Genomic DNA, 56,532 nt, shown 5'->3' on the forward strand with positions numbered 1-56,532 from the left:
ATACTGTGGACCGCTCTGGTAAACTGGAGTGATACAGTATGAAATATAACCTCTTATGGCAAAGTCGAAGTCAGATTGGCTGATTTTTGATTTTGTCAACACGACCTAGGGCGCAAGCGGTGCGACCCTTGTGTCCGCCGGGCCAGTCACGCGCACGCTGTGGAGAAGTTCCCTGTCGGATCCCGGAGCAAGCTCGAATTCCCAGAATAGGGTCTTGTCTTCGCTCTTCGTGTCCGGCCTGCTCGTGACCCTGGCCTCGAAGCCCTCGGTCACTGTCTGGGGAAGCGGGCATTCCACACGCACGAGCACGGGCTTTTCGCGCTCGTTGCGCACATTGTACTGCCACTCCCAGTCCCAGACCTTCTTCTGGCTGATAAAGCCTTCCTTGCCGCTGCGCCTGGGCTCTGCCTTTGCCTCAAGACGCACTCGTGCGTCCTTGCCAAAGGAGAGGAAGAGCTTGCCCTCCGTCGGGGCAAAGTGATCCCTGGAGGCTATGGCGCCCTCAAGGGAGAGGACCATGGGGCCCTGGGGCCAGATTTTTTCCTGGCCTTCCAGAACGTGCTCCGCGCACAGATAGACGCCTGTGTCGTGGCTCTGGGGCCTTGCTATCCACTTGAGGGGCTCGTCCCAGGTACGCTCGGCAAGAAGGAGTCTGCTTGTTCCTTGAGAAAGGCCCTTCAAAAGGGGCGTCCATTGCACACTGCTCCCTGTGGTGTCGAGGAGAGCCGCCTCGTTGTCCATTTTTGCCATGGACATGGCCTTTGCCATGCGTGGGGCAGGCGAGCCAAGGGCTACGGGCCCATCGCCTATGATCCAGGGCCGCAGGGGCGGCAGGGTGGAAAGGTCTCCGCCCTGGGCCACAAGGTGAAGTTCCACGTTTGGCCAGTCAAAGCCCGCAGGCTGGGTTACCTCGGCCTCAAGGCGCACATGTATGGCTCCCTTGCCATTGTCGCCTGGCGTCACGTCCACAAGGTAGAGGGGCTGCCAGCGCACGTCGGGCAGGGTGTAGGCATAGGTGAGGGTGACCCTCTCCCTTGCCTCAAGTCCCGCAAGGCGCAGGCGCACAAGCTTCCAGGAGGTTTGCTCCTTTCCCGTGACCTTCTTGTCCCCGTCAAGGGCCTTCAGGCTGGCCCTGGCTTTGGCAAGCTCAAGGCAGAGGCCCTGAAGGTTGTCTTCCTTGCCACTTGCCTTTTTGATCAGTGTCTCGAGATAGAGGATCCTGGCGGAAAGCTCTGTCCTTTGGGCCATTGTCCTTTTGGCAAGCTCGCCCTGAAAGCCAAGCGAAGCACCCGTAACAATACTCTCGTGCCTGTCGGCCACCTTGCCCTTGCTTGCGCCAACAACCAGATCCCTTGCCGAGCCGGGCAAAAGGATGCTCGCCATTCCGTCTTTCACCGTGACCTCCTCGCTTGCGAGCAGGGAGGCGCCAGAGAAGGTGACAAGAACCTTTTCCGGAGCCCTCGGAACAGGAAGTTCGCTTGCGTCCGCGAAGCGCACGCCCATGAGGAAGACGGCAAGGACCAGGATGGCCGTCCAGAGGATCTGCCAGAGGACCTGAAGCAGACTGTCCGCGCCGCCCTCTTCGCGTGTGAGGGGCAGGCGCAGCCTGCGCGCAATGTCCAGCCCCTGGCTGCGAGTGTTTTCTGCTGTGTTTGTCACTGTGTGGTCTCCTGCAGATGGTAGTGAAATTTGTACGGAGTCTTTCCGTATGGAGCTTTCCCGTACAGAGTACTGAAAAAGCAAGTTTCGTGCCAAAGAGGCAAGACCCCAAGGCTCTGGGCAATTGGGGCAGAATGAGCCTTGCGCAAAAGCCCAGCGCGGCAATGGGAGGCAAGATGCACGAAAAAGGCGAGAGGAAAGGTTTCGCATCTGGCACATCGGCACAATTTGGCAAAGCTTTAGCCTATGGCTGTGTACAAATTTTTTGCAGGTGCACATTTTCTGGACAGGAAGTTTGCGGGATGTCCCTTGTGCCGTCCTCAAACCTTGCACACTGCCGGAAGAAGCCGGGCAGAAAGGATGCCGGAGAGGATGGGTTACTGTCCTTCAGGGGACCCCTGGCCCCAAAAAAATTTGCCCATGGAAAAGATTTTTTTGGCCCTTGGAAAGCGTTCTGTTTTCAGCGTGCTGCATCTGTCAAGACCCTTGGGAAAGGTTTTTCAAAATTTGTCAGAGGGGCTCGCACCATGCGGGAAAGTCGCCACTTTTTTTTGTTCGTGAACTTGCGTGCAAGGCTTTTTGGGCAAGTTGACAGACCCGAACTTTACGGTAATATCGGCTCCCGTGAGGTCGGAAAATGCCTTGCGGGGCCCAACGGGACCCGTTGAACAAAACCGCCTCAAAGGTGTCCCAATGGACACGACAAGGGCCCATGGGCCCGGTTTCAAGTCAGTAACAAAAGGTCCCTTTCCCGCGCGGCACCCCGCGCGACAGTCTGGAGCTTTCCGGATTTGGGGAAGGCAGGTTTTTGTTTTCAAATAGTGAGGAGCGTGTTTTCTATGTTGATGGACAGCAAATCCGCGGTAACGGCAGCCCAGCACTCTGCAAAAAGCATTGGCGCAGGGGTCAAGTTCGAGCGTATCCGTCGTATCACAGGCTATCTTGTGGGTACCCTCGATCGCTTCAACAATGCCAAGCGCGCAGAGGAAAGGGATCGCGTCAAGCACGCCTAGTCCCTCATCCCGCACGAAAGCATGAAAAAGGGTCTGACGTTTGCCGGACCCTTTTTTTTGTGCCCTCCTGCTACCCCAAAGGGGCATGGAATTTCTTCTTTCAGCCCTTGGGAAAATGCCTGTTTCTTCCTGTTCCCGAGCAAAACAGGCCGCAACAAGACTGTATCCTGTCTCTCTTGTCTGGAACCTTTTCGGCAAAACTTCTTTTTTTGACGTTTTTGTTGCGGAAAAATACCCCCGAAATATAATCTTTGAACATGCAAAGTGCAGGCAAGGTAGAGCGTGAAGCTACGGGACGATCCTTGACAGGGGGCAGGGTCTTTTTGTAGGTCAGTCGCGATATGCCGCAATCCCGGCATCCCCCTTCAGGTATTTTCCATGCATTTTTCGCGTACACATACAGCCTGCGCCTGCGTTTCGCGTGCGTATGCCCTGATCCTCCTTGTGCTTGTGCTTGGCGCAGCTCCTGTCCAGGGCGCAGGACCAGAGTCTGGCCCTGCCTCTCAACCCCTGTCCGTTTTGAATCTTCTCCAGCCCATCCCTGTGGAGGTGAACGAGGCAGTGGCACAGGCAGCGCTCAACGATCCCCTCTACATGGAGGGTCAGAGCGCCATGCCCATGGAGGAGATGGCAGGCGTGTGGTCCAGGGCCTTTGCGCGCACAGGCTACGACTACAACGCGAGCCTCTTCCAGGCCCTGCAGGGCGCCGGCAACGAGGCCTACCTCATGCTGGTAGACTCTGGCGGCCTTTCCTACGTTATCCCTGTCCTCAACGCCATCAAGGCTGGCAAGCAGGACTACATGGCGGCCAGGGGCTGGGTAAGCACGGAAACAGCGGAGCAGGTGCAGCTCTTTGGCAGGGCCATTGGACTTTTGGACTGCCCGGGGCAGAAGGGTGACGGCAAGGGATCGGCAGGCGCAAGCGACATGAGCGATCTCGGCCGCTATTGCGGCAGGGTGAACACCTTTTCCTCCCAGGGCGAGAACGTGACCCAGGTGTGGATCGACAGCCTCGAGGGCAGCTACACAGGCGAGTTTTTCTTTGATTCCAGCGAGGAAAGCTGCCTTTCCCTCATGCGGGAAGACGAGAAGCTGTGCTTCGACTATCTGGGCTCCGAAGGCGGCATGCACTGGATGGCCGGCTGTTCGGCGGACAGGTAACCCATTCAACACTTTCAAGGGCATCAGGGACAACAGATATATGGTGGAACGCGACTACGAGGGCTTTGACCCAAGGGAAGCCTCGGGCGAGGAAGATCTCAGCGAAGAGCAGGTGAAGGCCAAGCAGATCCTTGAGCAGCGCATAGCCATGCTCGAAAAGGACGGCATAAAGCTCGCCACGGTGGATGAGGCAGACAGATGCATCGACGTCTGCAGGGCGGCTCTTGTGCAAAACGGCATGGCCCTGCAGTTTGTGCCAGAAGGCATGCGCGACATGTATCTGTGCCAGAAGGCCCTGCGCACCACAGGCCTTGCCCTGCAGTTTGTGCCGGACTCATTGCGTTCAAAGGCAGTGTGCATGCTTGCCCTGCGCCACGATGGCCTTGCCCTGCAGTATGTGCCAAGCCAGACGCGCGACAGGGACGTGTGCCGCACTGCAGTGACCCAGAACTCCCTTGCCCTGCAGTTTGTGCCAGAGGAGCTTGTGGACGAAGAGCTGTGCACCCATGCCATGCGTGTGGATGGCAGGGCCTTGGAATTTGTGCCCATGAATTTGCGCACGCCCATGATGTGCTTCGAGGCCTGCAGGACCAATGGCATGGCCCTGGAATTTGTGCCGGACGAGCTTCGCACGGACCTTGTGCGCGTGCGCGGCCTTTTCAGCGCTGGCGCCACGGTAAGCCGCATGACGAAAATAGTCTGCCTCACTCCTCCGGACTGGGAGGAGATGAGCAAGGCAAAGCCCAGGGACGAGTGGGGCAAGTTCGAACGCTGGAGCTTCGATGCCCCGGAGGAGTTTCCCTGCCCGGAAAGGTTCGCTCCGTCCGCGGACGAGGTGCATGCCTTTTTGAAAAATCTTGCCCTGGAATTCGCGCAAAAGGCTGAGGTTGCGGATTTCGAGCAGAGGGCCGAAGAGGCAAAGTCCGGCAACGGCTTCTGGCTCGATGTCCTTGAAGAAGAATCCCGGGATGAAGAGGCTGCGGAAGGCGGGGAAAAGCCCCGGCGCAAAACAAGTATCTACGGGCCATCGCTCGCTCTCTTGTGCAAGATGGAGCTCGACGCCCACGGCATTCCAGAGCACAGTGGTGCCTTTGCTGCTGCCACAAAGCTCATGGACTGGGCAGCCGGCTGGCACGAATAGTTTCTGCAAAAAAATGGAAAAGCCCCTCCCTGACGGAGGGGCTTTCAATAGTGTGAGAAAAAGGCGCTATTCTGCAGCAGTCCTTGTCTTTTCCGCTGAACGGTCTATTTCCGGGAAGGTGTAGCCTTCCTCAAGGACAGGCGGAACGGGCTTTCCCTCGTCCTTGGCCTTCTGCCTGGCCTCCCAGTAGTGCAGGGTGTGGGAAATGGCCTCGTAGATGGCCCTGTTTTCCGCATGGCCCGAGCCTTCCACGTGCACTGGCGGGAAGAAGCGGAAGAGCACGTCGCTTTCCGGGCGAATCTTGCCCAGTTCCTTGATCTTTTTGCCAGTGCCCCAGGCGTCGGTCTTGAGTGCCAGGGGCACCACCGGAACACCTGCCTTGCGGGCCAGCTTGACGCCGATGGTGTTGAAGTGTTTGGCGTCAATGTGCATGGTCCTGGTGGATTGCGGGAAGACGATGATGGAGATGCCCTTCTTGAGGCGTTCCGTTCCCTCGCGCAAGATGGTTGTCAGATCCTCGCGGGGATTGACCCTGTCCACCACCACGGGATCGCGCGAGCGCATCACATGGCCAAAGAAGGGCATGGTGGTGAGGCTGCGTTTCACGATGAAGGTGACAGGGAAGCGGGGGCGCAGGATGCAGGGCAGAAGGTAGGTCTCAAGTGTGCTCATGTGGTTTGCCACAATGACAAAGGGCCCCTCGGCCTCATTGAAGGCCTCAAGGCCGGATACGCGCACACTGATGCCCGTGCGCTCCACGTCTTCCAGGATCCAGGCGCTGGCGTAGCACCAGGCGGCATCGTCGCACTTGCCCTTGGCTGCCCTTGAGGTGAGCCAGTGGGTGGTGCCAAGGAAGATGCGGGTGTAGAAGCTCAGCGAGGGAAAGATCCTGGTCAGAAGGCAGGGCACCTGCATGGGCGAGGTGTAGCTGTCCCTCGGGAAGCGGTTCAAGAGTGTGTCCGGAACAAAGGTTTCCATATATTGTCTCTTGTTCTTGTTGGGTTTTGTCCCCTTGAGGGACTTTTTTCACTTTCCGGCTATCCGGAAAAAGGCTTTTAGCGGGGGCCGCGCGCGTTTTTTCTGCTGCGCCAGAAGGCTGCAAGGCGCGGTTCCTCGCCGTTTTCCTTCGGCCTGTAGAAGCTTTCCATGCCAACACCCTCGGGCAGGTAGCGCTGCTTCACCCATCCGTCGCGGAAATTGTGCGGATACTGGTAGTTGCGGCCGTACCCCCACTCCCTTTGCAGCGCAGTCACGGGATTGCGCAGATCCAGGGGCACGGGAAGGATGCCCTGTTCGCGCACAAGTTTCTGGGCGCTCAAATAGGCCGCGTAGGAGGAATTGCTCTTGCGCGCCAGGGCAAGGTAGGTCACGGTCTCTGCCAGGGGAATAAAGCCCTCGGGCATGCCCACAAATTCCACTGCCTGCTGGCAGGCTACGGCCAGGGGCAGGGCCTGGGGATCCGCAAGGCCCACGTCCTCGGAAGCGGAAAGAATAAGGCGCCTGCAGATGAAGCGGGGATCTTCCCCGCCTTCGAGCAGGCAGGCCAGATAGTAGATGGCCGCGTCCGGGTCAGAGCCCCTGATGGATTTGATGAGCGCAGAGGCGAGCTCGTAGTGGCTGTCGCCTGCCTTGTCGTGACGGGTGATAACGTCCGGAAGGACGGATTTGACCTTTTGGGGATCGTCCTTCTCGCCAGGGAGCGAGGCCACGTATTCGACAAGGTTCAAAAGTGTCCTTGCGTCGCCGTGGGCGAGATCGCAGAGCATGGAGAGCACGTCCTCATTTAAGGAACAGCCCATCTGGCTTGCCCCGCGCCGTGCCAGTTCCAGCATTTCCGGAAGGTCCAGGGGGCGCAGGCGCAGTACGCTCAGGCGCGAGAGAAGCTGCCTTGTGACCGAGAAGGAGGGATTTTCCGTGGTCGTGGCCAAAAGTGTCAGGGAGCCGTCTTCAAGAAGAGGCAAAAAGAAGTCCTGCTGGGCCTTGGTGAACCTGTGCAGTTCGTCCAGGATGAGAATGTCCACGCCTTCGCCAAGGATGCGCCTGAGCTGCGTGATTCCTGCCTCGGGAGCAGACACGCGCCTGTAGGCCCTGCCCGTGGATTTGGCAAGCAAAAGGGCTATGGTGGACTTTCCACAGCCTGGAGGCCCGAAGAAGAGCAGGCTTGGCAGGTTTTTTACCCCCAAAAGGGCGTGTATGCGCGTCTCAAGATGGGTCTGGCCCAGAAAAAGGTCCATGTTGTCCGGACGCAGCCGCTCTGGCAGGGGAACCCTGTCCTCCTTGGGGGAGGCGCTTGAAAGAAGGGAATTTTCCTGTGTCATCATGAAATTGAGGCGCGGATACCCCAGAGGGCTGGCCCTCGGGGAAAAGGACGCCTTCCTCCTTGGAACTGGCAAAATCCGGGAAGGGGCGCACGGGGTGTGCGCTCGAAACAGGGGCCTTTTAGGCCTTGCAAGCGCAAAGTATGTCATGGAATGCAGACATTTAGCACAGACAGGGGGCATGTGCAAATTTCCTGTTTGCGCCACCAACGCAAGTTCCGCGCGACCTTTTGCATGTTTGGCTATTGGTGCTGTGGGGCTCTTTGGGAAGGTCCTGAGGGGGCTTTGGAAGGTGGGAGGATTGAGGAAGGGCTTATTTTCGCTTTCGGAAAGGCCTGTGCATTGCTCGATCTGTTCCATGGGAACGCCTTGGGAGAGCATGAAGCACACAACCTGTGCTATTCTTTTGCTTTCTCCCTTTATCAATTCTTCAGTTTTGGTCTCTTCCTCTTAGGATTTTCCATAGTCCTGATTGACGCTTCTTTTTCTGAATCCAACATTGCAAGCTCCTCTATTCAGTACGGTATCTCACAAGAGACACCGGTACATGAAAAGATTGTCAGCAAAAGGCTATTTTTTTAGAGCTTCAATCTCGCTTACAGAAAGTCCTGTATATTTTTGGATTAGTTGTATGGGAGCATTGTCAGACAGCATAGCACGGGCAATGTTCTCTTTTTCCTCGGTTTTGCCTTTGGCTCTGCCCTTATCTTCAGCAGCTTCGAGTTCGGTCACCCGTTTTGCAATGGCTTTTTCCCTTTGCCAATAGTCGCGCATCTGATCAGGATTGGCAATGAATCTCTTTTCAGCCTCCAATGCGGCATGAATATTGGGCTCCAACATGGCATACTCCTCAATTTCTGCGGTATTCTTGGTTTGCAAAAAAAGCCATCCATCGCTCAAGTGTGCTATTTGCCTTTCTTTTCAGTGCATTCCATTTGGGAATCTCGATAAAGAAAAGCTTCATTTCTCCGTTGAATGGTTTTCCTGTTGCAGAAACTATGACCTGAGCATCGTTTATATAAAGAGGACTTTCGGGAATAAAGTTGAAGTTCATGATTTCGATAATATAGGTTGGATGAAGTTTTATATAATCCTCTCCCCTGCGTATTTCACGGCTATACAGTTTCGCCCAATAGCACATGATGCGCTTGTCCAAATGATCTTGGCTTTGGGCTTGTACCTCTATATTGAGTACTATACCGTCGGACGTTTTGGCGCGCAAGTCGAGCCGGACTTCCTTGCCGTCGTAATGATCTGGAGTTAGTTCACGATCTTCAATTCCAGATCGCATATCTTCTTGCCTCCGTCAGGATAGAGGACTGCGTTGACGAAACCTATCAGGATGTCCTTGTGCCCTGGACTGCCAAAAACGTACTTGAAATGGACGTCGTTCGTGCGATTGAGTTTCTCAATCATGGGCTCTGTCTTTGAGGACTCGCTCATTTTGAGGATCTCCTTGGGTGATTGCTCACTCCGTGTCTTCGATTGTGGTTGCAAAACACTTTAACGGCAAAGCCTGAAGAAAAGCTCACATTTTTCCAGCATGACACAACAGTTACCCAGTACAAATGCTGGAAAATATGAAATTATGCGACCTTTTTCTCCTTCTGGTGGGGGAGCCCTGTTGCCGCACAACTATTTTCAGCACTACTATGTCCCAGATGCGTTCCCAAGATCAACACTTTTTTCTGAAAAGCAAACAGAAGCTTGATCCCGCAGATGAAAAACATCAGGGTTAGAGAAATATCCGGGTTTTCTTATAGCACATCGCTTTGTCAAGACTTCCAACACGTTGGCAATTGCGATAGTATTGCCCTGCCTTTCCTGTGTGGAAGGTGTCCGGCGTTTTCCGGGCAAAATTCAAGGAGGCGGCGCTGTCTCTCAAAGCCCCATGGGCTCTCGCGCCAGTATTTGTGATGAAGCCTTTTCTCAAATTGCAATCCCTGCCCGAAGTCCTTTCCCTGCTCGCGGGCTTTTCTGGGAAGGATGAGGCGGAAGAAGTGCCCCTGGACGAAAGCCTCGGGCGCTATCTTGCGGAGGACCTTGTTTCCGACCAGGATGTTCCGGGCTTTTGCCGCTCGACAGTGGACGGCTTTGCCGTGCGTGCGCAGGATGTCTTTGGCGCAGGGGAGAGCCAGCCGGCCCTGCTCGAGCTTGCAGAGTCCTGCCGCATGGGCGTGCGCGTTACCCAGAGCCTTGAGCCCGGGCAGGCAGCGCCCATCCTGACTGGCGGCATGCTGCCCAAGGGCAGCGACGCTGTGGTCATGCTGGAATACTCCCGTCCTGCGGGAAACGACCTCATTGAGCTTACCCGCTCTGTCGCTCCTGGGGACAACGTTCTTGCACGGGACGAGGATGTGGCAGAGGGCATGCTCTGCCTCAAGAAGGGCTTGCGCATACGTCCGCAGGACGTGGGCCTTCTGGCAGCCCTTGGCAGGACGCGGGTTCCTGTAGCCAGACGTCCCAGGGTAGCCATCATCTCCACCGGGGACGAGGTTGTGCCCTGTGACACGACACCAGCTCCGGGACAAATCCGCGACGTGAATTCGCACAGCATTGCAGCACTGTGCCGCGAGGAGGGGGCAGAGGTCGAATTTGCTGGCATTTTGCGCGACGACGAGGGTGCTTTGCGCGACAGGGTGGATGCTCTTTGCCGCGACTTTGACGTGGTCCTTGTGTCCGGGGGCTCGTCAGCCGGCATGCGCGACCACACGCTCGACGCCTTCTGCCAGGGAGAGGAGAGCGAGCTTTTGTGCCACGGCGTGGCCCTGAGCCCCGGCAAGCCCTTCATATTGGCCAGGCGCGGCAGGGTATGCCTCATGGGCCTTCCGGGGCACGTGACAAGCGCCCTTGTGTGCGCTCGCTGCTTTGTGCGTCCCCTCTTGCGCAGACTGCAGGGTGGCGACGCAAATGTCTTGCAAGGCTTTGTGCTCGCAAGGCTTTCGCGTCCCATTGCCTCTGCGCAGGGGCGCAGGGACTACATCCGGGTGACACTTGAGCCCATGGAAAGGGAAGGTGTTTGCGACAGGGTGGAAGTTTCCTTCCTTGCTGTTCCGGTCACGGCACCTTCGGGCTGCATCTCGTCCCTGACAAGAGCCGACGGGCTTGTGGTCTGCCCGGAACAAAGCGAGGGGCTCTACGAAGGCGAGCTTATAGAAGTGGAACTTTTGCGATAGCGGGGGAACACAATGGCAACCAATACAAACGCAAGTGATGCTGGACAGGATATCGCGCGCCATCTTGAAAAGGGCATGAAGCGCAACACCTATCTGGAGCTGAAACCGGTAGGCGAGGCAAGGGATCTGTGGTTTTCTGCCATAGAAAAGAGCGGCTTTGCCCTGGGAGAGGAAGAGGTGGCGTTGCCTCATGCCAGGGGCAGGGTCACCTCGCACATCGTGCAGGCAAACCTTTCCTCTCCGCCCTTCCACGCGGCTGCCATGGACGGCATTGCAGTGCGGGCAGAGGAGACCTTTGGGGCAAGTGCCATGCACCCCCTGGACCTTGAAGTAGGACGGCAGGCCTTCTGGATAAACACAGGGCAAAGGCTTCCCTCTGGCTGCAATGCCGTCATCATGATCGAAAACCTTGTGGCAGCACCTTCGGGAAAGAGTGTGCGCATAGAGCGCGCTGCCTTTCCCTGGCAGCACGTCCGCAAGCTTGGCGAGGATATGGTGAGCTCCGAAATCCTGCTTGCTCCAGGAACGCGCATAGGCCCCTACGAGATGGGCGCTCTGGCTGCGGCTAGGGTTCTGACTGTCCCTGTCTGCAAAAAGCCTGTGGTTGCCATCATCCCCAGCGGTTCGGAAATCGTGCCCCTCATGCAGGCAAGCGAAGACGCCCTTATCGAGGGCAAGTGCTGGCCTGAGTTCAATTCGCTGATCTTCGCCTCTCTGGTGGAGGAGGCAGGGGCTACGGCCATTGTACGGGACATTGTGCCGGACGATCCCGATATCATACAGGCAGCGGTGCGGGCCGCGCTTGAAGACGGAGCGGACATAGTCCTTCTGAACGCTGGCTCTTCTGCCGGAAGCAGGGACTACACCTCGCACGTTATAGCTTCCCTTGGCGAGGTCTTTGTGCACGGCGTGGCTGTCATGCCCGGAAAGCCTGCAGTCCTTGGCCTTGTGGACGGGCACCCTGTCCTTGGAGCTCCGGGCTACCCCGTGTCAGCGACCATTGTGGTTGAGGAATTCCTCTTGCCGCTTTTGGCAAGGCTGCAGCACACGCTTGCCCCCTCCCGCCCCGAGGCCACGGCAAGGCTCTGCCAGGCCCTGCCCTCAAGGCCCGGCATGGAGGAGCGCATCCGCGTGAAGCTGGGGGATGTGGACGGAACCCTCATGGCTGTGCCACTTGCGCGAGGAGCCGGAACCGTGACCTCTCTTAGCCGCGCGGACGGTATGCTGACCATCCCTGCTGCCAGCGAGGGTCTGGATGCCGGATCCGTGGTCAATGTCTCTCTTTTGCGCTCAAGGGAAAGGATACGCTCTGCCCTGCTTGCCATTGGCAGCCACGACAACACCCTGGATCTTCTGGACAGCCTTGTGCGCAGGCGCACATCCCTTGGCTGCAGCCTCACCTCGGTGCACGTGGGCTCCCTGGGAGGATTGCGCGCAATAGAGCAGGGCCAGTGCCACCTTGCTGGCTCCCATCTGCTCAACATGGAAGACGGGGTCTACAACCGCAAGGCAATACAGGACAATCTGAGCGTCCCGGTGGTCCTCTTGCGCCTTGTGGATCGCGTGCAGGGCTTTATGGTGAAGCCCGGAAATCCCCTGAAAATACGCAGCATACAGGACCTTGTGCGCGAGGACATCACCTTCATCAACCGCCAGCGCGGCAGTGGCACAAGGGTTTTGCTGGACTGCCTTTTGAAGAAGAAAGGTCTGAAGCCACAGGCCATCAAAGGCTACACGGCCGAGGAATTCACCCACATGAACGTGGCTGCGGCAGTGCTTTCCGGCAGGGCTGATGTGGGCCTTGGAGTGCTTGCCTCGGCAAGGGCCCTGGGCCTTGACTTCATACCCGTGGGCGTCGAGGAGTATGACCTTGTCATTCCCAAGAGGTTTTGGGACGACGAGAGGATGCAGGCGCTTCTCGCAACCATCAGATCTGCCGAATTCAAAAAACAGGTGGAAGACATGGGCGGCTACGGCGTCGAAAAGACTGGCGAGATAGTCTGGGAGTACGAGGGCCGCGACAGGGTCGCGTAAAGGCAAAAAGGGCCGGGGTGGAGCTCAATGTAGCCCAATCCCCGACCCTTTCGTACAAGAACCCTGCGACCATTATGCGCCGAAATCGAAGGCGTCCATGGCAAGCTCCCCAAAGTCCTGGTGGTAGAGCTTTCCTGCTTGCTGGTCATCTGTTTGTTCCCCGAAAAGAACCCTGAGCCCCAGGGAGACCATCATGCAGGCTGTTCCCGCCACAGCCAGAACGGAAACAGGCTGCCTTTTGGGCTTTTGGGGAAGCTCCTCGCCATAGAGCCTTGCAAGGCCGCATTCTCCCCTTGTGGCAAAGGCAAAGCCTTCCTGATGGCTCACGCCTCCGTGCACAAAGGGGATATTGGCAGCAGCACAGGCCCTTTCCAAAAGTGCCTTGGTCTGGATGTCGTCCAGACAGTCGAACACGATGTCCGCGTTCTCAAGAAAATCCGGGATGGTCCTCTCATCCAATGCAAGGGACAGTCTGCGCACCCTGGCGTATTCCGCGATGTCGGACACGGCCAGCTCAAGGGTCGTTGTCTTGCGCCAGCCTATGCTTTTTTCCGTACAAAAGGCCTGGCGGTTCAGATTGCTTTCGGAAAACTCGTCGCAGTCGCACAGGGTGAAATGGCACACGCCAAGGCGCGCCAAAAGTTCGGTCACACGACCGCCAAGGCCTCCAAGGCCGGCAATGGCGACACGTGCCTGCAAGAGGCGCTGCATCTGCTCTTTGGAATACACATCGCAGTTTTGCCTGAAGCGTTCGGGCCAGACATTGATGTCCAAAAGTGCTGCCATGGCATCCGGCACGCGCACACCCTCCCTGCGGGCCCAGTTGGCAATGAAGGTATTCTCGACAAAGAGCGGCGTATCTGTCTCCACATCAAGGCTTCCGTCTTTCCATTTCCAGGGAAAGTTCGAGACAAGAAAATTACAAAAATCCTGACGTGTGAAATTCATGAATGTCTCCGAAAAGCCGAAAAATGGGATGGTAGCCCCTAGCCCCCGCCCACAGCCGGAAAGAGTGCCAGGCGATCGTTGTCGTGAAGCTCGGCATCCAGGGTGTTCTGGCGGGAATTTACCATGATTATCTTGATTTCCTTTTCGGGGATGTTCAGCCTCTCGGCCACCTGGGCGACAGTACATTTTTCCGGAACATCGGTCAGAACTATGCCCTGGGCCGGATTGTAGTCCGGAACAAGGTCCCTCAAGGTCGTGCTCAGCTTGACAAGTACGCGCATAATGCCTTCCTGGTAGAAAATGTACGAAAAGTCCCGGCCAGCCGCTAGACTGGCCGGGACTGGCTCTATGCACAATACGGATTTGCCCGCATTGCGTCTACTTCTTTCCTTCCAGTTCCTTCACCTCGTCACGCCAGTTGAAGACCGTGGCGAGTTCCTTGTTGGTGAAATCGAAGGTTGTGTTGTGCGGGGCAACGGGCTCGTCCGTGAAGAAGTCCGGCAGACGGTCCTGGCCAATGCCAATGCCGGCCCTGCGGTTGAAGTCGATTTCGGTTGTGAGGATGCGCTGGCCCAGAGTCACCACATCGTCCCCTGTCATCTTCCAGCCGAACTTGGCGTTCAGCATGTCCACGATGGCAGGCAATGCGTCCGGAACGTCCAGGATGGCAAAGGCTGTAAAGAGGCACAGACCCACGGAGTCCACTGAAGCTGTGGCAACCTGGAGGTTGCGGGAAAGCTCGATCTGGCCTTCCTTTTTCAAGGGATCCACGTGGCCGCCACTGTTCAGGATGTTGGCCGTGACAGAGTAGCCAGCCGTATGGTCTGCACCCATGGGGGTGGTGGCATAGGTGACGCCAACGCCCTTGACTGCACGCGGATCGTAGGCAGGAAGGCTCTGGCCCTTGACGCAGGGCACGCGGCGCACGCCAAAGACCCTGCCCGTTGTGGCTGTACCACAGCCAAGCACGCGGCCAAGAGGGGTGCCCTCGCTTATCTGGGCAACGGCGTCGAGAGCAGCGTCCGCGTCCCCGTAGGGGATGCCGCCGCCAGCCATGGCAACGCCCACTGCCACACCCACGTCGATGGTGTCCACGCCAAAGTCGTCGCACATGTAGTCAAAGCGGGAGACCTTGTCGAGATCGCTTATGCCGCTGTGCGGGCCAAAGCACCAGAGCGTCTCGTATTCGGGCCACTTGCTCTGGAACTTGCCCTTCTTGTCCGGGAGAATGCCGCTGCAGCGGATGAGGCAGCCGCTCATGCAGCCGTGGGCAACAGAGCCTTCGCCTCCGCGCTCCTTGGTGATCTTGTTCAGGGTCTCGCCAGAGAGGTTTTCGTGCTCCGCAAACTGGCCCACAGTGAAGTTCTTGGTGGGGAGGCCGCCAGCCTCATGCAATATGTTCACAAGGACAGCCGTGCCGTACTGGGCAAGGCCTGTGCCACAAATGGGGTGCTCTGTCAGGGCCTTGGCAAAGCGCTTGGAGGCATCGCGGAAGGCCTGGGCGTCGACAAGGGGTGCTGCCTTTCCGCCTTCGGGGTTCACGATGATGGCTTTGAGGCCCTTGGAGCCCATGATGGCGCCGACACCGCCGCGGCCAGCGTGGCGCATGGGGCGAAGTTCCCTGTCCGTGCAGGCAATGCTAGCTGCCGTAAGCTTGAATTCGCCTGCCCTGCCGATGGTGATGTAGCTGCACTTGTCGCCGTAGTGCTCAACCAGCTTTTCCACAGCAGCGAAGTTGTTGAGGCCTGTGACAGTGGAGGGCACAAGGCGCGCGTAGTCAAGGCCAAGCTCAAGTTGCCACCACTCGCCCTCGGGGGCGATGTTTTCCACGATGATGGCCAAAATACCCAGTTTCGCTATGTGTCCGCCGGGCTGTCCGCCTGCGTTGCTCTCCTTGATGCCGCCGGTAAGGGGGCTTTTGCAGCCAACGGAAATCCTGTTGGAATTGGGGCTGTTGGTTGCGCCAAGAAGGCCTGGGGCAAAGACAAGCTTGTTGTGGGGTCCAAGGGGCGTGCAGGTGGGATCGACTTCCCTTGCGACAATGGTCGAGGTCAGAGCCCTGCCTCCAAGGCCCATGTATTCCTGGGGAACAGGCTCGAAGGTACAGGTCTTGGCCGCCATGTCGACGCGCAGTATACGAAACTCGAAGGACATATGAGACTCCCGGTTGTGTAAGGATAATGAGAAGGGTCCGGCAGACGGGACGAGAGCCTTTCCCATGGAACCCTTGTACGCCCATTTGGACAGGCGTGTACACTTTTTGCAAAAGCAGTCACGCTTTTTCCCCATCCTCCCCCTGTCATCGGGGCAAAGCGGGCATTTTGTCTCTCTAGCCCTCAATCTCCACGCTTGCGGCCGCAAAGTGCAGCCACACCCTTCGTCCCTCGTAGAGATCGGACGGGCAGATGTTTCCCCATTCGAGTGCGACCGTGAGGGTGGCGCCGCAGGCAAGGTGGGCTGTGGCAAAGCCCTCCACTGCGTCTGCGTGCAGGCCGGTCAGGGTGGCTTCAAGCGTGTTTGCCTGGCTTGTCTGGCAGGGAGAGAGGGCAAGCGCCATGGCGTTTGGCGGAATACGGAAGGTGACCACCTGCCTGTGGCTTCCGAGATCAAGGTCCTGCAGCCTGTCCAGGCTGGCTTGCGCACGGATGAGTGTGTTCCCGAAGCAGGCTATCTCTATTTCCGCACGGCGCAGCCCCATTTTCGCACCAGTGGCTATGCCCACAAAGATGTTGTCCTTGGCATCCCTGCCTGCCCTGGCCTTGCTGAGGATGTAGTCGGCAAGCTCGCCTCCGGCAAAGTTCAGAAAGAAGGCTGCGGCAGGACCAGGCTGTCCCAGGTATTTTTGCACCATGGAGAGCGGAACGCGCAAGGAAAGAAGCTCCAAGGCCCGTGCATAGCGCAGGGCGCGGGGCGCTGCCCTTGAGGGGTCAAGGGAGCAGGTTTCGGCCACAAGGTAGAACTTTCTGCGCACAAAGCCCTCGTCGAGGCTTAGGAAACCTGCATTTTCCGCCTCGGGCAGGGAGAGAATCCTGCGAAAGTGGTGCATGCAGCCCAGGGGCAGCATGATCTCTCTGGCGTTGTCGCCTGGAACTGACAGAAGACCGCTCTCGAGGTCCAGGAGGGCTCGGGCGTGCATGCCAAGGACTTCCTTAAGGCGCAATCCGCCGTAGCGTACAAAAAGAAAGACAAGGTGCAGCCTTGCCCGCACGATTCTTCTGGCAGGGGTTGAAACGCCCTTTTCCCATGCTTCCCAGGCCAGGGTGAGGCTGGCAAGCTCTTCGGGCGCAAGGGTCTGTCTTGTTTTTGGCATGGCTGTCTCTTTGTCGGGAATTTTTCTGGAAATGCGGATTTCGCCCTGTGTAGCCGTAAGAAAGGGGATTTGGCAAGATTGTGCGCAAGGCTTTTAGCCTTGCTCTTCTAGCACCACCTCGCGGGCGTCGAGGGAGTCGAAAAGAGCCCTGTCGTGCGTGGCACAAAGGATGGTTACGCCCCTTTCGAGGCAGGCCTTCACGGAGGCATAGATGATTTTTTCGCTTGCCGCATCCACGTGGGCCGTAGGCTCGTCCAAAAGCAAAACCCTTGGGGCAATGGCAAGCCTTGCTGCCAGGGCCACGCGCTGGCGCTCGCCTCCGGAAAGCATGCTCTGGGTTCGCGAAGCATAGGTCATGGGATCGGCAAAGCCAGCTTCATGCATGGCTTTTTCGTAGCACTTTTCAAGATTTTTCGTGTCCCCGCGCAAGCGAAGGCCCAGGGTGACGTTTTGGAAGACGGAGCATTTCAGAAGATAGGGGTCCTGAAGGAGCAGGGTTACCTCGCGGCGCGGATTGGACGAGTTTCCATGGTAGACCAGTTTGCCGAAATCCGGTTTTTCCAGAAAGGCCAGTATGCGAAGGAGGGTTGATTTGCCGCTGCCGTTGCGTCCTGTCAGGGCCACGCACTCCCCCTCTTCCACCCTAAGTTCTGGCAAGTTCAGGGCGGGTACGCCATTGTAGCTCCTGGCAAGATTCCAGGCCTCGATGATTGCGCTCATGCTCTTCTCCCCCTGTATTTGAGCCAGGTCAAAAGCAGATTCACGACAAAGGCTATGAGCAAAAGCACGAGGCCCAGGGCAATGCCTTGAGCGAATTCGCCCTTGCTCGTTTCCAGGGAGATGGCTGTGGTCATGGTCCTTGTGGAATAGCGGATATTGCCGCCAAGCATCATGGCAACACCCACTTCCGTGACCACGCGGCCAAAGGCCTGCACGCAGACCATGCCCAGATCGTAGCGTACCTCGCTTAATGTGAGCAGGGCAGTTTGCATTCTTCCTGCACCAAGGGTCAAAAGGGTCTGCCTGCAGCGTGCATCGAGGTTTTCCACAGCCTGTGCGGTCCAGGAGACGATGATGGGCAGCGCCAGTATGGTCTGGCCTATGACCATGCCGGGCAGGGTGAACAAAAGGCCATATTCTCCCAAAGGCCCGCGTGCAGTGATGAAGACGTAGACCAACAGGCCAATGAGAACTGTGGGAAAGGCCAAAAGCGTGTCCGAGACAAGGCGTATGGCTCTTTTGCCAGGAAAGTTTGCATAGCCCAGCACAAAGCCCAGGGGAAGGCCAAGAAGGGCTGCAACAAAAAGCGCCCAGCTTGTGGACACAAGCGTTGCCTCTATGGCCGACACGGTTGCGTCGTCCATGTGCACAAGAAGGCTTGCTGCCTGACTCATTCCCTCGGAAAAGTATCCCATCTGTCCCCTGTCCCCTGTCCCTGACGCTTGTTCCTGCTGTTACGGATAGGGCGGGCCCGCAAAAAGTCTCGCAGACCCGCCCGCAGTATCGTGTTTATTCGGTGTGCCCGGGGTTACTTCCCTGCGTTGGGGAAGAAGAGCTGCTTGCCCTCAAGCGTGTATTCGCTGATGCGCTTCTGGGTTTTGGGGCTCACCCACCAGTCCTCGAACTTCTTTGCCAGATCCTTCTTCACCTTCGGGCACATGGCGGGATTGGTGGTCATGACGCTGTACTGATTGAAGAGGGCCTTGTCGCCTTCAACCACAATGGCGAGCGCATTGTTCTTGCCCTGCTTGGCAGCAAACTTGATCCAGGTTGCGCGGTCGGTCAGGGTGTAGCCGTTCTTTTCTGCGGCAATGTTCAGGGTAGCCATCATGCCCTGGCCAGCGGAGATGTAGAAGGATTCCTTGTCGGGAGAGAGGTTGTTGGCCTTCCACAGCTTCTTTTCGGCGTTGTGGGTGCCGGACTTGTCACCGCGGCTGACAAAGACTGCCTTCGCATCGTAGATGGCCTTGAGTGCCTCGCTTGTGGTCTTGCCCTTCACCTTTGCGGGATCCTTCTTGGGTCCGACAATCACGAAGTCGTTGTACATGACTTGGCGGCGATCAATGCCGTAGCCGTCTGCCACGAACTTCTTTTCCACTGCAGGGGCGTGCACAAGCAAAACGTCCGCGTCGCAGTTTTTGGCAATCTCAAGGGCCTTGCCTGTGCCAACAGCGACCCACTTGAGCTCAATGCCGGTGTCCTTGCGGAAATCGGGTTCCAGAAATTCCAGCAGTCCGGAATCCTGGGTGCTGGTGGTGGTTGCCATCATGAGGGTGTCTGCAGCCTGGCAGGGCAGGGCAAAGGCTACGGCGCAGGCAGCGCCAAGAAGGGTTTTGGAAACAGGGTTCATCTTGAAATTTCCTCTGAAAGTTTTTTGGGTTTGGCGTACTACTGGTACGCCACGGATCCTTGAAAGAGTATGAGCGCGTACCATACCGGATATTCGCTCAATTTGGAGGTGTCACACATGAAGTTGTACAAATCTATACCGCTTTTACTCAAAATCGTGACCAACTTCAATGCCAAAGCCCGAAGCAGGGCGCAAAAAGGGGACTTTCCCCGGACCCGGCTTGTGTGAAGCCGCCGCCTTGGGAAAAGTCCCGTGCCGGACTGAAAAAAAAGCGTCTTTTTAGCGCTTTGAGTAGTCGTAGAGGAATCTGCCGAGCTTTTCCACAGCTTCCTGCAAAACTGCCACAGGGGGCAGATAGACTATGCGGAAGTGATCGTGCTTTGGCCAGTTGAAGCCTGTGCCTGGCACAAAGAGGATGCGGGTTTCTCTTAAGCAGTCCAGGGCGAACTCCGTGTCGTTGGTGATACGGTAGCGTTCTGTGTCAATCTTGGGGAAGATGTAGAAGGCAGCCCTTGGCTTTACTGCCGAGATGCCGGGAAGGCTGTTCAGTGCACCGTAGATGTAGTTGCGCTGTTCGTAGATGCGTCCGCCGGGAACAATGTATTCGTTGACGCTCTGATAGCCGCCGAGCGCTGTCTGAATGATGGACTGGCCTGGCACATTGGAGCACAGGCGCATGTTGGAGAGCATGTTGATGCCCGCAATGTAGTCCTTGGCAAGGTTCTTGTTGCCGCTAAGTATCATCCAGCCTACGCGGAAACCGCAGACCATGTGCGACTTTGAAAGGCCGCTGAAGGTCACGCAGAAGAGATCCGGGGCCAGGGAGGCAATGGATGTGTGTTTTTCCCCGTCCATGACCAGACGGTCGTAGATCTCGTCCGAGAAGATGATGAGCTCGTGGCGACGGGCTATCTCCACTATGCGCTCCAGTATATCCAGCGGGTACAGGGCGCCTGTGGGGTTGTTGGGATTGATGATGACAAGGGCCTTGGTCTTGTCCGTGATCTTGCTTTCCATGTCCTCAAGATCCGGGTACCAGTCCGACTCCTCGTCACAGATGTAGTGCACAGCCTTGCCGCCGGCCAGGGTGGCACAGGCTGTCCACAAGGGATAGTCCGGAGCGGGAATGAGGATTTCGTCGCCGTTGTTGAGCAGCGCGTGCATGGCAAGCTGGATGAGCTCGCTTGCGCCATTGCCAGTGTAGATGTCCTTCATGCCCACATTGGGGATGCCCTTGATCTGGGCGTATTGCATGATGGCCTTTCTGGCGTTGAAAATGCCGCGGGATTCCGAGTAGCCCTGCGAATTCACGATTGCGTCGCGCATGTCGAAGATGACTTCCTCGGGAGCGGAGAAACCGAAGGGGGCAGGGTTGCCTATGTTCAGTTTCAGAATCTTCATGCCTTGCTCTTCCATGCGGGCCGCTTCGTCAACGACCGGGCCGCGCACGTCGTAGAGCACATGATCGAGCTTGCTGGATTTGCCAAACGTCCTCATTTTCCTTCAGCGTCCTGGCAGGGCGCCGTCTCCTGATATTGGTTGAGGTTGAAAGAAAAACAAGAAGGTCCGGGGGACATATGGTCCGCACGAACGTATCTTCCTGTCCATATATTCTGTTGTATTGGCCCGAACAGGCGCAGGTGTCAAGGATGTGAAAAGACAGCACATGCGTGCAAGACCTGTTTTGTGCATCTTTCCCCTGTGAACGAATGGGGCATGAATCAGGATTTGGAAGCCGGACAATGGGGACTGTGTCAGGAGTTTTGCAAAAGGCGTGACATTTTTGGGCAAGTTTTTTGCAAAATACCTTGTGTCGCGTACAAGGGCCCTGTGCTATGAAAAAAGGCAGGATATGCCCGCAGCCCTGTCCGCAGTCTTGCGCTTGGCAGGAGCGGCAAAACGCAACCAAGGATACAGGAGCCAGCCCATGGAAAGACGTCATTTTCTGAAAACCACGCTTGCGGCCGCTGCAGCTGCACCCCTTTTGCCCTCCCTTGCCGAAGGCACGGAGGCAAAGTCCCTTCTTCCTGACCAGTCCAAATTGGGCATCCTGAACTACAAGTCTACCATGCGCTATCGTCCCATGGGGCAGACCGGAGTCATGGTGTCGGCCCTGGGCTTTGGCATGCTCCGTTTGCAGATGAAGGACGGCAAGGTAGACTTTGGGCTCAGCACGGACATCGTGCGCAGGGCCATCGAGGGCGGCGTGAACTATGTGGACACTGGCCGCGTCTATCTGGGCGGCCAGTCCGAGCAGGCCGTGGCAAAGGCCCTTGCTGGAGGCTGGCGTGACAGGGTGTATGTGACCTCCAAGATGCCCTGGTGGCAGATGCAAAGTCCGGACGATTTCATGAAGTTCTTTGACGAATCCCGCAGGACCATCAACACGGACGTCATCGATTTCTACCACATCCACATGATCATGCATCGCGCCTGGGACAAGTACGTGAAGCCCTGGAAGCTCATAGACAAGATGATGAAGCTCAAGAGCGATGGCAAGATTCGCTTCATGGGCTTCAGCTTTCACGACAATCTGCAGCTCTTTAAACAGGTGGTGGACGCTGCTCCCTGGGACTTCTGTCTTCTGCAGCACAACTATCTGGACTATGAGTACGAGACAGGCATTCTTGGACCCAAGTATGCGGCAACCAAGGGCATGGGTGTCGCCATCATGAAGCCGGTGCGCACAGGACTTCTGGGCAATCTCCCGAAAAACATGCGTGACGCCCTGGCCTCCTCCGGGATCAGAAAGGACGATGCCGAGTGGGCCCTGGACTATCTGTGGGACATTCCGGAAGTAAGCGTAACAGTGAGCGGCATGAACAGCGTGGCAGACGTGGAGAAAAACCTCGCCTACGCAGCCAAGGCGGCTCCCGGCATGCTCACACCCAAGGAACGCGAGGCCATAGGCCGTGCGAGAGCTGCCTTCAACAACATTCCCGGACACGTGAACTGCGTTGGCTGCTACCAGTGCATCCCCTGTCCGGAAAACGTCGCCATTGGCTACATCTTCGCCTACGTCTACAACAATTACCTGGCCCATCAGGACAAGAAGAGGGCCCTTGCGGACTACACGCTCGCAATGTCGCCCATCCAGCGCGGGGATCCGGCCTCGTCCTGTACCAATTGCGGACAGTGCCTGCCCAAATGTCCCATGCATGTGGACATCCCGGGCTCTCTTGCAAAGGTGAAGGAAGCCTTTGGCAAGTAGCGTAACGTATCGGAGACAATTGCAAACTTTGGGGCGCTGTCCTTTTTGGGGCACAGCCCCTTTTTTTGCGTCCGGAAAATGGGACAGGTGGCAGGGGACAAAAAAATCCGGCGAACGGGATGAGCGCTCGCCGGAGCATGCAAAAAAACGGGCTTGCCGGGCTACAAGAAGGAGGTCGACGATTTGCGGGCAAGGACGTTTTTCGCAGGCCTGCTATTTTGCAGAAGCTTCGGGTTCGATGAGATCATAGCTGTAGCCACCCTTGGGATCGCGATAGAATTTGGCAACACCGGGACTCTTGAAGTGTTCGCCAAAGACCGGAACGCCGTCCGCATTGTCGACAATGCGCACGATTTTCATGGAGCCGACGGTATAGGTGGAGATGTCTGCGGCCAAGGCAGGTGAAGCAAGGGAGAGGGCCAGCAGGGCTGCGCAAAGAGTGGTTTTCATGGGAGTTCCTCGCCTGATTGGAGAAAAGAAGTTATGGAATGTAAAAAAAAAGACCAACTAGTCGTAATATATTCGAGGGGGGGGAGGAGCTGTGTCTAGAAGGGGTTTGTCGGGAAAGAGTGTGGGGCGAGAGAAGCTGGAAAGCAAATGGAAATTGTGGCAGGCATTGCGGCATACTTGGGCGTATAACAGCCAGTTTGTCAAGTTTTGCTTCAGTCGTAACTTGTTGACACAAAAGATGAATCCTGGATAGAGAACACAGTAAACTCTGGATCCGGAGATTGAGTAACACCAAGCAGTCCGCAGAAACCTGCATGGGAAAACTCTGGATTCAGAGGGATGGCGCGCATACCAACACATACAAGTGTCATCCGTTCTCCATCCATCACCCACATCTTTCCCAAAGCCAGCAAAAAGGGGAGGCCGTACGGTCTCCCCTTTCAGGTTTTGCGGGCTCATTCGCCCATCAGTCTCTTATGTCTCTAGCCCTGGGTCCCTGGCTCTTCCACAGCTTCCTGCGGCTTGTCCTTGGACCTTTTCCGGATCCCGCGGTCACTCTTGCCGCTTATGCGTTCGGTTATGCGGTTGATGACCACGAAGAACACAGGAATGAAGAGAACGCCCACGGCAGTGGCAAGGAACGTTCCGCCCACAATACCGGTACCAATGGCGTGCTGGCTGTTTGCGCCAGCGCCGGTGCTTACGGTGAGGGGCATGACGCCAAGCAAAAAGGCCATGGAGGTCATGACGATGGGCCTCAGGCGCATGGTGGCAGCCTCAACAGCCGCGTCCACAAGGCTCTTGCCGCTCTCGTACAAGGTCTTTGCAAATTCCACGATGAGGATGGCGTTCTTGGCAGACAGGCCGATAACAGCCAAAATGCCCACCTGGAAGTAGATGTCGTTGTGCAGGCCGCGCAGGGTGCTGAGCCCCATGGCGCCGAGCACGCCGATGGGCACAACCAGGATGACCGCAAAGGGTATGGTCCAGCTTTCGTAGAGGGCCGCAAGACAGAGGAAGACGACCAGGATGGAGAGGGCGTAGAGGGGGCCTGTCTGCGATCCCGAACGCTTTTCCTCGAAGCTTAGGCCAGACCACTCCATGCCTATGCCGTGGGGGAGCTCGTTTTCGACAATGCGCTCGATTTCCGCCATGGCCTCGCCCGAGCTTACGCTTTCGCCTGCGCTCACCTCGATGGCTGTGGAGGGCACGCCGTTGAAGCGCTCAAGCTGTGCAGGACCATAGGTCCAGTTCACGGTTGCGAAGGCGTCCAAGGGGACCATGCCGCCTTCCTCGTTTCTGAAATACCAGAAGCGCAGATCGTCCGGGTTCATGCGATAGGGTGTATCGCCCTGCACGTAGACACGCTTGACTCTGCCCCTGTCCACGAAGTCGTTTACATAGGTGCCGCCCCAGGCAGTGGAAAGGTCCGCGTTGATGCTGTCTGGGCTTAAGTGGAACACGCCTGCCTTGAGGTCGTCTATGTCCACGCGCACCTGGGGGATATCGTCCAGGGAGGTTGTGCGCGGGTTGAAGAACATGGGGTTCATGCGCATCATGTCGAGCAAATCTTCCCTGGCCGTGATGAGGGCATCGTGCCCAAGGCCCCCTTGGTCCTGCAGCTGCATGACAAGGCCCGAGGCGTTGCCAAGGCCGCGGATCTGCGGAGGCTCACTGAAGGCAATGCGGCCTACGGTAAAGTTCGCAAAATGCGCCCTTGCCCTGCGCACTATGGCGTTGGCGCTCTGATCAGCACCCCTTCTCTGATCCCAGTGTTTCAGGGAAACATAGCCGTTTGCGACGTTTTGGCCACGGCTTGCGTTGGGGCCCATGCCGAGCATGATGCCAACGCCCTCAATGAGGTCAGCCTCGTTGTTCTTGAAGTACTCCTCCACCTCCCTGGCAGCCTCAAGAGTCACTTGACGTGTGGTTCCGGGGGGCATGAAGATATTGAAGTTCACGATGCCCTGGTCCTCGATGGGAAGGAAGGAGGTGGGCATTTCGCGCACGGCAACCACTGCGCCCACAGCCAGAAGGGCGTAGACCGCCATGACCTTGACGGGATGGGCTATGAGCTTGCGCACAAGCTTTCCGTAGCCACTGGTGCCAGTGTCCACCAGTCTGTTGAAGGGCGTGAAGAGATTCTTTTTGGAGGGATTCACGTCCCGCTGCTTCAGAAGATGCTTGCACAGAGGGGGTGTAATGGTGATGGCCACAAAGACCGAGAGGGTCATGGCCGAGACAATGGTCAGGGTGAACTGCCTGTAGATGGCGCCGGGAATGCCGCCAAAGAAGGACATGGGCACAAAGACCGCGGACAAAACTGCCGCAACGCCCACAAGGGCCCAGGTGATTTGGTCCATGGACTTCTTGATGGCCTCTGCCGGGGGCAGGCCCTCCATGTGCATGATGCGTTCCGTGTTCTCCACAACCACGATGGCGTCGTCGACCAGAAGACCAATGGCAAGCACAAGGCCGAACATGCTCAAGGTATTGATGGAGCCACCGGATGCCGCGATGACAGCCACTGTGCCCAAAAGAACGATGGGCACTGCCAGGGTGGGGATAAGCGTTGCCCGCCAGTTCTGCAGGAAGAGGAACATGATGGCGGCAACGAGCACGATGGCCTCAATGAGGGTGTGCACGATACTGTTGATGGAGGCCAGGATGAAGGGCACGCTGTCCAGGGTGATGTGATAGGTGATGCCTGGGGGGAAGAACTGGCGCATGCGGTCCATGAAGGCATCGACCCTTTTGCCTGCGTCGACTGCGTTGGCGCCTTCTGCCAGCTGGATGCCCACGGTCACTGCGGGCATGCCGCGAAAGCGCGAGGTGACCGTATAGGAGCGCACGCCCATGTCCACGCGCGCGACGTCACGCACGCGCACAGCGGATCCGTCCGGATTGACGCGCACTATGACGTTCTTGAACTGCTCTATGTCCTGCAGTTTGGTTCTGGAGAGCAGGGTTACGTTAAGCTCCTGGGTTTCCGTGTTGGGAAGGCCGCCCACCTGACCCACGGAAATCTGGTTGTTCTGGTTGCGCACTGCAGCCACGACGTCGCTTGGGGTAAGCGAAAACGAGCGCAGCTGGTTCGGGTTGAGCCAGATGCGCATGGCATAGTCCGAGCCGAAGAGGGTGGCTTCGCCCACGCCGTCAATACGGTTCAGGGGGTCCAGAAGGACCGAGGAGACAAAGTCGCCAATGTCCTCGACTGCTGTCCTTCCTGTCTCGTCGTAGAAGCTCATGTAGCGCAGGAAGGACTCCGAGACCTTGCGCACGCGTATGCCCTGGTTTTTCACGTCTTCGGGTAGCCTCGGCATGGCAAGATCGAGGTTGTTCTGCACCTGCATCATGGCCACGTCCGGATCCGTGCCCGTATCGAAGGTCATGCGCAAAAAGGCCCTGCCTTCGGACGAGGAGGAGGTGGACATGTAGAGCAGGTTGTCGAGGCCTGTCATGTTCTGCTCAATGATCTGGGCCACGCTGTCCTGCATGGTCTGGGCAGAGGAGCCCGCGTATTCCACTGTCATGGAAATGGTGGGCGGGGCCATGGGCGGGAACTGTTCCACAGGCAAAAACCTGTAGGAAAGCCCGCCTGCGAGCATGATGAGCGCTGCTATGACCGAGGCAAAGACCGGCCTCTCGATAAAGAAGCGGGAAATGGACATGGCCTAGTCCCTCGACTTTCCGTAGGTGTCCACGGTGAGCACATTGGTCTGGTTCACGGGCATGCCGGGGCGCATGTTCTGTATGCCCTCAAGCAGGACAAGCTCGCCTTCCTTCAAACCCTCGTTCACCATGAGGAAGCGTCCGACCATGTCTCCGCCAACAATGGGGCGAAATTCGGCCTTGCCGTTTGCGAGAACAAAGACAGAGGCATTGCCCTTGGGATCGCGGCGCACAGCGCGCTGGGGAACGAGCAGGGCTCCCATCTTGACGCCCTGGCTGATGCTGGCCTTCACGTACATGCCAGGCAAAAGCACAAAGTCCGGATTCTTGAACACGGAGCGCAAAAGCACGGATCCCGTGCTCTCGTCCACAGTGATGTCCGCAAACTTGAGCTCGCCCTTTAAGGGATAGGTCCTGCCGTTTTCCAGGGTGAGGGTCACTTCGGTGGAGGTGTCGTCCCCTGGGCGGACCAGATTTCCTGCAGCGTAGCGGTCACGCAGGACAAGCAGCGCAAAGGAGGACTGTGTCATGTCCACGTAGACGGGATCGAGCTGCTGGATGACAGCGAGTTCGTCTGCCTGGTTGGCTGTGACAAGCGCACCCTGGGTCACATTGGACTTTCCTATGCGGCCCGTGATGGGGGCAAGAACGTCCGTGTAGCGCAGGTGAATCTCGGCTGTTTTCAGGGAAGCCTTTGCGACTTCGAGGTTGGCCTTGGCCTGGAGGTACTCGGCCCTTGCGTCCTCGTAGGCCTGCTGGCTCACTGCCTGGCTGCGCAGAAGGGCAATGCGGCGGTCAAGGCGCAGCTTCGCTGCGTGGAGGGTGGCATCTGCGCTTGCGACAGCTGCCTTTGCGCTTTCCACTTCTGCGTCGTAGGTGTCCGGATCGATCTTGTACAGGGACTGGCCCGCCTTCACAAGGGAGCCCTCCGTGAAGAGCTGTTCCTGCAGGATGCCGCTCACCTGGGGGCGAACCTCTGCCTTGCGGAAGGCAGAAACGCGGCCGGAAAGCTCGGCTGTAAGGGGAATGTCCCTGGCCTCGATTTTGAAGACGGCAGAGTCGCGCACGCGCTGTTCACGTGTGGACTTGCCGTCATTGCATGCGGTCAGAATACAGGAAAGGGCGAGAAAAAGAGTCAGAAGGACAAGCGTCCCATGGTGAGGAAAGATTCTTGCTTGCATGGCGATTGACTTGGGTTGCGAAAGACGGGACAGGAGGGCTGGCTTTTGGCAGTCAGCGCGTGAAAGAAGCGCTTTTTTTGCGCCCCCTTTGTACGTCCTCGCCTGGGGGGAAAAGCAGCACAAAGAGCAATGCACGGTAGAATGTTTTCTGCATGGCAAAATTCTACGCAAGGTGGGAAAAAGAGACAAGAAAGGTTTTTTGTCCGGCAAGGTCTTCCCCAAAGCTTGCGCCTTTGGGGGAATTTTGGGAAAAGCGGGGCGGTATACCTTGAGAATTTCCTGTTTTTTTTCAAGGGAAAGCCTCTTGGGACAAGGCATGCGGGCAGCAGGGAAGCTTTTGGGGACTGGAGAGTCTGCGAAAAAAGCGAAAAAAACAGGCAAGAAAGTGCCACAATCAGGCAGATTCTGGACTTTTTTGGGGGTGCGAGGCTTTGAGTCTAGCCCTTGCGCCCTGGTCTTCCGGATTTTCTGGGGCTTGCCTTCTCCCTGACCCTTGCACCTGTCTCTGTCTCGCCAGTGGTTCGTTCCCGACCGTAGACTTCTTCCGCGCGTCTGCGAAAGGTTGCGGGATCGATGTAGGCGTGCTGCGTGGTCCTGCAGAACTGGGCTATGTGGCGGCAGTTCAGCCAATCGCCTAGTCCAAGGTACTGCCCGACAAGGCTTGCCAGTGTCTTGTGCATCACACAGCCATAGGCACTCCCGAACTGGAGCCCAATGTAGGCAAGGGCAGCCAGATCGCCAGTGTGGCCTGCCTTCATGATGATCTCGGACAAAATCTTCGCTGGAGTCTCCATGACGAAGTGCCCCTTGTCCTTCAGTTCGTTTCGGTAGGCCTTGTCCGCATCCGGGCTGTCCAGCATGGCTATCTGGCAGGCTACGGCTGCCTGGGCCAGCATATCGTCGTAGTCGCCCAGGGTGTGCAGCCTTGAGAGGAGATTGTCCAGAACGTGCCTTGGCGTGCGCCCATCCATGGTGCGCTCAAGCTCAATCAGGGTGTGCAAAGTCCAGCAGCGCAGGCTGTGGAGCTGTCTGCCATGGGCAAGCCAGTGGCTTGCCCTGGCACTATCCCTGTTGTAGCCGTACAGGCCAAAGTGGTTGATTGCTGCCAGGGTGTCGCAGGCAGGCACAAAGCCCTCGTTTGCCAGAGCCTCAAGCCTTCTCAAGGTCGATCCTGTCGGGCGGGGAACGGGCTTTTTGCGCGCGTGGGCGAGAATGGTGCCCATGACGTTCATGAACACGGCTTCCGGGGTACGCATACAGGGATCGTTGAAGCCATTCGTCTCTTCCTGGCCCCCACCGTCGCGCATACCCTCGTAGAGGTAGCGCGCGTAGAGGCTCGGGTCCCCCAGACGCGCGGCCGTCTGTATGAGGCGAATGAAGGTCACGTGATCCTTGTCGTCGGGCAGGACTTTCAGGAAATACTCGGCCAGTCCCACATGGGAGGCAGCGTGCATCTGGCTGCAGCCGTACTCAAGGATACGCCTTGCCTCGTCGATCTCCGCGTCCGATTCCGCACAGTCCAAAAGCATGCGCGCATAGGTGCAGCCTGCGTCAAGGCTTCCGGCAAGCCAGGCCTTGCGGTGCCAGAAAAGGGAGCGATCGATGTTGCGCGGAAGGATGCGCCCTGTCTGGTACTGTTTGGCAAGAAGGCTCATGGCGTCTGTCATGCCCGCGAGTGCAGCAAGGCGCAGCATCTCGATGGCCGGCTCCAGAAAGTCGTGGGAGAGCTCTTCGGGCAGGACAGTGGTGTAGATGGAGATGAGGATGCGCAGACATTCCCAGCTGCGCAGGCGAACACCCTCAAGAAGCTGGACAAGAAGCACGTCCACCTGGTTTCTGGCTGCCCTGAACCTGCCCTCAAGATAGGCCTGGCCCAGGAGGATTACGGCAAAAATCGAGCCCTTGCGCGCGTAGGAAGCAAGGGTGCGGATTCTTTGCCCGGACTCTTCCAGGGAGCTTTGCAAATCCTTTGTAGTCCAGCTGCCGACGAGCTGGTACATGGCAGGCCAAAAGTTCCTGTCTGCCAGTTCCTCAAGGGTTTGCGCAGCCCTTGCGTAGCCTGCTCCCCTGGGATCCCCGTAGTCCCGCACTGCCAGAACGTAGGCCGCGAGCATGGAACCCTTGCCGGCAAGGGCGGAAAGCTCTGCATAGCCCCTTGACCTGTCCTTTTGTCCGACAGTCATGGCAAGCAGGATCTCCCTGGCCCTGTCGTCGTCAGGCGTAGCCCAGGACGATTTCAGAAAGTCCGAGATAAGCTGGGACGCCGGGGGGACTCCGTAGTAGAGCCGTATGGCACCCATGTTGTGGTAGTGTCTCGAGACTTTGCTGGCTTTGGGCATGAACGACCTCTGTGGGGAGTGCCGGGGTTTGGAAAAATCCTGGTGTCGAAACGCGCGAAAAGGGTTTAGTTGCCTGTCTGGTTCTGGGCCTGGCCGCCTGCATGGGCGCAGGAAGAGCCGCAGGAGGAGCAGGGGGACATGCCCCTGGCAGCCATGGCCTCTGCGCGCTTCACATTGTTCACAAAGGCCTGGTTGACCGGCCCTACCTTGTAGGGGAAGGGATTTTTCTTCAGGGGGCTCGGCATGGTAAGAAGGCGCCTTGTGTTTTTGCTCTTGCACTCCGGGCAGCAGGGAAGGTCGTTGTCGTCGTCAAAGAGCAGTTCTTCAAAGTGCTTGCCGCAGTCTTCGCACTCGAAATCGAAAAGGGGCATGGATATTCCCTCGTTGTAGCGTTGCAGGTTGTGGGACGTTTCCCGCATGGCCCCGGGCTGGCTTGTTTTGGCCGCCATGCCGGGCTTTGGGAAAACAGGGCATCCGTAAGTTGGTAGAATCAGCCCGACCTGTTAGCACACAAGCCCCTGAAAGGCAAAATGAGCAAAAAGAGCAATTTCGGCAAGGCTTTGCCAGTGGTGTCCGAACCCTTGCCGATGGGTGCGGCACAAGTCTCCCAGCTCTGCCCCTGCCCACGAATGGCCGGTTCGGCCCGGAGGAATTGGTCGGGCACAGGCGAAGAGAATTGTTGGGACATGCAGTCTTTTGCGATCATGAACTTTTTTGAGGTGAAAGGCCCTTGCCATCCTCAATAGGAAAGCTTTCCCTGGCTCGGGTGTTGACGGACAGTGCTTTTCGTTCCAAGATTGTAACACATGGCTTGCACGGGGTCCCTTGGGCAAAGCCCCTTTGGGGCGAAGCGCCAACCTTGTCTTGTTGTGCGCAAAGACCCTGTGCGTGGCTAATCCCCATCTATCCATTCAGGAGCGGTTATGACGAGCGATCAGCAAGAACAGCTGGCAGAGGCTTTGGATCATCTCGATCAGGCACGGGCCATTTTTTTGGAACTGTCCGAAACCCTCATGGAAAGCAGTGAACGGGATCCCGAGGACGAGGACGAAGAGGACGCTTTGGCCCTGGCGGATCAGTTTGAGAACACCACTGTGACCATCGAGGAAATCATAGCCTCTTTCGAAGATCTGCGTGACAACTGATCCATGTCGGGGGAGAGCCGAAGAGCTCTCCCCCGGGAAGCAGGCGGGATGATTTTTGCGCCAGGGAAGGCGCAAAAGCTCTCCCGGGCAAACAGCAACCCTTATCGGAATTTTCCATGCAAGCCCGCTATCCCTATGTCTTTTTCGACCTTGACGGAACCCTGACCGATTCCGCTCCGGGCATCCTCAATTCCTGCGAGTATGCTCTCTCGCGCCTTGGCATAAGCCGTGCGCGCGAGGACATGTATGCCTTCATAGGCCCGCCGCTGCTCGACACCTTTACGAAGGTGACAGGGAGCCCCGACCTTGGACAAAAGGCCCTTGTCCTGTACCGAGAGTACTTTGCGGACAGGGGTATTTTCGAAAACAGCGTCTACCCTGGCATAGGGGAGCTTTTGCGGGAGCTTGCGGCAGCAGGCTGCAAAAACGTGCTTGCCACGGCAAAGCCCCTAGTTTACGCGCAGCGCATTCTCGAGCATTTTGGCCTTGCCGGGTATTTTTGCTATATAGGCGGAGCGGATCTGAATGGTCCCGTGCGCACAAAGTACGGTGTCATAGAGCGCGACCTTGCGACTACTGGTGCAAACCCTGCCTGCGTGCTCATGGTGGGCGACAGGCGCGACGACGTGGACGCAGCGCAAGGGCTTGGGATAGCCACCGCAGCCGCTGGCTGGGGTTATGCCGAGGAAGGCGAGGTGGATCACGCAGACTTTGTCTGCGCAAAACCGGAAGACGTGTACGCCATAGCCCTTGGACGATAAGCGGATTTTTTCCGCACAGAAGGAGGGAAGCCCCATGAAGAAGGTAGGCATTATCCGCTGTCAGCAAACCGAGGACATCTGTCCTGGTACAACGGACTTTCTTACAGTGGCCCAGGGCAAGGGCAGCTTTGCGAGCCTTGGCGAGGAGTGTGAAATCATGGGCTTTGTGAGCTGCGGGGGCTGCCCTGGCAAGCGCGCAGTTGCCCGCGCCCAGATGCTGGTGTCGCGCGGGGCAGAGGCCATTGCCCTTGCTTCCTGTATGGGCAAGGGTGCGCCCATAGGCTTCCCCTGTCCGCATTTCGAACAGATCTGCAAGGCCATCCGCGCAAAGATAGGCGACGTGCCCCTGCTTGAGCACACGCACTAGAAGCGCAGCTACCTGTATTTGGGCAATATCAACTGCGTAGTTGAGAAATAGGAGAATTGCAGCAAGAATACGGTTACTGGCAAAATCTCTTGATATGCAGGATCTGTTTTTCATATAATGGAGTACATATTATGTAAATATCGCTTGATGACCTGCGTAAACAAATATTGGCAGGAGAAGACGGAACTCACCAGTTCAAGGAGAATATTACAAATCCGGAATCTCTTGCTGCCGAGATAGTTGCCTTCTCAAATAGTGAAGGCGGATACATCTATATTGGTATTTCGGATCAGGGTGAAATCAAGGGGCTCAGCCAGACTAATATTCGTAGAATAAATCAACTGATTGCAAATACAGCAATAAATAATGTAAAAAACCCAGTTAATGTAAAAACACAGAATGTTGTATTTGAAGACAACAAGGTTATCATTGTTCTGTATGTACCCAAGGGTAACGACAAACCATACTTTGACAAGAATGGTATCATCTGGTTCAAGGTAGGTTCTGACAAGCGTCGCATATGTTCCAAGGAGGAACTTCGACGCATATTTCAGGAATCTCATCAATTTCATGCAGACGAGATGCCAACAAAAGCTGGTCTGGAGAGTCTGGACAAGTTGTTGTTCCGTGATTTTCTGGAAAAAACATACAAATACAAATTCCCTGATTCACCAGAGGAACAGATTCGCTTACTGAAAAATCTCAATCTGGCGACACAGGACGGGAAGCTGAACCTTGCCTGTGTGCTTATGTTTGCCTTGCATCCTGAGCGCATAGTTTCCCAGTTTGGGGTAAAGGCAATACGCTACCCGGGCAATAAAATTCATACAGACCAGTATATTGATAGCGAGGATTTTTCAGGGACTATCGAGAAAGTCTATCAGGACTGTTATGCCTTTATCATGCGTAATCTGCATAAAATACAGGATAGTCAAGGCATAAATTCCCCGGGCATTCCGGAAATACATCCTGTTGTTTTGGAAGAAACGCTGGTCAATGCTCTTATACACAGGGATTATCTGATTGACTCGCAGATACGGATTTTCATATACGATGACCGTGTTGAAATCATCAGCCCAGGGCATTTGCCCAACAACCTGACAACAGAGAAGATAAAAAGCGGGAATGTGGTTTTGCGCAATCCCATTCTGGCTTCCTATGTCGCAAAGGGAATTCTCCCGTACCACGGCCTTGGAACGGGTATCATAAGATCTCTGGATGCGTGCCCTGATATTATTCTTGATGATGACAGGGACGGGGATCATTTTACCGTAATCATTCCGCGAAGAAATGCCGAAAGACTGGCTTCCTTGACCGACTGGGAGAAGGATATTTCTAGAGCGGAGAAACCGGCTTCGATGTCGGAAGAAAAATTCAGGCTGTCGGAAGAAAGTTCGGAGAAAGGCACCCTAGGTTCGGAGATAGGTTCGGAGAAAGGCGCCCTGGGTTCGGAGATAGGTTCGGAGAAAGGTGCCCTGGGTTCGGAGGTAGGTTCGGAGAAAGGCACCCTGGGTTCGGAGAAGGGTTCGGAGAAAGGTACCGAAGGTTCGGAGATAGGTATCGGAAGTTCAGAGAAAATCCTGGAGATCATCCGCAAGGATCCGACATCATCTGCCCGCGATATCGCAAATCAGCTCCAGATTTCCTCTCGTGCAGTCGAAAAACACCTTGCCTCTCTTCGCCAAAAAGGAGCCATTTATCGCATAGGCCCCGCCAGAGGAGGCAGTTGGGGGCTTCGCTGACAAGCTTCAGCCGGAAATCCGGACATGGGATACAGAAAGGGGACGGTATGGCCATCTGGCCTAACCGTCCCCTGCATTTTTCCCGATTCCGGGGCATGTGTTGCTACTGCTTTGTCTTGGAGTAGATGAGCGATTTGTCTATGCCGTCCAGCATATCGTCGTTCTCCATGGCCTTGTCCATATTGTCCATGTTCTCCAGCACATCCAAAAGCCAGTCCACCATTTCTCTGGCCGCTGTCTTGTTCATGTAGATGCGGGTGTGGATGGTGCGCACTATGTTTGTGTTGAGCTCGTCGCCTGCCACAAGCTCGTCCGTAGGCGCGTGGCCGGACTCGTCCAGGGACATGTCCAGATCGCGGTCATAGTTCTCGCTCTGCGAGAAGAATTCCATCTCGACTGTGTCGGGGCCGGAAACGCCTCCGTACACGCCATGGGCAACCCTGGGCTGAAGGCCCTTGACCCTGTGGTAGCTCAGGGTGACTTTTTTCAGATTCTGCATATGTGTTTCCTTGTTGCTTGTCCCTGATCCCGGGCTATGCAGTCCGGATTTCTTTGGCTTTCTAGCGCTTCAGCAAGAGCCAGGCAGGGCCTGCCGCATCGAGATTGCTGGCAATGTAGTTGGCCCTGTCTCCAGAGCCACAGTAGATGTCTATGCGGTTGCGCTTGATGGCTCCGCCCGTGTCCTGGGCAAGGCCTATGCCCCGCAGGGGGGCAGTAGTGTACGTCTGGTCCGGAACGTTGACACCAAAGGCCACGATGCCGCCCAGGGGCAGAAAGGTTCTGTCCACGGCCAGGGAAATGTAGTCGTCCACTGTCTGGTTTATGGCCCCCACAGCGCCCCTCGTGCCAAATCTGAAGAAGACATAGGAGGGGTTGGCAAAGAAGATCTCGTGTATCTTGTCCGGATTGTCCTTGAACCACTGGCGTTGTTCTAGCACATCCCCGCTGTAGAGCACGTAGCCCTTTTCGCGGATGATGCGCCCCGAGGCCCTGTACTTGTGGCCGTTTTGCCCTGCATAGTTCAGATAGGCCGTAGTGCCATCATCGAAGATCACCTTTCCGGAACCCTGGATTTGCAGAAAGTACACATCAACGGGATCCGCCCAGGCAAGCTCGAGATTTCTGCCTGCAAGGACCTGTCTTGGCCCGTCAATGGCCTCGCGGCTGTGGAAACGCCGCCCCCTGCTCCTGATTTTCTTGAGTTCCGGCGGAACTGCGTAGATGGCCTGGGTATATTTGCCGGCCTTCTTCCTGCTCGCCATGATGGTAGGCTGGTAGTAGCCCGAATACTTTATGCCTCCGTCCACTTCAACCCAGCGGAACTTTTCATTCAGAAGGGAAGGCTCGCTGTCGAGACGAGGCAGGAGCGTTCGCAAAAGCTCAAGGCTTTCCACAAGCTCGCCCCAGGTTACCTTCAGATTCGGCCTTGCGACCGCAAGGCCATCTACGGGCTTGGACTTTGCGTACGCAATGGACTTTCTGATGGTCGGGGCCATTTCCCTGAAGGAAAGGAGTTCTTGGTTTTGGGGCTTTAAGTATCTGGCGAAAAAGTCTGGCTTTTCTCCCAGGGCCACGGCAGGCCCGTAGGGCGCAAATCTTGCTACGTCTGTGTCGGACTTTTTGGCAGAGCAGCCGGCAAGGAGGATGAGGCAAAGAAGGAGAAGGCCGGATATCCGGAATTTTTTTGGAAAATGGGACAAGGGTTCACCCCGACCGCACTGGGCATGAGGTTTTGGGCAGGCAAGGGGCTAAAGGCCCATGGCTTGCTTTTCCTTGCGCTTTGTAGCGCTTGGTTTGGGAGAGGGGACCTTTGAAGGATCCCGAAAGACAACGGATTGCAAAAAAGGCCCATGCAGGATGTTCCTGCAGGGCCTTCTTGGCTGCATTTGTGGTGGCCCCGGCGTGAATCGAACACGCGGCCTACTGCTTAGGAGGCAGTCGCTCTATCCGACTGAGCTACGAAGCCATGTGAGGGGAAACTTGTAGCCAATGACCTGCTCTTTGTCAAGGCTTGGCAAATTTTATGGACATTATATTGTAATGTATTGCAATTACTGGTAAAAATGCGGTCATCGCCTGGCCTCGGGGGCGGATGAATTGAGAAAATACCTGTTTTTGCCCATTTCCTTTGCCTTGTAGAGGGCCTCGTCTGCCCTTGGGTAGACATCTGCAAAGCCCTCGCCCGGGCAGCACAGGGCAACACCTATGCTGCAGGATATGCCGTGCACGCCGTGAATCTTCATGCCTGACACCCTGGAGCAGACCTGGTTCGCAAGCTCTTCGATGTCCTTTTGCGGGATGTCCTCGCAGAACACCGAGAATTCGTCACCGCCAAGCCTGCCCACAACGCCGCTGTCCTCGAAGACGGATTTCAGGATGTGGGCAACGCCGATAAGCACCTTGTCGCCGTTGGGGTGCCCGTAGGTGTCGTTGAGGCGCTTGAAGTTGTCTACATCGAGAATGAGCAGATAGGAGGAGCTGGTATTGTCGCTTATGCTTGCGTTCACGTGGCGGATATAGGTGTTCTTGTTGAGCAAAAGCGTCATCATATCCCGCCTGGACTGGAAGAGCAGGCGCAGAAAGTAGTTGCCAAAGATGATGATGGCTATCTCGACTATGATGAAGACCGAGACCGTGGTCACCACAAGCTGCATGCCGAGATTGACGAGCTTGTACTCGACTTCCGCCCCCAGGCTTATGCCGTAGTAGTGCAGAAGATTGTCGGCCCTTCCGTAGAAGTGGTACATGAGGCCGAAGAAGATCAGTGACAGGACAAGGATGAAGGAGATGTTTGCTATGTAGAAGGACTTGTTTCTGATGTGTCTGTTGGAGTACTTGAGCTCGCTCACCACCTTTGCCATGAAGTCCGTGCGTATGAACTTGTCGAGAAGAAGTATGGCAAGGACGTTGATGGTGTAGTTCAAAAGGCCGCTTGGGGACACAAGACGCTCAAGGCCATAGAGGAAGGAGATGTTGGTTTTGGGAAAGAAGAGGTCCAGGCACAGGAAGACTATGGAAGAATGAAAGAGGTTGACAAAGACTACACCTGCCACGATATAGAGCTTGGGGAGACTGTACCTGCGAATGCAAAGGAAGATAAGGCCAGCCAGAAAGCCAAAGGCAATGCGCGTGCCTAGACTCAAAATCAGGCTTTCCAGGGGAGCGCCGCTCAAGATGGGGGAGAAGACCTGATCCGCGTAGGCTACGGCCGAGATGGAGGCCTTCCAGATGCTGGTCAGGCCGAAGACACAGCCCAAGATGGCACCCGCAAGCGGCCCGAGTACGTAGGATCCGAAGATCACCGGAATGGTCATAAAGGTGATGGAAATGGGCTCTATGACAATGTAACCGAACGCGGAAAATGCCAGTATCACTTCCACTGCCATGAAGAACAGGAGGATATACAGATAGAGCTGGCGGTCCTTGATCATAGTGAAAAGTGCTTGCCTTGACCTTGATGGGGAAAAAGGGAGGCCTGGGAGCGAGATTAGTAAGCTCTTTCCCATTAGAAGACTCTGTAGCACAACACTCCCCGGTGGTGTCCAGTCCCCTGACTGAATTTTTTGCCCAAAAGAAAAGGAATGGCGAGAGGATGCGACACGGAACAAAAAAGGCTTCCGGGAAAGCCGAAAGCCTTTGTGTTGCATGTTGTGTGCCGGGGCAAGGAAGTGTCAGAAGGTGTAGGCAAAGATGAGCTGTGCCTTCCAGCCGTCCTGCTTTGAGTACGTCTCGCCCCACTTTCCGCCGTGCGATCTCTTCCAGGTGTCCTGGTCTATGAAGTTCACAAGGTAGCCCAGCTCCAGGTTCACCTGCAGATTCTCGTATATCTGGTAGGCGTTCACAAGGTTGAATTCGAGGATACCGTCGTTGGTGGTGAGATAGTGCTCAAGGTCGCTGATGTTGGGATCGTCCACGCACGAGCCCCAGCTCCAGGGATGCAGGGCGTACTTTGCCATGGAGGGGGAATTGGTGCCGCCGCGGTACACGGCCCTGAAGGTGTGCTTCAGATCCTCCACAAAGCTCATGTCCCGTATCTGCAGGCCTATGCCCCAGGTGCCGGCGTAGGAAAGATTGCGGTCGTAGAGGTCCGTAGAGCTCGCCCAGGCAAGGTTTCCGTCCCCAAGGAAGGAGGTGAAGTTGCCGGCAGAGGAGACTGCTGGCAGGCGCTCGGAACCGTTGCCGGGATTGCCATCGTCGCCTGAAGAGTACCAGCCGAAGATGCCGGGAACGCCCCAGTCCATCTTGTATTCCACAAGGGCCTTGGCAAGCCAGCCCTCGCGCTTTGTGCTGTAGCGTTCCGTGACGCCGTCGCCGCGCGTGATATTGCCGCGTCCCATGCTTTCAAGGTAGCCGTAGTTGATGTCGAACTCTATGTTCCACGGATCCCAGAGCGTGAGCTTCACAGGCAATCCTGCCCAGAAGGCAGAGGTGTTGGCGTGCTTGCGATCAAAGGTCTCGCTGTTCCAGCGACCGTTGTCGTGCTCGTAGCCGCTCATGGTGAACCAGCGGCGGGGATTTTCGTTGTTCCTGAAGGTGTTCTGCCCGATGATTCCGTACATGACCCAGGGCGTTGCCTCGATGCCGTCGAAGGTCAGGGGCACGGCCAGGGAGATGAGATCCATGTTGTCGAGATAGCCGTCCCTGTCATTGGAAGAGCCATCCTTGATTGCCGTGTAGTTGTCGTTGTAGGGCCTGGCCCAGAGCAGGGTCACGCCCACGTTTTCGCTGAAGCGGTAGTTGGCGACCACACCTGCCACGTCATCGTTGTGGATGGCGGATCCGCCTGCCGCGAAGGGCAGGGGCAGGCCCTGCAGGCCCATGCGTACCTTGAGTTCCGTATTGGGCAGGGCCCAGTCAATATAGGCGCGCTTGAGCTTGATGACATTGGTGCTGTCCGCGCCAAGCGCGCCGCCAGTGGAGGCCTGGCCCCAGTTGGTGTCGCCTATTTCGAAGAAGACCGTGCCGGACAGGTTTTCCGATGCTACGGCATCAAGCTGCAGGCGCAGGCGCTGGCCTGCGGAGAAGATGTCCTTGTTGTCGGCCTTCTTTCTTGCTCCTTGTTGGCGTGTGTGGCTGAGCAGGCTGCCTTCCGCAGCATTGAAGCCCATGAGCCACTCGCCGCTGACCTTGAATTCTATGGCTTGGGCACCGCTGGCAGCAAACAGGGCAAGGCCGGCTGCCAGAAACAGGGTGGCAAGTCTTTTCATGTGTTCTCCCGTGATGTTTTGCTTCAACCTGGATTGTTCCGTCCGGGAGTGGAGCGGATAACCTTAAGTCAATGCGCGGTTGATACTGTGGGTCCGACAAGGCGGACCCGGGGCACAAGACAGGTTTTGTGGGAGAGAATCTGTTTTTGCGGGCGCAAGGCAGGGAAAAACCCGCTTTTTTCCTGCCCCACGTATCTTCTCTTTGTTTTGTGTGGAGACGTCCTCCCAGGCTTGTTGCCCGAGAGGACGTCCTTTTTTTGTGCTGGACGCCAAGGCAGGCTTTGGAAAAAAGGACGGGCGTGTCATGCGACAGATAGCTGCCTGCCTCAACGCTTTTCGCACAAGTAATTCCCCGGGCCGAACTCTTTGCTCGGCCCTGTTTGCGAGGATATATTGTGGTATATTATGGGTGAACAAGGATCTTGATGTTCTCGTCCTTGTTGTTGATGAGCTCAAGGAAGCCCTTGTCCACGATGTCCTCAAGGCCAATGCGGCCGGTGATGAGAGGCTCCGCCTTGATGGCACCCTTTGCCATGAGGCGGGCAAGACCCTTGAAGTCCTCGATGGTGTAGGCAAGGGATCCCACGACCTTCTTGTCTGTGCCGCTTAAGGAGAAGAAGTTGAAGGCGCTCGGCTCTTCGAAGATGCCCACGATGATGGCAGTGCCTGTGTTGCGGATGACGTCCACGGCAAGGGGACCTGTGTGCTTGTTGCCAATGCACTCGAAGGAAACGTCTGCGCCAGAGCCGTTGGTGAGGGCCTTGATGGCAGCCACGGGATCTTCTTCCTTCGGATTGATGACAACGTCTGCTCCGCACTCCCAGGCCTTGGCTATGCGTGCCCTGGACATTTCAAGGACTATGATTTGTCCTGCACCGGCAGCCTTCGCAGCCATGATGGTACCAAGGCCTATGGTGCCTGCACCGAGCACGACCACGGTAAGGCCCAGAATGCTTCCAGCCATGCGCACGGCCTTGAAGCCTGTGGCAAGGGGTTCCATGACAGCGCCTGCCTCATAGTCCACGCCGTCGGGCAATATGTAGCAGAGCTCTGCGGGCACGTTCACGAGGCTTGCGAAGGCACCGTCGTTGTGCAGGCCCGTGAAGGCCAGCTTTTCGCAGACATTGTAGCGGCCCTCACGGCAGGGCTGGCAGACGCCGCAGTGCTGACAGGCGTCGGGTGCCACGCGATCGCCCACGCGCACGGAAGTGACTCCCTCGCCCACTGCCACAACGTCGCCTGTGAACTCATGGCCCAGGATGAGCGAGCCTGCCTTGCCTGTCAGAGGATGCGGAGTGGTGGGGATGAAGATGGGGCCTGCCAGGTATTCATGCAGGTCAGAGCCGCAGATACCGCACCAGGCGACCTTGATCTGCACCCAGCCCGGCGGGGGCGGAGGGGGAAGGGGAACTGTGTCGAGACGGACGTCCTTGGGGCCGTGCCATACGGCAGCAAGCATTGTTTCGGCCATTGCTTCCTCCTTGGGGCAAGAACCTGTATGGAACTTGCCCGGGAACCTTGTGGAAAAGGGCAAAACTGGCGAAAGGGGCTATTCGGGATGGACCAGGATCTTGATGTTCTCGTCCTTGTTGTTGATGAGCTCAAGGAAGCCCTTGTCCACGATATCCTTGAGGCCAATGCGGCCGGTGATGAGGGGGTCGGCCTTGATGGCGCCCTTTGCCATAAGGCGGGCAAGGCCCTTGAAGTCCTCGATGGTGTAGGTGAGAGAACCCACGACCTTCTTGTCCGTGCCGCTTAAGGAGAAGAAGTTGAAGGCGCTCGGTTCCTCGAAGATGCCCACGATGATGGCAGTGCCTGTGTTGCGGATGACGTCCACGGCAAGGGGGCCTGTGTGCTTGTTGCCAATGCACTCGAAGGAAACGTCTGCGCCAGAGCCGTTGGTGAGAGCCTTGATGGCTGCCACGGGATCCTCTTCCTTCGGATTGATGACAACGTCTGCTCCGCACTCTTTTGCCTTGGCTATGCGTGCCCTGGACATTTCGAGAACGATGATCTGGCCCGCACCGGCAGCCTTCGCAGCCATGATGGTGCCAAGGCCGATTGTGCCTGCGCCGAGCACGACCACGGTGAGGCCCAGAATGCTTCCAGCCATGCGCACGGCCTTGAAGCCTGTGGCAAGGGGTTCCATGAGTGCCCCTGCCTCGTAGTCCACATCGTCTGGCAAAATGTAGCAGAGCTCGGCAGGCACATTCACAAAGCGCGCGAAGGCTCCGTCGTTGTGCAGGCCTGTGAAGGCCAGCTTCTCGCAAACATTGTAGCGGCCCTCGCGACAGGGCTGACAGACGCCGCAGTGTTGACAGGCGTCGGGCGCCACGCGGTCGCCTACGCGCACGGAGGTGACGCCCTCGCCCACTGCCACAACATCGCCCGTGAACTCGTGGCCCAGGATGACGGAGCCGGACTTTCCGGTCAGGGGATGCGGGCTTGTGGGAATGAAGATGGGGCCTGCCAGGTATTCATGCAGGTCAGAGCCGCAGATACCGCACCAGGCGACCTTGATCTGTACCCAGCCTGGTGGGGGCGGCGGGGGAAGGGGAACCGATTCCACACGGATGTCTTTCGGGGCATGCCATACGGCAGCAAGCATTGTTTCGGCCATAGCTTCCTCCTGGGGGCGTATTCGATTTGCAAAGGTATGCCCAAGGAATGCACGGAGTATGCCACACAATGCATTTGCCCTGATTCAATACGAGATATTTTTTTCACAAGCATTTTGTCGTATGCAAGACACAGTGTCTTGCCCTGTTTTGGAACACGGGAAAAATTGCCGTGTTCACAAAAGGAACAGGAATTTTCCCAAAGACGTGACTTTGCGGGAAAAATGACTGTGAATACAGGAAAAGACATGGAAAAGAGGCCCGAATCTGTGCCGAAATGGAACAGTTTCGGGCCTCTTTCTTCCTTTGGAGCCTTTGGCTGGAAATTTCAGGAGAGCTGGTATTTGCGCATCTTGGCGTAGAGGGTGTTGCGGCCTATGCCAAGGGCCTTTGCGGCCTGAAGGATGTTGCCATTGTAGTGCTCGATGGCTGCCATGATGGTGCGCCGTTCCATGTTGTCCAGGGAAAAGTCTTCCACGTCCAGGTTTTTCGCTCTCTCCCTTGCCGTTTGCTGCTGGCCGCTCACGGCTTTCGGTAGATGCTTGGGCTCGATGCGGGCTCCCATGGACATGTTTACTGCGTACTCGACACTGTGCACAAGCTGGCGCACGTTGCCTGGCCAGTCATAGGCCTCAAGACAGGACAGAGCCTCGGAGCTGAAGCCTGCGTAGGGCAGATCGTGCTTTTGCGAGAGCTTGCGCCCGTAGGCCTTGGCTATGAGTGTGACATCGCCTGCCCGCTCCCTCAAGGGGGGAAGCTCCAGGGTGAGCACGTGTATACGGTAGAAGAGGTCCTCGCGAAAGGCGCCGGTAGCCACGAGTTCCTCGATATTGCGATTGGTGGCCGTAATGAGGCGGAAATTGGTGCTGATGACCTGGGAGCCGCCCACCCTCGTGACAGTGCCCGTTTCCAGGGGACGCAAGAGGTTCACCTGCATGCCCAGGGGCATTTCCGAAATTTCATCAAGAAAGAGGGTGCCGCCGTTGGCTTGCTCGAATTTGCCGCTCCTGGTTTTGCCTGCTCCGGTGAAGCTGCCCTTTTCGTGGCCGAAGAGCTCGCTCTGGATGAGATCCTTCGGGAGAGCCCCGCAGTTGACGGCAACGAAGGGATGGTTGGCTCTTGCGCTTGCCCTGTGCAGGGCTCTGGCAAAAAGCTCCTTGCCGGTGCCTGTTTCCCCAAGAAGCAGTATGGGCGCAGAGGATTTGCTCATGGCTCTTGCCCGCTCAATGATGTCGAGCATGGCCTTGCTCTGGCAGAGAATTTCCGCGAAGGGATCGTCTTCCTCCGTGTCCGTCCTGCCAAGGACCCTTGCGATATTTGGCGGGACAAAGATCGAGTTCGCGGGCTTTGTCTCCTGCAGGGTAATGCAGTAGTAGCGACCGTGGCCGGACCCCAGAAGAGAGCTCGCAAAGGGCGCAAGTTCGGCAAAAAGCTGGGGCCTTGTCCGGCAGACCAGAGCCCTTGGGGCGTTGTTCGCGCAAAGATCAAGGCCTTTCATGTCAAAGTAGACGGCTGCGCTTGCCCCGCGCAGATCCTGCCCTGCCCGCAGAAAGCGCGCTGCCAGGGGATTTGCGTAGGTGATTGTTCCCTGTTCGTTCACAAGGCAGATACCTACCGGCACCGAGCCAAGCAGTATGCGTACCATGTCGCGCGACGCCTCTTCCATGTTGTCTACGGAAGAGGCGAGAAGGAGGCGCTCCATCTCGCGCGCAGCCATCATGGTCAGCCACAGGGTCTGGCTGTGATCCGAGGTGACGTGTCCGGAAATGTCCACGCAACCCCACAGTCCTCCCAGGGGGTTGAAAATGGGGGTAGCGGAACAGGACCATGTGTGGTGGCTTATGCAAAAGTGCTCCTCGCCACTGACCCGCCAGGGAAGGTGCGTGTCCAGGGCCAGGGAAATGGCGTTGGTACCAACGCTTGCCTCGGACCAGACAGCTCCCGGCCCAAAGCGCAGACTGTCCGCCTGCTGCAATATCTTTCTGTTGCCAATGGTGCGCAAAATGTGTCCCTTGGCGTCCGCCACGGTCATGAGCAGATCCCGCTCCCGGATGGCCTGGTAGATGGTGTGCTCGATGCTGTTGCCAAGGCTCTTCAAAAGCTCTGCCAGCTCGTCTATCTGTTTCATGGGCACAAAGGCCATGCAGTTGGGCATCCAGGGATCGACGCCCCCGGCAAGGCAGCGCCGCCAGGAATCCAGAATCGGGGAGGCGGGCAGGGGCGCGCCTTTGTCCCCCGAGACAAAGCGCCGCCAGTCCTCCAGGGAAGGGTGCACGTGCTCTACTGGCTGAAAGGCGGCAAATCCCTGATCCTGCAGGAGAACAGCATCCTTCTCGTTCTCCCTGATGTGCGAGATATCTCCGTTGTGCTGTAGCTCGTACATGAGACTGTTCCCTAAATAATGCTTGTCCGAAAGCCCAGTGCCTGCCAATTGGACTTTCTGCTGCCCTAAATACCTTCTGATTGTGCTGGCCCAGCAGGCAAGGGGCAAAAGAGTGTGTCAAAAAAGAACAACAAGGGGCTAGTTCCCGAAGATTCCTTAGCATTATAATACAAAACTGGCACCAATATGCAAGCCAAAATCACAGGAAAGAGGGGGTGTTCGATAATGGAACAGTGGCCCGTTGGGGGGTATTTGCTCGTTTTTGGAACAGTGGAAGGGGTAAGGGTAAAAAGAGTGCACAATATCGGTATGTTGAAAACTGGCATCGATATTGCAAATGTTAAAGGGCAGATACAGGCACCATGTTTTGTGCATGGATTTCGAGTTTCACAAGGCAACGTCCCAGGGAGGTTTTGAGTATATGGCTTTGGATGTCGTGATGCCCAAGTGGGGCCTGACCATGAAAAGCGGCAAAATCGCGCGCTGGCTCGTGGAAGAGGGTGCCCAGATTTCGGCTGGGATGCCCCTGCTGGAAGTGGAAACGGACAAGATCACCAATGTGGTGGAAGCGCCGGCTGACGGCGTACTTTTGGAAATTGTGGAAGCGGCAGGAAGCACAGTCCCGGTCATGGAGGTCATAGCCCGCATAGGCGAGGCCGGCGAGACTTGTGCGAAGGCCGAGCCCAAACACGAGGCTGCCAACGAGGCGAAGGCCGGGGCGGACGCTGCTCCAGCCGCTGCGCCAAAGCCTGCGAAGGCTGCCCGCGAGGTCAGGGCCATGCCGGCGGCAAGACGCCTTGCCAGGGAGCTTGGCGTTGATCTCACCCTTGTGAAGGGTACGGGCAAGGACGGCATTGTCATGGAAAGGGACGTGGCCGCCCAGGCCGAGAGCGCGAAGGCCGAGGCTAGTGCTCCCAAGGCTGCTCCGGCTCCTGCTGCACAGGCTTCCCAGGAGACACCTGCGGACTACGATCTTGTGCCCATGGAAGGCATACGCAAGATCATAGCCGACAACATGCACGCTTCCCTCATGAACGCTGCCCAGCTCAGCGTCTTTGTGGAATGCGACGTGACCGACATGGTGGCCATGCGCGAGGAGGCACTCGCAAGGCACGCCGGCGAGGAAGGCTATCGTCTCTCCTACAATGACATCATAGCCTATGCTGTCTGCCGCGCCCTGAAGCTGCACCCCATCATGAACTCCACCCTGGTGGAGGACGGCATTCACGTGCACCATCACGTAAACCTCGGCATCGCGGTTTCCGTGGACAACGGCCTCATCGTTCCCAACGTGAAGCAGGCGGACACCTACAGCCTTGAACAGCTCAAGACAAAAGTGCGCGACGTCTCGGCAAGGGCTCGCAAGGGCGGCCTTTCCATGGACGAGATCAGTGGCGGTACCTTCACCATCTCCAATGTGAGCATGCTTGGCGTAGACGGCTTCACCCCGGTTTTGAATCCTCCGGAAACGGCCATTCTCGGTGTCGGCCGCGTGCAGGACAAGCCCCATGTCCACAACGGGACCATCTGCGTGCGCAAGCTCATGACCCTCTCCCTGACCTTCAACCATATGGTCACTGACGGAGGTCCTGCCATGAACTTCCTGCGCTGCCTTGCCGACATGCTGGAAAGACCAATGCTCATGCTGGCCTGATGCAAGGACAACCCCATGAAAAGACGCTTTATCATCGAGCTTGGCAGCGGGGCGGACCTGCACGGTGCGGATATGACCAAGGCCGCAGCAAGGGCCGTGCGTGACGCTGTTTCCCATGCCTGCCTGTGCGGGCTTGTGGACATTCTCGGCCGCACCTCCTTCGAGGGCATATATGTCCACGCCGAAGTACGCATACCCGAACCGGACGAGGTGGATGTGGAAAAACTCAAGGCCCTTATCCCCATCGGGGAAAAGGAAATAGTGGTGGCAAAGGGCGGCATGCGCGTGCCTGGCCTTGAGGTGGCCTGCTTTGCCAAGGGCTCAAGCGACATAGTCATGGCCTGCGCTGCCCTCACAGTCTATGTGGAAGACAAGCCCGAACAGGCCTGAAGCAACTGTTCCCCGAATTCCCAAAATCCGGAATTTCACCGGTGTCATACCATTTGAGCGAGCGATCGCTGACCTCTGGATCAATGAGAGGAGACGACCATGATGCAGACTGACAAGACAGTCCTTCTGGATATGTTCCGCACCATGAACAAGATTCGCTTCTTCGAAAGCGAAGTGCAGAAATTCTTTGCTGCCGGCCAGATTCCCGGCTTCGTGCACCTGTACCTCGGCGAGGAGGCTGTGGCCACAGGCGTGTGCGCAGCCCTGAACGCCTCGGACATGATCACCAGCACCCACCGCGGCCACGGGCACTGTCTGGCCAAGGGCGGCGATCTCAATCTCATGATGGCGGAAATCTTCGGACGCCTGGACGGCTACTGCAAGGGCAAGGGCGGTTCCATGCACATTGCCGACTTCAACATCGGCATCCTTGGCGCCAACGGCATTGTCGGCGGTGGTGGCCCCCTCTCCGTGGGCGCAGCCCTAAGCTGCCAGTACAAGGGCAGCAAGGACGTGGCAGTGTGCTTCTTCGGCGACGGCGCCTCCAACCAGGGTACCACCCAGGAATCCCTGAACCTCGCCTCTGCCTGGAAACTCCCGCTGATCTTTGTGAACGAAAACAACGGCTACGCCATCTCGCTTGCCCAGCGCAAGGCCATGGCCATCACCGACATCGCGGACAGGGCGGCAGCCTACGACATGCCCGGTGTTGTGGTGGACGGCAACGACGTGCTCGCTGTCTACGAGGCTGCCCTGCAGGCCGTGGATCGTGCCCGCAACGGCCTTGGACCCTCGCTCATCGAATGCAAGACCTACAGATGGCGCGGCCACTTCGAGGGCGACGCCTGCGTTTACCGTTCCGAGGAAGAGCTGGCCGAATGGAAGGCCAAGGATCCCATTCCCCGTTTTGCCAGGCAGCTTGTGGAGGCCGAGGTGGCCACCCAGGAGGAACTCGACGCCATCACAAGCGAGGTGGCCGAGGCCGTGGCAGCAGCCGTGCGCTTTGCAGAGGCGAGCCCCGTTCCTTCCGAAGAGAACCTTCTGGAAGACGTGTACGCCTAGGGGCGCTTCAGACTCGGGCATACGACGGACATCAGACAAAAATTTTCCTGAAACAACAGGGACGAAACGGAGAATTCTATGGCTCGCAAGACATACCTGCAGGCATTGAACGACGCCATGCGTCAGGAAATGGAGCGTGATCCCAATGTCTTCATCCTCGGTGAAGACGTAGGCAAATTTGGCGGCTGCTTTGGCGTTACCCAGGGGCTTTATGATCAGTTTGGCGAAAGGCGCGTGCGTGACACCCCCATCAGCGAAAGCGCCATCATGGGCGCTGCAGCGGGTGCTGCCGCGGCAGGCTTGAGGCCCATTGCCGAACTCATGTTCGTGGACTTCATCGGCGTCGCCATGGACCAGCTGTTCAACCAGGCGGCCAAGATGCGTTTCATGTTCGGCGGCAAGGCCAAGGTGCCCATGGTGCTGCGCATGCCCCAGGGCGCTGGCGTGGGCGCCGCGGCCCAGCACTCCCAGTGCCTTGAGGCCTGGTTCATGCATATTCCCGGCATCAAGGTCTGCATCCCCGCGACTCCGGCAGACGCGAAGGGCCTTTTGGTGAGTGCCATCCGCGACGACAACCCCGTGGTCTTCCTTGAGCACAAGCTCCTCTACGGCATCGAGGGCGAGGTGGACGATGATCTCTACGAGATCCCCATTGGCAAGGGCAAGGTTGTGCGCGAGGGCAGCGACGTGACCATCGTGGCAACGGCCCTCATGGTGCACAGGGCCCTTGAGGCAGCGGAAATCCTCGCCAAGGACGGCATCAGCGTGGAAGTCGTGGATCCGCGCTCCCTGGTGCCCCTGGACAAGGACTGCATCCTCGACTCCGTGCGCAAGACCCACGCCCTGGTTGTCGTGCACGAGGCAGTGAAGAACGCCGGTGCGGGCGCCGAAATCGCAGCCATGGTGGCAGAGGAAGCCATCGAGTACCTGGACGCACCCATTGTGCGCATAGGCGCCCCCTTCTGTCCTGTTCCCTTCAGCCCCACGCTTGAGCAGGCCTACATGCCCTCGGTGGAAAAGATCGTGCAGGCTGTGCGCGAGCAGCGCTAGGAGGCGAGGCTCGGGACGAGCCAGCCAGAGGCAGACAGGAACACAAAGGCAGGCCGGATATTCTTCCTGCCCCCTTTGAGGGGCTGGAAGAATATCCGGCCAGGGAAAGCGACGCATGAAAGTTGGACTTATCGCCAATCCGGCTTCGGGAAAGGACATCAGACGCATAGTCGCCCACGGCAGCGTCTTCGACAACCAGGAAAAGGTCCGCATGGTGCGCCGCATTCTGGCAGGCCTGAAGGAAGCAGGCATTGAGGAAGTGCTCTACATGCCGGATTCCTACGCCATCGTGGAAAGGGCCCTGACAGACTTGCCCGAAGCCCGGCGCCCGGCAAGCATTGCCCCCCTGGTCTACTGGCAGCACAACAATCAGGAAGACACTGTGAACGCTGCAAGGATGCTCGAAGAGGCTGGAGCAGGCCTCATGATCGTCCTTGGCGGGGACGGGACAGCCAGGGCAGCCTGCAAGGGCAGCCGCAAGCTCCCCATCCTGGCGCTTTCCACAGGGACCAACAATGTCTTTCCGGTCATGACCGAAGCCACCATGGCCGGCCTTGCGGCAGGTGTTCTCGCAAGCGGCGCCATCCCCATGGAGGCCGGCTGCCTTGAGGCGGACATCCTGGAAATCGTTGTGAACGGAGAGTGCGTGGACATGGCCCTGGTGGACGTGGCTGTCGCGCGCGAGGCCTTTGTGGCTTCAAGGGCTGTCTGGGATGCGGGAAGGCTGACTGCTCTCTTCCTTGCCCGCTGCAAGGCGGACAGCATAGGACTTTCGGCCATTGGCGGCCAGCTTTGCCACTGTCCTCCCTCGTCCGGCACAGGCCTGGCTCTTCAACTGGACAGCAGCTCCGAGCGCAAGGTGCGCGCTGCCATTGCCCCGGGTCTTTTTGTGGAGGCGGGCATAGTCTCGCAGCAAACCATGACCAGGGGAACAAGCTTTCCCGTGCAACAGCCTGCTGTCCTCGCCCTGGACGGCGAGCGCGAAGTTGTCCTGCGCAAGAAGGACGAGGCCTATGTACGCCTGGCCCAGCGCGGCGTGCAGGTGGTGGATGTGGCAAGAACCCTTGAGGAGGCCAGGAGAAAGCGCGTCTTTGTGCGCGGCTGACAGGGGATATGCAGGCAGCATGCAGACCACTCAGGAGATCACCATGAAACTCAAGGCAGGATTTCTCTTTCTGACAGCGACCGAGAGCGGCGACGACGGCCCGACCTGGGTCAAAACCCGGGGCGTGGACCTTCTGGTCATCCCGGTGAACACCTATTCCGAGGCCGTGGAAAAGGCCAGATGGGCAGTTGAGGAAGAGGGCTGCGCGGCCCTGGAGCTTTGCGGAGGCTTCGGCAACGAGGGCGCAGCCCGCATAGCCCGCTGCGTGTCCGTTCCCGTGGGAACAGTGCGCTTTGACGTGCACCCGGGGCTTGGCAACGCGAGCGGCGACACAATGTTCGACAAATAGCCAGACAAATTTTCTGCAAACATACAGCATGTCTGTATGTTTCAAATGATCACCACACCCCCAACGACACGGAGGATATCCCCATGAAAATTCAGGGAAAGGTAGCACTGGTGACCGGTTCTGCACAAGGAATAGGCAGGGGCATTGCCCTGCGTTTGGCCGAGGACGGCGCGGACATCTGCCTTGTGGACCAGAAGGCAGACAAGCTGTCCAGGGTGGCCGCCGAGATTGAGGCCCGCGGTCGCAAGGCTACGACCGTTGTCGCGGACGTGACCGATCGCGCGCAGGTCTTTGCTGCCGTTGACCACGCGGAAAAGACTCTGGGTGGCTTCGACATCATGGTCAACAACGCAGGCATAGCCCAGGTGGAAGCCCTGTGTGATGTGACAAAGGAGCAGCTCGACCGCATCTTCGCCATCAATGTCTACGGCGTGCTCTGGGGCATTCAGGCAGCAGCTGCCAAGTTCAAGGCTCGCAACCAGCGCGGCAAGATCATCAACGCCTCTTCCATAGCCGGTCACGACTCCTACGCCATGATCGGCGTCTATTCCGCAACCAAGTTCGCGGTGCGTGCCCTGACCCAGGCAGCGGCCAAGGAGCTGGCCTCTGCCGGCATCAATGTCAACGCCTACTGCCCGGGCGTTGTGGGCACGGACATGTGGCTTGAGATCGATGCAGGCTTTGCAAAGATCACGGGCGCAGCTCCCGGTGCAACCTACAAGCAGTACTGCGAGGGCATAGCCCTTGGCAGGGCCGAGACTCCGGAAGACGTGGCCTGCCTTGTCTCCTATCTCGCAAGCCCGGATTCCGACTACATGACAGGACAGGCCGTGCTCATCGACGGCGGCATGGTCTACCGCTAGAAAATACAGAAATTGTGCCCCAAATCCCGGCTTCGGGATTTGAGGTTCGGGGCCTGGCCGCCGTGCAGGCCGGGCCCATGCGAAAGGTCTTTCAGGCCAGGGCCCTGGCCCGGACAGAGAAGGGAGAACAACGTGAGTACAGAACTGACCATGCCCAAGCTGGGTCTGACCATGAAGACCGGCAAGGTGGCGCGCTGGCTTGTGGCCGAGGGTGCAAGCGTCCATCAGGGCGACGAGATTTTTGAAGTCGAGACGGACAAGATCACCAACAAGATAGAATGTCCCGCAGACGGCGTGCTTTTGCAGATCCTTGTCCCCCAGGGCGAGGTTGTGGAAGTGGGCACGGTCCTTGGCCTGCTCGGCGAGGCTGGCGAGGCCGTGGCGACAAAGCCTGCCACTGCAGCCCCCGAGGCTCAAGCGGAAGCTGCCCCTGATGCGGCAGCGCCTGCAGCCCAGGCCCCTGTCAAGGCAGCCGGCTCCTACATCCTGGCTACCCCCAGGGCCAAGGCTCTTGCCCGCTTCCTTGAGATGGACCTTTGCTTTGTCACGCCTACGGGAAGGAATGGCCGCATCCGTGAAGCAGACGTTCTGGCCCGCCAGGACGTGCTTTCCAGGATTGCCATCACCCCCCTGGCCCGGGTGCTCGCTTCCCAGGCAGGCCTTGACATCTGCACCCTGACAGGGACTGGCGAGGGCGGAAAGATCGTGAAGGCGGACGTCGAGCGCGCGCTGAATCCCGAGGCTGCTGCAGCTGCCGAGGCCGCCCAGCCCGAAGCCGCAGCGGAAGAGAGCGTTCGTGCCATGGTTCTCGAAGAGGGCGGTGGAAGCTTTGCCCGCGAACTTTCCGCAACCCTGGACATGACAGCCTGTCTGGCACTTTTGGCAGATCTCAAGCGCCTTGGCGCCTTGTACAAGAAGAGGGCCGATGTTCTTGGCATAGACATCGTTGTGGCCCTGGCCGTGGCGCGGACCCTTGCCAACCATCCCGCTCTGAACGCTGTCTACGCAAACGGGGAGCTCAAGACCTCGAAGAAGGTCGATCTTCTGCTGCGCGCAGGCGCTGCAGATACGGGCTTTGTTCTCGGCAATGCGGCAGCCCTTGGCATCCTGGCCCTTGCGGATGCGAAGAAGGCCCAAAGTCAGGGCTCGTCGACCTGCGCCTTCACATCCTTTGCTGCAACACGGATCGAGCGCGCAACGCCTTCACTTGTGGCCGGACAGGCAGCTGGCCTCACACTGGGCTCAGTGCACGATGCCGTGTGCGTTCTTGAAGGAGCGCCGGTTGTGCGCAAGTGCGCGGAGCTTGTCCTTTCCTACGACGCACGTCTCGTGAGCGAGGAGGCTGCCTGCGCCTTCATGGACGAGCTTGTGAGCGCCGCAGAAAGCCCCCTGCAGCTCGTTTTTTAGGGAATATTTCGCAACCATTTGCAGTTACCTGACATGTCCAGGCAAATCTGCCGGCCGGACACGCCCAAACAACCCCCAGGCGTCGGCCTTTCAGATGAGGAGATAGGGATCATGTATGATGTCATAGTTCTTGGTGGTGGACCCGGAGGGTACGCGGCTGCCATTCGTGCGGCCCAGTTGAAGGGAAAGGTCGTCCTGGTGGAAGAGGCTGCCATGGGCGGAACCTGTGTGTTGCGCGGCTGCATTCCGAGCAAGATATGGCTCAGGGCCGCATCGTTGCTTGAGCAGGCGAAGAAGGCCGGTGATTTCGGGCTGAACCTGGAAATCGGCAGCTTTGACTGCAAGGCAGTGGTCGCCCGCAAGGAAGGTGTTTCCAACGAAATCGCCATGGGCATGTCCGCACTTTTAGCCAACAACGCCATCGAGGTGGTGATGGGCAGGGGCGTGGTAGAGTCCGCCCACAGGGTAGTGGTGAACGGCAAGGTCCTCGAGGGCAAAAACATCATCATCGCTACCGGAAGCCGCCTTGCGCCCTGCACTGTGCCTGGCGCGGAAGCCCTTGTCATGACCTCGGACGAGCTCCTTGGAGCCACAGAGCTTCCAAAGTCCGTCCTTGTGACCGATCCTGGCCCCATAGGCGTGGAATGCGCCATGCTCCTCGGCATGCTTGGCTGCGAGGTCACGTACGCCCTGCCAGGGGCGCGCATCCTGCCCGAAGAGGATCAGGACAGCGCCCAGCGCCTGGCAGCAGCCTTGCGCGAGCGCGGCGTGAAGATCATGGCCCGCTGCAAGCTTGAGCGCGTGGAAAACGGGGAATGCGTGCTTTGCGGCAAGAAGAAGGAAGAGCGCGTCACAGTCGAGAAGGTGCTCTGGTCCTTGCGCGAGCCCGTCTCCACGGGCTTCGGCCTTGAGGATCTGGGCGTTTCCCTCAACGAGGATGGCGGCATACAGGTTGACGCGCACTGCCGGACCAATGTTTCCGGCATCTACGCCATAGGCGACTGCACTGGCGGCTGGATGCTCAGCCACGTGGCCTCGGCCATGGCCATCTGCGCTGCCGAAAACGCCATGGGCACGCCTTCGACCTACAAGTCGGAGCTTGTTTCCCGCGCCATCTGGGGCATTGTGCAGATGGGCAGCGTGGGCCTTTCCGAAGAGCAGGCCGAACGTCAGGGCCGCGAGGTGGAAGTGGGCTCCTTCCCCTATGCCATCAACGGCTACGCCATGCTGCGCGGCGAGGTGGACGGAGCCGTCAAGGTCGTGGCGGACGCAAAGACCGGCGAAATCCTCGGCGTGCACATTGTGGGCAGTCAGGCCTCGGAGCTTGTGGGCGAGGCTGTCCTTGCCATGCAGCTCGAGTGCACAGTGCATGAGTTCGCCAAGGGCTTCAGAGTCCATCCTGCCTTCTGCGAGACCGTGGTGGACGCCTTCCGCGACGCGGAAAGCTGGGCCTTGTATCTGCCAAGACGCGGCTAGAAAAGAACCTCCTTGGAACCTCCATACCTCCATGTGAATGTGCGCGCCTGCCGTGTCTGGCAGGCGCGCGACAGATATTCCCTGCAAGGAGAAGGCCATGACTGCCCAGGGACACGAACCACGAGCGAGCCAGGCTCGGACAGACGCATATCCTCTCCAGATTCTGGAGCTCGGGCGCATCTCCTACGCCAATGCCTGGCAGTTTCAGAAGCTGCGCCACGACTCTGTGCTGGAAGGCATTGTGCCGGATACGCTTTTGCTTCTTGAGCACGATCCCGTGATCACCATGGGCCGTGGGGGCTTGCCCGAACACATCTATGTGACCGGGGAAATCCTGGCAAAAAAGGGCATAGAGCTCTTCTGGGTTGAACGCGGCGGCATGGCCACCTACCACGGGCCTGGCCAGCTTGTGGCCTATCCCATACTGCATCTGCGCGACAGGGATCTGCACGCCTACATGGAGCGCCTTTTGGACGTGCTCGAAGCAACGGTAGAGCATTTTGGCGTCAAGGCAGAACGCTCCGTGCACGGGCCTGGTCTTTGGGTGAACGGGGCAAAGGTGGCAAGCATTGGCATGGCTGTGCGCAAGTGGGTGAGCTACCATGGTATTGCCCTCAACGTCTCTCTCGACCTTTCCCCCTTTTCCCTCATCTCTCCTTGCGGAAATCCCACCGAGCGCATGACCTCACTGGAAAGGGAATGCGGCAAAAAGATTGATCTTTCTGACGTGCAGAAGGTCTTTGTGGACAATTTTTTGCGCGTCTTTGGCTATTACCAAAAGCCCGATGTGGGCGAGGGACACCCGTCCTGGCTTGTGCGGCACCTGCCTTCCGAGAAGGAGGTGCGCCCTGTGGAGCATCTTGTGAGCGGTCTTGGCCTGCACACGGTTTGCCAGGAGGCACATTGCCCGAACAGGCACGAATGCTTTGCCAGGGGAACCTCCACCTTTTTGGTTATGGGCGACATCTGCACTCGCGCCTGTCGCTACTGCGCAGTGACAAAGGGGCACCCAAAGCCCCTGGATCCCGAGGAGCCCTCAAGGGTGGCCGAGGCTGTGGCGCGCCTTGGGCTCTCCACAGCAGTCATTACCTCGGTGACCAGGGACGATGTGCCGGACGGCGGCGCCGGGCACTTTGCGGCCATTGTGCGGGCCATACGGGAAAAGTCCCCCCAAACGCACATCGAGCTTCTGGTTCCGGATTTTCAGGGCAAGCAGGAGAGCATAGAGCGCGTGTGTGCAGCAAGCCCCGACATGTTCAACCACAATATAGAGGCAGTGCGCAGGATCTTCGCGCAAGTGCGCCCGCGTGCGGACTACGACCTCTCGCTTCGTGTCCTGCAAAAGGCAGCGAGCCTTGGCCTGCGCGTCAAATCGGGCCTCATGCTTGGCCTTGGCGAGACCTGGGAGGAGATAGCAGGAACCCTGCGCGACCTCTACGATCACGGCTGCCGCTATCTGACTCTTGGGCAGTACCTTGCTCCCTCAAGCCACCATGTGCCCATGCGCCGCTACCTTGCTCCGGACGAATTCGTTCACTGGAAAAATGTGGCCATGGACATGGGCTTTTTGGACGTTGCTTCCGGTCCCCTTGTGCGCAGCTCCTACAGGGCCTCGGCTATGCTTGAAAGGGCCCTGTGACACGCTTTCGAGAGTTCACAAAACTACGCAAAACCAGGGAGGGACAGTCCGGCTAATGGTGTCACCATATGCCACAGGCTGTCGAAATCATATGAGAAAGCAGAGAAATCCCGTCTTCGGCAAGGCCACTGTGACAGCCATGACCGCCCTTTGTCTGGTCGTTCTGTTTTTTTCCTGCACGGCTTATGCAGGAACGTCCTGGATTATGGACGATGCGGGCTTTGCAAAATCCGCGCATGCGGATCTTGGCTGCGCCTCCTGTCACGAGGACATAGACCCTGCCGAACACCCTGCCATGGACGGGGTGTTCAAGGAGCAAAGCTCGGCCTACAGGCTTGAAGCCTGTCTTTCCTGTCATCCGGACGTGGAAGAGGAAAAGGCCGAGGGATTGCACGCCGGAAAGCCCATCCCCAAGGGTGCGGATATGGCAAATTGCGTTTCCTGCCACAATCCCCACCTTGTGGGCAGCACAAAGGCCGACAGGGAAGCAGCAGAGCTTTCCGAAGAGAGCAGGGCCTGTCTTTCCTGCCACGCAAAAAGCGCTGTGGAAGAAAAGACAAGACCTGTCCTGTGTATTTCGTGCCATGACACAGGAAGCATTGCCACCCACAAGAGCGTTTCCTGTCTCTCCTGCCACGTGGGAGCAGCCGCCTACCCGCACAGCATGGAAAAGGTAAACTGCCTCTCCTGCCATGTGCGCCACACGGAAAGCGAGATACACGATGCCCACACAAGGGTCGAGTGCGCGAGCTGCCACTCGGCAGGTGTGAGCCCTGTGGCTTCCAGGGGTGTTGTGGGCTTTGCCGTCACCGATTCCGAGCTTGTGCACAAGTTTGATCTGCCCGCGGGAACAGCGTCCTGCGCCCGCTGCCACACAGAGGCAGTCCCGGCAGGCGGAAAGACCATAGCCGCGGACAGCATCCTGCCACCGAAGGGTGCCCTGTGTGCTGCCTGCCACGCAGCCACCCTGACTTTGCCCGACACCCCCTCGCGGATTGGTTTTGGCGTCCTTGTCGCGGGCTTTGCGGGTCTTCTGATCCTCTGGTGCTCTTCTGCGGGCCTTGGCGGTAGGCGCTCGCAAAGTACTGAGGCTGCTTCCATCCACGCGCCCGCGGGACACGCAGGGCACGGGCCCAGAGGCGCAAGGCTTTTTGCCTCTGTCCTTTGTGACATCTTCCTGCAGGCCAGGCTCTGGCGCGAGTCGAAGGTTCGCTGGCTCATCCATGCCCTCATCTTCTTCCCCTTTGTCATACGCGCATGCCTTGGTCTTGCCGCAAGCCTGGGAGCCTGGCTTGCTCCCAAGTCCGCCTGGCCCTGGGATCTTCTTGCCAAGGATTGGCCTGCCACAGCC

The 56,532-nt window shown here is 57.7% G+C and carries 48 protein-coding genes, 1 tRNA gene and 1 pseudogene (1 of these 50 only partly in view); 24 read left to right on the plus strand and 26 right to left on the minus strand.

Going from position 1 to position 56,532, the window contains the following annotated elements:
• Positions 1–105: 105 nt before the first annotated feature.
• Positions 106–1,659 carry a DUF4139 domain-containing protein gene (locus B5F76_RS07140; RefSeq protein ID WP_162608740.1) on the minus strand — a complete coding sequence of 518 codons (1,554 nt, stop codon included), beginning with the start codon at positions 1,657–1,659 and terminating at the stop codon, positions 106–108.
• Between the two features lie 845 nt (positions 1,660–2,504).
• On the opposite strand from B5F76_RS07140, the gene nrdD reads away from it, so the two are divergent.
• The 4 genes from nrdD to B5F76_RS07160 all read left to right on the plus strand — a co-directional run bounded on the left by nrdD (position 2,505) and on the right by B5F76_RS07160 (position 4,974).
• Positions 2,505–2,672, plus strand: coding sequence for an anaerobic ribonucleoside-triphosphate reductase (nrdD, locus tag B5F76_RS14465; RefSeq protein ID WP_239406990.1), 168 nt, complete (start codon positions 2,505–2,507; stop codon positions 2,670–2,672).
• Between the two features lie 85 nt (positions 2,673–2,757).
• Positions 2,758–2,958, plus strand: a complete 201-nt coding sequence (locus B5F76_RS14830; RefSeq protein ID WP_162608741.1) for a hypothetical protein — start codon at positions 2,758–2,760, stop codon at positions 2,956–2,958.
• Positions 2,959–3,050: 92 nt separating this feature from the next.
• Positions 3,051–3,833, plus strand: a complete 783-nt coding sequence (locus B5F76_RS07155; protein ID WP_087352758.1) for a hypothetical protein — start codon at positions 3,051–3,053, stop codon at positions 3,831–3,833.
• 40 nt (positions 3,834–3,873) lie between these two features.
• Entirely contained in the window at positions 3,874–4,974 is a 1,101-nt protein-coding gene (locus B5F76_RS07160) for a DUF4116 domain-containing protein (RefSeq protein ID WP_087352760.1), read from the plus strand.
• A gap of 66 nt (positions 4,975–5,040) precedes the next feature.
• Here B5F76_RS07160 and B5F76_RS07165 read toward each other — a convergent pair whose 3' ends face one another.
• The gene (locus B5F76_RS07165) at positions 5,041–5,952 is read right to left on the minus strand and encodes a lysophospholipid acyltransferase family protein (protein WP_087352762.1); all 912 of its coding nucleotides are present in this window, start codon (positions 5,950–5,952) and stop codon (positions 5,041–5,043) included.
• Positions 5,953–6,029: 77 nt separating this feature from the next.
• Entirely contained in the window at positions 6,030–7,295 is a 1,266-nt protein-coding gene (locus B5F76_RS07170; protein WP_239406991.1) for a replication-associated recombination protein A, read from the minus strand.
• A gap of 231 nt (positions 7,296–7,526) precedes the next feature.
• Between B5F76_RS07170 and B5F76_RS14470 the strand changes: the two genes are divergently transcribed.
• A complete protein-coding gene (locus B5F76_RS14470; protein WP_162608742.1) occupies positions 7,527–7,874 on the plus strand; it encodes a hypothetical protein in 348 nt (115 codons plus the stop codon).
• Here the strand turns inward: B5F76_RS14470 and B5F76_RS07175 are convergent.
• A complete protein-coding gene (locus B5F76_RS07175; RefSeq protein ID WP_087352763.1) occupies positions 7,863–8,132 on the minus strand; it encodes a hypothetical protein in 270 nt (89 codons plus the stop codon). The genes B5F76_RS14470 and B5F76_RS07175 overlap by 12 nt on opposite strands.
• A 10-nt stretch (positions 8,133–8,142) precedes the next feature.
• Positions 8,143–8,735 (minus strand): annotated as a pseudogene (locus tag B5F76_RS07180) (Rpn family recombination-promoting nuclease/putative transposase).
• A gap of 100 nt (positions 8,736–8,835) precedes the next feature.
• On the opposite strand from B5F76_RS07180, the gene B5F76_RS14835 reads away from it, so the two are divergent.
• From B5F76_RS14835 to B5F76_RS07195, 3 genes are all read left to right on the plus strand, one after another.
• A complete protein-coding gene (locus B5F76_RS14835; protein ID WP_162608743.1) occupies positions 8,836–9,003 on the plus strand; it encodes a hypothetical protein in 168 nt (55 codons plus the stop codon).
• Positions 9,004–9,208: 205 nt separating this feature from the next.
• Positions 9,209–10,468, plus strand: coding sequence for a molybdopterin molybdotransferase MoeA (locus tag B5F76_RS07190; protein ID WP_087352770.1), 1,260 nt, complete (start codon positions 9,209–9,211; stop codon positions 10,466–10,468).
• Positions 10,469–10,480: 12 nt separating this feature from the next.
• A complete protein-coding gene (locus tag B5F76_RS07195) occupies positions 10,481–12,502 on the plus strand; it encodes a molybdopterin biosynthesis protein (RefSeq protein WP_239406992.1) in 2,022 nt (673 codons plus the stop codon).
• A gap of 72 nt (positions 12,503–12,574) precedes the next feature.
• Here the strand turns inward: B5F76_RS07195 and B5F76_RS07200 are convergent, their stop codons facing one another.
• From B5F76_RS07200 to B5F76_RS07235, 8 genes are all read right to left on the minus strand, one after another.
• Positions 12,575–13,450, minus strand: a complete 876-nt coding sequence (locus B5F76_RS07200; protein ID WP_087352773.1) for a HesA/MoeB/ThiF family protein — start codon at positions 13,448–13,450, stop codon at positions 12,575–12,577.
• A 38-nt stretch (positions 13,451–13,488) separates the two neighbouring features.
• On the minus strand, positions 13,489–13,731 hold the full coding sequence (locus tag B5F76_RS07205) for a MoaD/ThiS family protein (protein ID WP_087352774.1): 243 nt from the start codon (positions 13,729–13,731) through the stop codon (positions 13,489–13,491).
• Between the two features lie 97 nt (positions 13,732–13,828).
• Positions 13,829–15,604: an aldehyde ferredoxin oxidoreductase C-terminal domain-containing protein gene (locus B5F76_RS07210; RefSeq protein WP_087352777.1), complete on the minus strand. Its 1,776-nt coding sequence runs from the start codon at positions 15,602–15,604 to the stop codon at positions 13,829–13,831.
• Positions 15,605–15,779: 175 nt separating this feature from the next.
• The gene (locus tag B5F76_RS07215) at positions 15,780–16,760 is read right to left on the minus strand and encodes a hypothetical protein (protein WP_087352779.1); all 981 of its coding nucleotides are present in this window, start codon (positions 16,758–16,760) and stop codon (positions 15,780–15,782) included.
• Between the two features lie 93 nt (positions 16,761–16,853).
• On the minus strand, positions 16,854–17,480 hold the full coding sequence (locus B5F76_RS07220; protein WP_087352781.1) for an ABC transporter ATP-binding protein: 627 nt from the start codon (positions 17,478–17,480) through the stop codon (positions 16,854–16,856).
• Entirely contained in the window at positions 17,477–18,175 is a 699-nt protein-coding gene (locus tag B5F76_RS07225; protein ID WP_087352784.1) for an ABC transporter permease, read from the minus strand. Before B5F76_RS07225 ends, B5F76_RS07220 begins: the two co-directional genes overlap by 4 nt.
• A gap of 113 nt (positions 18,176–18,288) precedes the next feature.
• Positions 18,289–19,110, minus strand: coding sequence for a substrate-binding domain-containing protein (locus tag B5F76_RS07230; protein WP_087352786.1), 822 nt, complete (start codon positions 19,108–19,110; stop codon positions 18,289–18,291).
• Positions 19,111–19,389: 279 nt separating this feature from the next.
• Positions 19,390–20,607 carry an aminotransferase class I/II-fold pyridoxal phosphate-dependent enzyme gene (locus tag B5F76_RS07235; RefSeq protein WP_087352788.1) on the minus strand — a complete coding sequence of 406 codons (1,218 nt, stop codon included), beginning with the start codon at positions 20,605–20,607 and terminating at the stop codon, positions 19,390–19,392.
• Positions 20,608–21,037: 430 nt separating this feature from the next.
• Here B5F76_RS07235 and B5F76_RS07240 point away from each other — a divergent pair, with 430 nt between their 5' ends.
• Positions 21,038–22,321, plus strand: a complete 1,284-nt coding sequence (locus tag B5F76_RS07240) for an aldo/keto reductase (protein WP_087352860.1) — start codon at positions 21,038–21,040, stop codon at positions 22,319–22,321.
• 213 nt (positions 22,322–22,534) lie between these two features.
• Here the strand turns inward: B5F76_RS07240 and B5F76_RS07245 are convergent, their stop codons facing one another.
• The 5 genes from B5F76_RS07245 to B5F76_RS07270 form a co-directional block, all read right to left on the minus strand.
• On the minus strand, positions 22,535–22,771 hold the full coding sequence (locus tag B5F76_RS07245; protein WP_087352790.1) for a hypothetical protein: 237 nt from the start codon (positions 22,769–22,771) through the stop codon (positions 22,535–22,537).
• A gap of 482 nt (positions 22,772–23,253) precedes the next feature.
• The gene (locus B5F76_RS07250; protein ID WP_275074555.1) at positions 23,254–26,442 is read right to left on the minus strand and encodes an efflux RND transporter permease subunit; all 3,189 of its coding nucleotides are present in this window, start codon (positions 26,440–26,442) and stop codon (positions 23,254–23,256) included.
• Between the two features lie 3 nt (positions 26,443–26,445).
• The gene (locus B5F76_RS07255) at positions 26,446–27,624 is read right to left on the minus strand and encodes an efflux RND transporter periplasmic adaptor subunit (protein ID WP_087352864.1); all 1,179 of its coding nucleotides are present in this window, start codon (positions 27,622–27,624) and stop codon (positions 26,446–26,448) included.
• 437 nt (positions 27,625–28,061) lie between these two features.
• On the minus strand, positions 28,062–29,963 hold the full coding sequence (locus tag B5F76_RS07265; RefSeq protein WP_087352794.1) for a tetratricopeptide repeat protein: 1,902 nt from the start codon (positions 29,961–29,963) through the stop codon (positions 28,062–28,064).
• A gap of 65 nt (positions 29,964–30,028) precedes the next feature.
• Entirely contained in the window at positions 30,029–30,412 is a 384-nt protein-coding gene (locus B5F76_RS07270) for an FmdB family zinc ribbon protein (RefSeq protein ID WP_239406993.1), read from the minus strand.
• A gap of 474 nt (positions 30,413–30,886) precedes the next feature.
• Here B5F76_RS07270 and B5F76_RS07280 point away from each other — a divergent pair, with 474 nt between their 5' ends.
• The 4 genes from B5F76_RS07280 (at position 30,887) to B5F76_RS07295 (ending at position 33,978) form a co-directional block, all read left to right on the plus strand.
• Positions 30,887–31,108 (plus strand): hypothetical protein, encoded by a 222-nt coding sequence (locus tag B5F76_RS07280; RefSeq protein WP_087352798.1) that lies wholly within the window; start codon positions 30,887–30,889, stop codon positions 31,106–31,108.
• Between the two features lie 116 nt (positions 31,109–31,224).
• Entirely contained in the window at positions 31,225–31,869 is a 645-nt protein-coding gene (locus B5F76_RS07285; protein WP_087352800.1) for an HAD hydrolase-like protein, read from the plus strand.
• 34 nt (positions 31,870–31,903) lie between these two features.
• Positions 31,904–32,236, plus strand: coding sequence for a CGGC domain-containing protein (locus B5F76_RS07290; protein WP_087352803.1), 333 nt, complete (start codon positions 31,904–31,906; stop codon positions 32,234–32,236).
• A 167-nt stretch (positions 32,237–32,403) separates the two neighbouring features.
• Positions 32,404–33,978, plus strand: coding sequence for an RNA-binding domain-containing protein (locus tag B5F76_RS07295; RefSeq protein ID WP_087352805.1), 1,575 nt, complete (start codon positions 32,404–32,406; stop codon positions 33,976–33,978).
• Between the two features lie 103 nt (positions 33,979–34,081).
• Here B5F76_RS07295 and B5F76_RS07300 read toward each other — a convergent pair whose 3' ends face one another.
• The 8 genes from B5F76_RS07300 to B5F76_RS07335 all read right to left on the minus strand — a co-directional run bounded on the left by B5F76_RS07300 (position 34,082) and on the right by B5F76_RS07335 (position 44,186).
• Entirely contained in the window at positions 34,082–34,477 is a 396-nt protein-coding gene (locus B5F76_RS07300) for a hypothetical protein (protein WP_087352807.1), read from the minus strand.
• A gap of 61 nt (positions 34,478–34,538) precedes the next feature.
• Positions 34,539–35,678 carry an MltA domain-containing protein gene (locus B5F76_RS07305; RefSeq protein WP_087352809.1) on the minus strand — a complete coding sequence of 380 codons (1,140 nt, stop codon included), beginning with the start codon at positions 35,676–35,678 and terminating at the stop codon, positions 34,539–34,541.
• Between the two features lie 189 nt (positions 35,679–35,867).
• Positions 35,868–35,944: transfer RNA gene (locus B5F76_RS07310), tRNA-Arg, on the minus strand.
• Positions 35,945–36,047: 103 nt separating this feature from the next.
• Positions 36,048–37,409 carry a diguanylate cyclase domain-containing protein gene (locus tag B5F76_RS07315; RefSeq protein ID WP_162608744.1) on the minus strand — a complete coding sequence of 454 codons (1,362 nt, stop codon included), beginning with the start codon at positions 37,407–37,409 and terminating at the stop codon, positions 36,048–36,050.
• A 240-nt stretch (positions 37,410–37,649) separates the two neighbouring features.
• Complete coding sequence (locus B5F76_RS07320; RefSeq protein ID WP_087352813.1) at positions 37,650–39,185, minus strand: outer membrane homotrimeric porin; 1,536 nt, start codon at positions 39,183–39,185, stop codon at positions 37,650–37,652.
• Between the two features lie 403 nt (positions 39,186–39,588).
• Positions 39,589–40,656, minus strand: a complete 1,068-nt coding sequence (locus B5F76_RS07325; protein ID WP_087352815.1) for a 2,3-butanediol dehydrogenase — start codon at positions 40,654–40,656, stop codon at positions 39,589–39,591.
• 78 nt (positions 40,657–40,734) lie between these two features.
• Positions 40,735–41,805 carry a 2,3-butanediol dehydrogenase gene (locus B5F76_RS07330; RefSeq protein ID WP_087352817.1) on the minus strand — a complete coding sequence of 357 codons (1,071 nt, stop codon included), beginning with the start codon at positions 41,803–41,805 and terminating at the stop codon, positions 40,735–40,737.
• A gap of 326 nt (positions 41,806–42,131) precedes the next feature.
• Positions 42,132–44,186 carry a sigma-54-dependent Fis family transcriptional regulator gene (locus tag B5F76_RS07335; protein ID WP_087352819.1) on the minus strand — a complete coding sequence of 685 codons (2,055 nt, stop codon included), beginning with the start codon at positions 44,184–44,186 and terminating at the stop codon, positions 42,132–42,134.
• Between the two features lie 373 nt (positions 44,187–44,559).
• On the opposite strand from B5F76_RS07335, the gene B5F76_RS07340 reads away from it, so the two are divergent.
• The 11 genes from B5F76_RS07340 to B5F76_RS07390 form a co-directional block, all read left to right on the plus strand.
• Complete coding sequence (locus B5F76_RS07340; RefSeq protein WP_239406994.1) at positions 44,560–45,840, plus strand: dihydrolipoamide acetyltransferase family protein; 1,281 nt, start codon at positions 44,560–44,562, stop codon at positions 45,838–45,840.
• 15 nt (positions 45,841–45,855) lie between these two features.
• Positions 45,856–46,230, plus strand: coding sequence for a Lin0512 family protein (locus B5F76_RS07345; RefSeq protein ID WP_087352824.1), 375 nt, complete (start codon positions 45,856–45,858; stop codon positions 46,228–46,230).
• Between the two features lie 99 nt (positions 46,231–46,329).
• Positions 46,330–47,292: a thiamine pyrophosphate-dependent dehydrogenase E1 component subunit alpha gene (locus B5F76_RS07350; protein WP_204218348.1), complete on the plus strand. Its 963-nt coding sequence runs from the start codon at positions 46,330–46,332 to the stop codon at positions 47,290–47,292.
• A 78-nt stretch (positions 47,293–47,370) separates the two neighbouring features.
• Positions 47,371–48,342: an alpha-ketoacid dehydrogenase subunit beta gene (locus tag B5F76_RS07355; RefSeq protein ID WP_087352826.1), complete on the plus strand. Its 972-nt coding sequence runs from the start codon at positions 47,371–47,373 to the stop codon at positions 48,340–48,342.
• A 115-nt stretch (positions 48,343–48,457) separates the two neighbouring features.
• Positions 48,458–49,447 carry an ATP-NAD kinase family protein gene (locus B5F76_RS07360; protein ID WP_087352829.1) on the plus strand — a complete coding sequence of 330 codons (990 nt, stop codon included), beginning with the start codon at positions 48,458–48,460 and terminating at the stop codon, positions 49,445–49,447.
• A 19-nt stretch (positions 49,448–49,466) separates the two neighbouring features.
• Positions 49,467–49,796 (plus strand): DUF6506 family protein, encoded by a 330-nt coding sequence (locus B5F76_RS07365; RefSeq protein ID WP_204218349.1) that lies wholly within the window; start codon positions 49,467–49,469, stop codon positions 49,794–49,796.
• An 83-nt stretch (positions 49,797–49,879) separates the two neighbouring features.
• Positions 49,880–50,659, plus strand: coding sequence for an acetoin reductase (locus tag B5F76_RS07370; protein ID WP_087352831.1), 780 nt, complete (start codon positions 49,880–49,882; stop codon positions 50,657–50,659).
• A gap of 132 nt (positions 50,660–50,791) precedes the next feature.
• Positions 50,792–52,066: an E3 binding domain-containing protein gene (locus B5F76_RS07375; protein ID WP_087352833.1), complete on the plus strand. Its 1,275-nt coding sequence runs from the start codon at positions 50,792–50,794 to the stop codon at positions 52,064–52,066.
• A gap of 111 nt (positions 52,067–52,177) precedes the next feature.
• Positions 52,178–53,542: a dihydrolipoyl dehydrogenase gene (gene lpdA / locus B5F76_RS07380; RefSeq protein WP_087352835.1), complete on the plus strand. Its 1,365-nt coding sequence runs from the start codon at positions 52,178–52,180 to the stop codon at positions 53,540–53,542.
• Positions 53,543–53,639: 97 nt separating this feature from the next.
• Positions 53,640–55,181: a lipoyl synthase gene (gene lipA / locus B5F76_RS15345; protein WP_239406995.1), complete on the plus strand. Its 1,542-nt coding sequence runs from the start codon at positions 53,640–53,642 to the stop codon at positions 55,179–55,181.
• A 91-nt stretch (positions 55,182–55,272) separates the two neighbouring features.
• Positions 55,273–56,532, plus strand: partial view of a respiratory nitrate reductase subunit gamma gene (locus B5F76_RS07390; protein WP_087352840.1) — the 5' portion only. 417 nt of this gene lie beyond the right edge of the window; 1,260 of the gene's 1,677 nt are visible here — the first part of the coding sequence; the start codon lies at positions 55,273–55,275; the stop codon falls past the right edge of the window.

The organism is Desulfovibrio sp. An276, from assembly GCF_002159665.1.
Taxonomy (GTDB): Bacteria; Desulfobacterota; Desulfovibrionia; order Desulfovibrionales; family Desulfovibrionaceae; genus Desulfovibrio; species Desulfovibrio faecigallinarum.

What these genes read in the sequence shown, in the direction of transcription:
- lipA (WP_239406995.1), top strand. Translation starts at nt 53,640, where the DNA reads ATGACTGCCCAGGGACACGAACCACGAGCGAGCCAGGCTCGGACAGAC.
- B5F76_RS07330 (WP_087352817.1), bottom strand. Translation starts at nt 41,805, where the DNA reads ATGGCCGAAACAATGCTTGCTGCCGTATGGCATGCCCCGAAAGACATC.
- B5F76_RS07160 (WP_087352760.1), top strand. Translation starts at nt 3,874, where the DNA reads ATGGTGGAACGCGACTACGAGGGCTTTGACCCAAGGGAAGCCTCGGGC.
- B5F76_RS07195 (WP_239406992.1), top strand. Translation starts at nt 10,481, where the DNA reads ATGGCAACCAATACAAACGCAAGTGATGCTGGACAGGATATCGCGCGC.
- B5F76_RS07360 (WP_087352829.1), top strand. Translation starts at nt 48,458, where the DNA reads ATGAAAGTTGGACTTATCGCCAATCCGGCTTCGGGAAAGGACATCAGA.
- B5F76_RS07315 (WP_162608744.1), bottom strand. Translation starts at nt 37,409, where the DNA reads ATGATCAAGGACCGCCAGCTCTATCTGTATATCCTCCTGTTCTTCATG.
- B5F76_RS14470 (WP_162608742.1), top strand. Translation starts at nt 7,527, where the DNA reads ATGTTTGGCTATTGGTGCTGTGGGGCTCTTTGGGAAGGTCCTGAGGGG.
- B5F76_RS07290 (WP_087352803.1), top strand. Translation starts at nt 31,904, where the DNA reads ATGAAGAAGGTAGGCATTATCCGCTGTCAGCAAACCGAGGACATCTGT.
- B5F76_RS07255 (WP_087352864.1), bottom strand. Translation starts at nt 27,624, where the DNA reads ATGCAAGCAAGAATCTTTCCTCACCATGGGACGCTTGTCCTTCTGACT.
- B5F76_RS07235 (WP_087352788.1), bottom strand. Translation starts at nt 20,607, where the DNA reads ATGAGGACGTTTGGCAAATCCAGCAAGCTCGATCATGTGCTCTACGAC.
- B5F76_RS07155 (WP_087352758.1), top strand. Translation starts at nt 3,051, where the DNA reads ATGCATTTTTCGCGTACACATACAGCCTGCGCCTGCGTTTCGCGTGCG.
- B5F76_RS07370 (WP_087352831.1), top strand. Translation starts at nt 49,880, where the DNA reads ATGAAAATTCAGGGAAAGGTAGCACTGGTGACCGGTTCTGCACAAGGA.
- B5F76_RS07245 (WP_087352790.1), bottom strand. Translation starts at nt 22,771, where the DNA reads ATGAAAACCACTCTTTGCGCAGCCCTGCTGGCCCTCTCCCTTGCTTCA.
- B5F76_RS07350 (WP_204218348.1), top strand. Translation starts at nt 46,330, where the DNA reads ATGATGCAGACTGACAAGACAGTCCTTCTGGATATGTTCCGCACCATG.
- B5F76_RS07170 (WP_239406991.1), bottom strand. Translation starts at nt 7,295, where the DNA reads ATGATGACACAGGAAAATTCCCTTCTTTCAAGCGCCTCCCCCAAGGAG.
- B5F76_RS07205 (WP_087352774.1), bottom strand. Translation starts at nt 13,731, where the DNA reads ATGCGCGTACTTGTCAAGCTGAGCACGACCTTGAGGGACCTTGTTCCG.
- B5F76_RS07300 (WP_087352807.1), bottom strand. Translation starts at nt 34,477, where the DNA reads ATGCAGAATCTGAAAAAAGTCACCCTGAGCTACCACAGGGTCAAGGGC.
- B5F76_RS07320 (WP_087352813.1), bottom strand. Translation starts at nt 39,185, where the DNA reads ATGAAAAGACTTGCCACCCTGTTTCTGGCAGCCGGCCTTGCCCTGTTT.
- B5F76_RS07270 (WP_239406993.1), bottom strand. Translation starts at nt 30,412, where the DNA reads ATGGCGGCCAAAACAAGCCAGCCCGGGGCCATGCGGGAAACGTCCCAC.
- B5F76_RS07200 (WP_087352773.1), bottom strand. Translation starts at nt 13,450, where the DNA reads ATGAATTTCACACGTCAGGATTTTTGTAATTTTCTTGTCTCGAACTTT.
- B5F76_RS07325 (WP_087352815.1), bottom strand. Translation starts at nt 40,656, where the DNA reads ATGGCCGAAACAATGCTTGCTGCCGTATGGCACGGCCCCAAGGACGTC.
- B5F76_RS07250 (WP_275074555.1), bottom strand. Translation starts at nt 26,442, where the DNA reads ATGTCCATTTCCCGCTTCTTTATCGAGAGGCCGGTCTTTGCCTCGGTC.
- B5F76_RS07240 (WP_087352860.1), top strand. Translation starts at nt 21,038, where the DNA reads ATGGAAAGACGTCATTTTCTGAAAACCACGCTTGCGGCCGCTGCAGCT.
- B5F76_RS07285 (WP_087352800.1), top strand. Translation starts at nt 31,225, where the DNA reads ATGCAAGCCCGCTATCCCTATGTCTTTTTCGACCTTGACGGAACCCTG.
- B5F76_RS14830 (WP_162608741.1), top strand. Translation starts at nt 2,758, where the DNA reads ATGGAATTTCTTCTTTCAGCCCTTGGGAAAATGCCTGTTTCTTCCTGT.
- B5F76_RS07210 (WP_087352777.1), bottom strand. Translation starts at nt 15,604, where the DNA reads ATGTCCTTCGAGTTTCGTATACTGCGCGTCGACATGGCGGCCAAGACC.
- B5F76_RS07165 (WP_087352762.1), bottom strand. Translation starts at nt 5,952, where the DNA reads ATGGAAACCTTTGTTCCGGACACACTCTTGAACCGCTTCCCGAGGGAC.
- B5F76_RS07190 (WP_087352770.1), top strand. Translation starts at nt 9,209, where the DNA reads ATGAAGCCTTTTCTCAAATTGCAATCCCTGCCCGAAGTCCTTTCCCTG.
- B5F76_RS07220 (WP_087352781.1), bottom strand. Translation starts at nt 17,480, where the DNA reads ATGAGCGCAATCATCGAGGCCTGGAATCTTGCCAGGAGCTACAATGGC.
- B5F76_RS07280 (WP_087352798.1), top strand. Translation starts at nt 30,887, where the DNA reads ATGACGAGCGATCAGCAAGAACAGCTGGCAGAGGCTTTGGATCATCTC.
- lpdA (WP_087352835.1), top strand. Translation starts at nt 52,178, where the DNA reads ATGTATGATGTCATAGTTCTTGGTGGTGGACCCGGAGGGTACGCGGCT.
- B5F76_RS07355 (WP_087352826.1), top strand. Translation starts at nt 47,371, where the DNA reads ATGGCTCGCAAGACATACCTGCAGGCATTGAACGACGCCATGCGTCAG.
- B5F76_RS07340 (WP_239406994.1), top strand. Translation starts at nt 44,560, where the DNA reads ATGGATTTCGAGTTTCACAAGGCAACGTCCCAGGGAGGTTTTGAGTAT.
- nrdD (WP_239406990.1), top strand. Translation starts at nt 2,505, where the DNA reads ATGGACAGCAAATCCGCGGTAACGGCAGCCCAGCACTCTGCAAAAAGC.
- B5F76_RS07175 (WP_087352763.1), bottom strand. Translation starts at nt 8,132, where the DNA reads ATGTTGGAGCCCAATATTCATGCCGCATTGGAGGCTGAAAAGAGATTC.
- B5F76_RS07215 (WP_087352779.1), bottom strand. Translation starts at nt 16,760, where the DNA reads ATGCCAAAAACAAGACAGACCCTTGCGCCCGAAGAGCTTGCCAGCCTC.
- B5F76_RS07225 (WP_087352784.1), bottom strand. Translation starts at nt 18,175, where the DNA reads ATGGGATACTTTTCCGAGGGAATGAGTCAGGCAGCAAGCCTTCTTGTG.
- B5F76_RS14835 (WP_162608743.1), top strand. Translation starts at nt 8,836, where the DNA reads ATGACACAACAGTTACCCAGTACAAATGCTGGAAAATATGAAATTATG.
- B5F76_RS07345 (WP_087352824.1), top strand. Translation starts at nt 45,856, where the DNA reads ATGAAAAGACGCTTTATCATCGAGCTTGGCAGCGGGGCGGACCTGCAC.
- B5F76_RS07365 (WP_204218349.1), top strand. Translation starts at nt 49,467, where the DNA reads ATGCAGACCACTCAGGAGATCACCATGAAACTCAAGGCAGGATTTCTC.
- B5F76_RS07230 (WP_087352786.1), bottom strand. Translation starts at nt 19,110, where the DNA reads ATGAACCCTGTTTCCAAAACCCTTCTTGGCGCTGCCTGCGCCGTAGCC.
- B5F76_RS07265 (WP_087352794.1), bottom strand. Translation starts at nt 29,963, where the DNA reads ATGCCCAAAGCCAGCAAAGTCTCGAGACACTACCACAACATGGGTGCC.
- B5F76_RS07335 (WP_087352819.1), bottom strand. Translation starts at nt 44,186, where the DNA reads ATGTACGAGCTACAGCACAACGGAGATATCTCGCACATCAGGGAGAAC.